Source organism: Streptomyces sp. NPDC052016, assembly GCF_044548445.1.
Taxonomy (GTDB): domain Bacteria; phylum Actinomycetota; class Actinomycetes; order Streptomycetales; family Streptomycetaceae; genus Streptomyces.
The window spans coordinates 237,007-294,223 of record NZ_JBIUBX010000003.1 but is presented as its reverse complement, the minus strand read 5'-3'; the positions used below and the strand labels follow the sequence as shown (position 1 = coordinate 294,223).

Genomic DNA, 57,217 nt, shown 5'->3' with positions numbered 1-57,217 from the left:
GCCGCATCCCGTACCAGCTCGTGCTGTGCGCGGCGATGCTGAGAGGGTCGTACGACCAGGCGGAGCTGTTGCAGGACCACAAGGTCGCCATCGGCCGCACGCTCACGCTGGTGCTGATCGGCGCGGCCGCCTGGCTGGTGATCCGGATCGCCGCCGCCGTGGTGGAGACCTCCTACAGCCGGTACGCGCGCGTCCACCGCGACGCGGCCCGGGTGCGGCGAGTGCGCACCCAGGTGTCGCTGATCATGCGGGTGGTCTCCGCGATCGTCGGTGTGGTGGCGGTGGCGGCGATGCTGCTGACGTTTCCCACGTTCCGTGCGGCGGGCGCCTCGCTGCTGGCCTCGGCCGGCATCCTCGGCATCGTCGCCGGTGTCGCCGCGCAGTCCACGCTCAGCAACATGTTCGCCGGGCTGCAGATCGCCTTCGGGGACATGGTGCGCATCGGGGACACCGTGGTGGTGGACGGCGAGTGGGGCACGGTCGAGGAGATCACACTGACCTTCCTGACCGTGCGGACCTGGGACGAGCGCCGGATCACGATGCCGGTCTCGTACTTCACCTCCAAGCCGTTCGAGAACTGGTCGCGCGGCACGCCCCAGATGACGGGCATCGTCTACTGGCACGTGGACCACTCGGCGCCGCTGGACGCGATGCGCGAGAAGCTCCGCGACATCCTGCGCGAGTGCCCGGCCTGGGACGGCCGTGCCTACGGCCTCGACGTCACGGACACCACCCCCAACACCATGCAGGTCAGGGCCCTGGTGACCGCCAAGGACGCCGACGACATCTGGACGGCCCGGGTCACGGTGCGCGAGCGGATGATCCGCTGGCTGTGCGAGGAGCACCCGTACGCGCTGCCCCGCGTCAACACCGCGGACGCGCTGCTGCCGCCGGGCCGGCCGAACGGCTTCCCGTCCCCCGACGGGAGGACCCCGCGCCAGCGCCGCGCCCACGAGTCGCCCCGCGTGGACCGCTGACCCTCAGCGCCCGCGCTCGGCGCCACCGTTGACCTGTACGACCTGCGAGGTGATGTGCCCGGCGTCCGGGGAGGCCAGCCAGTGGAGGGTGGCGGCGACATCCCCGGGCGTCCCGGCGCGCCCGTTCGCCGTTTCCCCCACGAGCCGCTCCCGCCGCGCCTCGTCGATCGCCCCGCCGAAGAACTCGGTGTCCTCGACGTACCCGGGCGCGACGACGTTGACGGTGATGCCGCGGGGCCCCAACTCCCGTGCCAGGTCGTGGGCGTAGGGATGCAGCGCGGCCTTGGCGCCGCCGTACGCCCCGCTGCCGGACCCCCGGTAGGCGGCGATCGAGCTGAGGAAGAGCACCCGCCCGCCGGGCGTGGCCAGCCGTTGCTTGAGCGCCTCCGTGAGCAGGGCCGCGGTGAGGGTGTTGATCCGGAAGTTCACGGTCCAGTGGTGGGCGACGAGGTCGAGGGGATCGTCGCTGTCGGGCTGCGGCTCCCGTTGCCCGTTGCCTCCGGCGCCGTGGACGAGGACGTCCACCGTCCCGAGGGTCTCCTCGACGAACAGGGCGACCTGTCGCACCTCGTCCGGCTCGCCGAGGTCCGCGGCGTAGGTGAGCGCTCCGTCCACCCTGGCCTTCTCCAGCACCTCCCGCCGCCGCCCCAGCAGCAGCACTTGATCGCCGTGGGCCGCGAAGACCCGCGCCGCGGCGAGTCCGATGCCCGTTCCTCCACCACTGATGACTACGTTGCGTGCCATGCCGTCGACCCTACGAGGGAGACACGGCAGAAGCCCCGCGTTTACCGACCCGGCACCAACGCCTCACACGGAAAGCCGCCAACGGCGTGACACCGGCCTCCGCCACCGTCACCGCAGACTGCGCACGTCCAGGTGCCGGAGCACCCGGTCCACGATCTCCGGATCCGCCCCCGGCTCACTGCGCGCCGCCACCATCTCGTGCCGCGCGGCGCTCAGCATCTCCCCCTGGATCCGCCGCACCCGCTTCAGCCTCCGCACCCGCTGCTCGTGCGCCTCCCGCCGCTCGTCCTCCCCGATGTCCGGACTGATCCGCAGACCGATGTCGAACGCCCGCCGCACCATCTGCTCGGACAACTCCTCCGGCAGCTCCTCCTCGGCCTCGATCTCCCGCAGCCGCCGCTTCGCCGCCGTCGCCGCCCGCACGGCCAGCTCCCGCTCGAACGCCTTCTCCCGGTCCGTGTCCGCCTGCACCCCGAGCCGCCTCACCAGCCAGGGCAGAGTCAGCCCCTGCAGCACCAGCGTGGCGATGATCACCCCGAACGCGATGAACACGATCTCGTCCCGGTCCGGGAAAGGCGCCCCCTCCTCGGTCTTCAGCGGGATGGCGAGCGCCAGCGCCACCGAGGCCACTCCCCGCATCCCCGACCACCACATCACGACGGTCTCCCGCCAGGTCATCGGGATGTCCTCGTCGTGGTCCCGCCTGGCGTGCATCCGCTTGGTGAGCCAGGTGGCCGGCAGCAGGTACAACAGCCGTACCAGCACGACGACTCCGACCACCGCCGCCGCCCACCCCAGCATCTCCCCCCACCGCCCGGACGCCGTCCGGATCGCGTTGTGCAGTTCCAGCCCGATCAGCCCGAACGCGACCCCGGTGACCAGCGTGTCGACGATGTCCCAGAAGGTGTGTCCGGCGAGCCGGGTCATCACGTCGTCGGGATCGGTGGCGTACTCGGCGAGGAACAGCGCGGTGGTGAGCACGGCCAGTACGCCGGACCCGTGGAACTCCTCCGCGAGCACGTAGGAGGCGTAGGGCACGAGCAGGGTCAGCCCGATCTGCAGGGTGGCGTCCCCGAGCAGGTCCATCAGCTTGTTGGCGCCCCACCCCAGGACGAGCCCGACCGCCACGGCCACCACGGCGGACTGCACCAGGTCCAGCCCCGCCCCCCACGGCGAGAAACTCCCGCTCACGGCCGCGGTGATGGCCACGTGGTACAGCACGATGGCGGTGACGTCGTTGAACAGCCCCTCGCCCTCCAGGATGGACACCAGCCGGCGGGGCAGTCCGAGCTGTCCGGCCACGGCGGTGGCGGCCACCGGGTCGGGCGGCGCGACGAGTGCCCCGAGCGCGAAGGCCGCCGCGATCGGCAGCCCCGGCACGATCGCGTGGGCGACGGCGGCCACGCACGCCATCGTGACGAAGACCAGCGCCACGGCGAGCAGGAAGATCGGCCGCTTGTTCGCCGTGAACTGCCGCCAGGAGGTCCGCCGGACCGCCGCGTACAGCAGGGGCGGCAGCAGCAGCGGAAGGATGAGGTCGGGCGGGATGTCCACGTCGGGCACGAAGTCGAGGACCGCGAGCACGATCCCGAGCAGGGTCATCAGGACCGGCGCGGGCACCCCCCACCGGTCTCCGAGCGGAACGCTCACCACGGCCCCGAGCAAGAGGACGAACAGCAGGGCCAGCTGATCCACGGTCAGTGCTCCGGGGGTACGACGTCACACGGCTGACTTCCAGCGTGCCACGCCACTCCCGTCACCAGCCCGTTCGCCGCCCCGGCTGGAGAGCCCGCCGCATCGCCCGGTGCGGAATCCCCGCGTCCGGGAACTCCGGTCCGTACGCCTCGTAGCCCAGCCGCGCGTAGAAGCCGAGCGCATGGGTCTGCGCGTGCAGGTCGACGGCCGTGAGCCCGCGCGCGCTGGCCGTCTCCTCGATGGCACGCACCAGCGCGGCCCCGACGCCGAGCCCGCGCGCCTCGCGCGTCACCGCGAGCCGCCCCAGCGAGCCGACCGACGGGGCGCCGCCGGTCTTCGCCGCGGCCGCCTCGCCGTGGAGCAGCCGTCCGGTCCCGAGGGGTACGCCGTCCTCGCGGACCGCCAGGACGTGCACGGCGCCGGCGTCGTAGGCGTCGTACTCGATGTCCTCGGGGACGCCCTGCTCGCCGACGAAGACCTCCTTGCGCACGGCGAAGCAGGCCTCGCGGTCGGCGGGGTCCTCGGCGACACGGACCACGTACGCGGGCGTGCTCATCCGTAGGTCTCCTCGCGGACCTGGTCCAGGGCCCTCTGCAGGTCCTCGGGGTAGTCGCAGGAGAACTCGACCCACCGGCCGTCCCCGGGGTGCTCGAAGCCGAGCCGCACCGCGTGCAGCCACTGCCGGGTCAGGCGCAGCCGCTTGGCGAGCGTCGGGTCGGCTCCGTAGGTCAGGTCGCCGACGCAGGGGTGGCGGTGGGCGGCCATGTGGACGCGGATCTGGTGCGTGCGGCCGGTCTCCAGCTTGACGTCCAGCAGGGAGGCCGCGCGGAACGCCTCGATCAGGTCGTAGTGGGTGACGGACGGCTTGCCCTCGGCGGTGACCGCCCACTTGTAGTCGTGCTGCGGGTGCCGGCCGATGGGGGCGTCGATGGTGCCGCTGGTGGGATCGGGGTGGCCCTGGACGAGCGTGTGGTAGCGCTTGTCGACCGTGCGCTCCTTGAACTGGCGCTTGAGCGACGTGTACGCGTACTCCGACTTGGCGACCACCATCAGGCCGGACGTGCCGACGTCGAGCCGGTGCACGATGCCCTGGCGTTCGGCCGCGCCGGAGGTGGAGATGCGGTAGCCGGCGGCGGCGAGACCGCCGATGACGGTCGGCCCGGTCCAGCCGGGCGACGGGTGGGCGGCCACCCCGACCGGCTTGACGATCACAACCACGTCGTCGTCGTCGTGCACGATCTCCATGCCCTCGACGGGCTCGGCGACCACCTGCACCGGGGCGGGCGCCTGCGGCATCTCCACCTCGAGCCAGGCCCCGCCGCTCACCCGCTCCGACTTGCCGACCACCGACCCGTCGACCGTGACCTTCCCCGCCGCGGCGAGCTCGGCCGCCTTGGTGCGGGAGAAGCCGAACATGCGGGAGATGGCGGCGTCGACGCGCTCGCCCTCCAGGCCGTCGGGCACGGGCAGGGTTCGGATCTCGGGAATCGTGCTCACCCGTCGAGTATGCCGGACGGCTCCGACAGCCCCGTACGGAGCCTGTGGACAACCCCTCGCCGGACTCAGTCCCTGTGGACGGTGCCGTCCGGGTCGAGGCCCCTGAAGGACAGCAGCACGATCAGGACGCCGCCGCACACGATGGCCGAGTCGGCGAGGTTGAACACCGCGAAGTGCTTCGGCGCGATGAAGTCCACGACTGCGCCCTCGAAGACCCCCGGCGAGCGGAAGATCCGGTCGGTGAGGTTGCCGAGCGCACCACCGAGCAGCAGGCCGAGCGCGATCGCCCAGGGCAGGCTGTAGAGCTTGCGGGCGAGCCGGGCGATCACCACGATCACCGCCGCCGCGATCATCGTGAAGATCACGGTGAAGGCCTCACCGAAGCCGAACGCCGCCCCCGCGTTGCGGATCGCCTCGAACCTCAGCCAGTCCCCGATGATCTCGATCGGCTCCTGGTGCTCCAGTTTCGCGACCACGATCATCTTGCTGATGAGGTCGAGGGCGTACGCGAACGCGGCGACCGAGAAGAGCACGGCGATCCGGCGCTTGCCGCGCGACGGCTCCGCCCCCTGCCCGGCCTCCGCCGCCGGCTCGTCCGCGGGGGACGACTCGCCCGACGCCGCCCTCCCGACCTGCTCCTCGGACGGCTCCGGCTCGGTTCCCGCCGCCTCCGGGGTGTCCGGCGTACCGATGATGCGCTCCGCCTCTGCCACGTGAGTCCCTCAACCTAGGTACCTGACTGAGGACGAGGGTACGGCACGCCCCCTCGCGGCAGGGTGATCAGTACCGGCGCTCCTGCTTCTGCTTGCACTCGACGCACAGCGTGGCCCGGGGGAAGGCCTGCATACGGGCCTTGCCGATGGGGTTGCCGCAGTTCTCGCACAGGCCGTACGTACCGGCGTCCAGCCGCTCCAGGGCGTGTTCCGTCTGGATCAGCATCTCGCGCGCGTTGGCGGCCAGCGCCAGTTCGTGCTCGCGCGTGATGTTCTTCGTCCCGGTGTCCGCCTGGTCGTCGCCGGCCCCGTCCCCCGAGTCCCGCATCAGTCCCGCCAGGGCCGCCTCGGACGAGGCGAGCTCGGCGCGCAGCCGCTCCATCTCGGACTGCAGTTCGGCGCGGGCCTCCTCGACCTCTTCCGGAGTCCACGGCTCCTCCCCGGGGCGCACCGCCAGCTCGCCCGGCTCCGCCGCGGCGAGCCGTGCCTTGGGAACGGCGGTGTTCGCCGCCATGGCCGTGCCAGGAGTCTTCTTCGCAACCACCGTCGTGGCTCCCGTCTGCTCCGCGGCCGAGGCCGCGCCCACCGTCTTGGCCGTGCTCTTCCTGGCGGTGCCCTTCTTCGCGGGGGCCTTCCCACCCGCCGCCTTCCCGGACGCACCGCCCTTGCCGCCGGCCCCCTCCGAACCGGCGACGACCGTTCCGTCCGCCCCTTTCCGCAGGGCGTCCGTCCTGTCTGCCGCCTCCACCGGCGGCACGGCCGTCTTCCCGGCCGCTCCCTGCGCGCCGGCGACCACCTGGTCGCCGGCGTCCTCCGCCACGACGGCCTTCTTCGACGCCGTGGCCTTCCGCACCGCCGTCTCCTTCGTGGCGGCCGTCTTCCCGGCGGCGGCCTTCTTCCCGACCACCTTCCCGGCCGGCCCGACCGCCTGCCGCGCCGATACGGCCGCCTCCCCGGCCGCCACCGCCTCCTCGACCACCACCGCCTCCTCGGCCACCGCCTTCTTGGCGGGTGCCTTCTTGGCGGACGCCTTCTTCCTGGCGGGCACCTTCTCGGCGGTCGCCGTCTTCGCGGAAGTCTTCCTCGCGGGCGCCTTCGTCCCGGTCGCCTCGCCCACCGCAGCCGTCTTCCGCACAGCCGTCTTGTCGGCCGTCGTCCTGGTCGCAGTCGTCTTCTTCGCCGTCGCCTTCTTCACAGCCGTCTTCGTCGCAGCCGTTTTCGTCGCTGTCGTCTTCTTCGCCGTCGCCTTCTTGGCAGCCGTCCTCGTCGCCGTGGTCTTCTTCGCCGTCGCCTTCTTGGCGGCCGACTTCTTGGCCGCCGCCTTCTTCGCCGTCGTCTTCCTCGCAGCCGCCTCCTCGGCGCCGGTCTCCTCGGCGACCGCCTTCCTCCCCGCCGCCTCCTCGGCAACCGTCGTCTTGGCGGCGACCGCGTCCCTGGCAGCCGCCTTCCTCCCCACCGTGCCCTCGGCGACGACCTTCTTCCCCGCCGAAGCCCCACCAACCCCCGATCGCCCTGCCGGCGTCCCCGTCGCCACAGCCGCCGCCCTTCCGCCGACCGCCTTCTTCGCCCCCTCGGCGGCAGCGGCGCCCACCGTCTTCACGGCCTTCACCGCGCGCGCGGCCCGTGCCCGCGTGCTCTTCTTCCCCCCGTTGTCCTTGGCCGCACCGCCGGAGGCACCCGTGGCTCTGCCGGACGCCGACTGCTGTACGGCGGTCTTCTTCGCCACCATGACCGCGGCCCCTTCACATATTGTGATCTTGCACGCAAAGCGTGCTGGGACGATAAATCGACTTGAGTCCCGCGGCAACGGGGCACACCGCCCGAATCGCCCGCCTCGCGCACGCCGCGCGGCAAGCCTGCATCCGTTGTGCCCAGCTCCCCGCCGGGTAATCCGCCGGGCCGGCCGTCCCCGGGATCCGAACACGCGTACCTCGCCATACGGGTCATCCCGGCCCCGCCCGCACCCCGCCCGCGTGGTCCCGGAAAACCGGTCGGCCGCTGTCGTCGGGGCGCCGTACACTGGGCGGAGCGAAAAGCGTGGATGGGGACGAGTAGCGGCGTACGCAGCCCAGAGCGACCCGGGGACGGTGGGAGCCCGGGGGCGAGCGCGATGTGAAGATCACCCCGGAGCCGCCGGAAGAAAGCCCCGCACGGGCGAGTAGAACCGGCATCGCGACCCCAATGAGGGGGCTCACCGGCGCGTACGGCGCACCGGGGGGCCAAGGAGGGTGGTACCGCGGGAGCGCGCCGCACACGGCGTAGACAGGCACGAAGGCTCTCGTCCCTCCGACGGAAGGCAGCACGTCCGCCGGAGGAAGATCGATGACGCAGTACCGCCAGGTGCCCGCCCAGGTCGACCTGCCCGCCCTCGAGCACGCGGTGCTCGACTTCTGGCGCGAGCAGAAGATCTTTGCCAAGAGCCTGGAGCAGTCCGAGGGCCGCCCCGAGTGGGTGTTCTACGAGGGCCCGCCCACCGCCAACGGCATGCCGGGCGCCCACCACATCGAGGCGCGCGTCTTCAAGGACGTCTTCCCCCGCTTCCGCACCATGCGGGGCTACCACGTGGCCCGCAAGGCCGGCTGGGACTGTCACGGCCTCCCGGTGGAGCTGGCGGTCGAGAAGGAGCTGGGCTTCTCCGGCAAGCAGGACATCGAGGCGTACGGCATCGCCGAGTTCAACGCCAAGTGCCGCGAGTCCGTGCTGCGCCACACCGACGCCTTCTCCGACCTGACGACCCGCATGGGCTACTGGGTCGACCTCGACGACGCCTACGTCACGATGGACCCCGAGTACATCGAGTCGGTCTGGTGGTCGCTCAAGGAGATCTTCGGCAAGGGCCTGCTGGTCCAGGACCACCGCGTCGCCCCCTGGTGCCCGCGCTGCGGCACCGGCCTGTCCGACCACGAGCTGGCGCAGGGCTACGAGACGGTCGTGGACCCGTCCGTGTACGTCCGTTTCCCGCTCACCTCCGGTCCGCTCGCCGGCCAGGCCGCGCTCCTGGTGTGGACGACGACCCCCTGGACCCTGGTCTCGAACACGGCCGTGGCCGCCCACCCGGAGGTCACCTACGTCGTCGCCACGAACGGCGAGGAGAAGCTCGTCGTCGCCGAAGCGCTCGTCGCCAAGGCGCTCGGGGAGGGCTGGGAGACGACCGGCCAGACCTTCACCGGCGCCGAGATGGAGCGCTGGACGTACCAACGCCCCTTCGAGCTGGTGGAGTTCCCGAGCGTCGAGGGAACCGACGGGCACGGCACGGCGGAGGCCCACTTCGTGGTCAACGCGGACTACGTGACCACCGAGGACGGCACGGGTCTGGTCCACCAGTCCCCCGCCTTCGGTGAGGACGACCTCAGGGTCTGCCGCTCCTACGGCCTGCCCGTGGTCAACCCGGTCCGCCCGGACGGCACCTTCGAGGAGTCCGTCCCGATGGTCGGCGGGATCTTCTTCAAGAAGGCGGACGAGAAGCTCACCGAGGACCTCCAGCAGCGCGGCCTCCTCTTCAAGCACATCCCGTACGAGCACAGCTACCCGCACTGCTGGCGCTGCCACACCGCGCTCCTCTACTACGCGCAGCCGTCCTGGTACATCCGCACCACGGCGGTCAAGGACCGCCTCCTCCAGGAGAACGAGAAGACCAACTGGTTCCCGGACACGGTCAAGCACGGCCGGTACGGCGACTGGCTAAACAACAACATCGACTGGGCGCTCTCCCGCAACCGCTACTGGGGCACGCCGCTGCCGATCTGGCGCTGCGAGGACGACCACCTCACCTGCGTCGGCTCCCGCGCGGAGCTGACCGAGCTGACCGGCACCGACCAGTCGGAGCTGGACCCGCACCGGCCGTACATCGACGCGGTCACCTTCGACTGCCCGCACGAGGGCTGCGGCAAGACGGCCACGCGCGTTCCGGAGGTCATCGACGCCTGGTACGACTCTGGATCGATGCCGTTCGCGCAGTGGGGCTACCCGTACAAGAACAAGGAGCTGTTCGAGTCCCGCTACCCGGCGCAGTTCATCTCCGAGGCCATCGACCAAACCCGCGGCTGGTTCTACACGCTGATGGCGATCGGCACGCTCGTCTTCGACAAGTCGTCCTACGAGAACGTGGTCTGCCTCGGCCACATCCTCGCCGAGGACGGCCGCAAGATGTCCAAGCACCTGGGCAACATCCTGCAGCCGATCCCGCTCATGGACCAGCACGGCGCGGACGCCGTCCGCTGGTTCATGGCGGCCGGCGGCTCCCCGTGGGCGGCCCGCCGCGTCGGCCACGGCACCATCCAGGAGGTCGTCCGCAAGACGCTCCTCACGTACTGGAACACGGTCGCCTTCCAGGCCCTGTACGCCCGCACGTCCGGTTGGGCACCGTCCGAGGCCGACCCGGCCCCGGCCGACCGCCCGCTCCTGGACCGCTGGCTGCTGTCCGAACTCCACGCGCTCACCGACCAGGTGACCCAGTCCATGGAGGCGTACGACACCCAGCGCGCCGGCAAGCTGCTCTCGGCGTTCGTCGACGACCTGTCCAACTGGTACGTGCGCCGCTCCCGTCGCCGCTTCTGGCAGGGCGACAAGGCCGCGCTGCGCACCCTGCACGAGGTCGTGGAGACGGTCACCAAGCTGATGGCCCCGCTGACCCCGTTCATCACCGAGCGGGTCTGGCAGGACCTGGTGGTGCCGGTCACGCCCGGAGCCCCGGAGTCCGTGCACCTTGCGTCCTGGCCGGAGGCGGACCTGGCCGCCATCGACCCGGAGCTGTCCAAGCAGATGGTCCTGGTCCGCCGCCTGGTCGAGCTGGGCCGCGCCACGCGCGCGGAGTCGGGCGTGAAGACCCGCCAGCCGCTGCGCCGCGCGCTCATCGCGGCCACGGGCTTCGACGCGCTCTCCGCCGAGCTGCACACGCAGATCACGGAGGAGCTGAACGTCGAGTCGCTCGCGTCCCTCTCCGAGGTCGGCGGGAGCCTGGTCGACACCACCGCGAAGGCCAACTTCCGCGCTCTGGGCAAGCGGTTCGGCAAGCGGGTCCAGGACGTGGCCAAGGCCGTCGCGAACGCCGACGCGGCCGCGCTCGCCCTCGCCCTGCGCGAGGGCACGGCGTCCGTGGAGGTCGACGGCGAGACCATCACCCTCGCCCCGGACGAGGTGATCATCACGGAGACCCCGCGCGAGGGCTGGTCGGTGGCGTCCGACTCCGGCGCGACGGTCGCCCTCGACCTGGAGATCACGGAGGAGCTGCGCCGCGCCGGCCTGGCCCGTGACGCGATCCGCCTGATCCAGGAGGCCCGCAAGAACAGCGGCCTCGACGTGGCCGACCGCATCGCGCTCCGCTGGACCGCGACCGACCCGGCGACCGTCGCGGCCCTGACCGCGCACTCCGGTCTGATCGCCGACGAGGTCCTCGCCACGGACTTCGCCCAGGGCGAGGCGGACGACACCTACGGCACCCCGTTCACGGACGAGGGCCTGACGCTGACGTTCCGCCTGCGCAAGGCGTAAGGCCGACGACGCTCAAGAGGGCCCGGTCTCCCCACGCGGGGAGACCGGGCCCTCCTCGTAGTGCCCTCCAACCGTTCAGCCGCGGGCCGTCGACAGCCGGTCGCGCAGTCCCCCGCGCCCCTCGCGAATCGCCCTCGCCCCGGCCGTGAGCGCTGGCACGCGCCGTCCACGCACGACGGCATCCCGCCCAGCCGCCTCCCGCCCGTCCCGACCGCGGACCGTCGTCGGCCGGTCGCGCAGTTCCCCGCGCCCCTGGCGGATTGCCCTCGCCCCGGCCCTGAGCGCTGGCACGCGCCGTCCACGCACGACGGCATCCCGCCCAGCCGCCTCCCGCCCGTCCCGACCGCGGACCGTCGTCGGCCGGTCGCAGTCCCCCGCGCCCCTGGCGAATCGCCCTCGCCCCGGCCGTGAGCGCAGGCACGCGCCATCCACGCACGACGGCATCCCACCCAGCCGCCTCCCGCCCCTCCCGACCGCGGGCCGTCGTCGGCCGGTCGCGCGGTTCCCCGCGCCTCTTCAGGCCGGCGCACGCGCCTCGGCCCTCGACGGGCGCCCCGGTGGTCGTCCGCAACACGCGTAAAAAGGGCGGGACCCCGGATCGGAATCCGGGGCCCGCCCTTTGAACGCTGCCGACGCCTAAGGCGTACTACTGGCCGTCAGTTGTCGTCCTCGTCGATGAGGAAGCCACGCATCGGCGAGGGAGCCTGTCCCATCGGGGACGGGCCCTGCGGCCGGACCGGCGCCATCGGCTGGGTCATCGCCGGGGACATCTGCTGCTGGCCGCCGTAGGACGGAGCAGCCGGGCTCGGCGCGCCCATGCCCTGGTTGCCGCCGTAGGACGGGGCGCTCGCGCCGGCCGGAGCCATGGAGGGCGCCGGGGACGGCGGGAGGGACGCCGTGGCCGGGGTGCGCGGCGGGGCGAGGGAGTCGTCGGCCTGGGTCTCCAGCTGACGCAGCTGCGACTCCAGGTACGACTTCAGGCGCGTACGGTACTCGCGCTCGAAGCCGCGCAGATCCTCGACCTTGCGCTCCAGCGTGGCGCGGGCGGACTCCAGGGAGCCCATCGCGACGCGGTGCTTCTCCTGCGCGTCCCGCTCCAGGGCGTCGGCCTTGGCACGGGCGTCACGCTCGAGACCCTCGGCGCGCGAACGGGCCTCGCCGACGATCTTGTTGGCTTCGGAGCGGGCCTCGGCGATCGCCTGGTCGGCGGTCTGCTGGGCCAGCGAGAGGACACGGGCGGCGCTGTCGCCACCGGGGCCCTGACCGGGGCCGCCCATCGGACCGCCCATGGGGCCGCCCATCGGACCGCCCATCTGCTGCTGCATGGGGGGCTGACCACCCATCGGACCCTGCCCCATGGGGCCCTGACCCATCGGACCGGGACCCTGGGGGCCCTGTCCGCCGGGACCTGCAGGCAGCTGCGGGGCACCGCTCGGCAGCTGGGGCGGACCACCCATGGGGCCACCCATCTGCTGCTGCGGCGGGCCCGATATCCCGGCGGGCACCGGTGCACCGGGGCCTCGCATACCCTGCTGGGGCATGCCCTGCTGCTGCGGCGGCATACCCTGCTGCTGGTCCTGGGGCTCCGGAGGCTTGCGCATGTTCTGCTGGTTCTGGGCAGCAGCGCGCGTGGCCGCGGCCAGCTTGGCGCGCAGGTCCTCGTTCTCGCGGAGCAGTCGGGTCAGTTCGGCTTCGACCTCGTCGAGGAAGGCATCGACCTCGTCCTCGTCATAGCCTTCTCGGAGGCGGACGGTCGTGAACTGCTTGTTCCGCACGTCCTCGGGGGTCAACGGCATCTCTTCACCTCAACGTAGTCGTCGGCATTCGGCAAGACGGTAGTTCACATCGCTCACAGCCGGCTCACGATCGAGATCAGGATGTAGACGATGATCATCAGTACGAAGAAGGACAGGTCGAGCGCCACGCCCCCGAGACGCAGCGGCGGGATGACCCGCCGCAGAAGCTTGAGCGGTGGATCGGTGACAGTGTAGGTGGCCTCCAGAACGACCACCATCGCCTTGCCGGGTTGCCATGAGCGGGCGAACTGGAAGACGTAGTCCATGACCAACCGGAAGATGAGCACGATGAGGAAGACCATCAGCGCGATGTAGACGACATCCAGGACCACGCTCATGTTCGGTGCTTCCCTCTCCCCTGCTTGATGCTCTCTGGTGCTGCTGTTTCCGGTGGTGCGTCTCAGCTCTGGTTGAAGAACCCGCCCTCTGCGATGCGGGCCTTGTCCTCCGCCGTGACATCGACGTTAGCAGGAGACAGCAGGAACACCTTCTGCGTCACCCGCTCGATGCTGCCGTGAAGACCAAACACCAAACCTGCCGCAAAGTCGACAAGTCGCTTCGCGTCTGTGTCGTCCATCTCAGTCAGATTCATGATCACCGGGGTGCCCTCACGGAAGTGTTCCCCGATGGTACGGGCCTCGTTGTAGGTCCGGGGGTGCAGCGTGGTGATCCGGTACGGCTCTCGTTCCGACACGACCTTGGGCATGATCACCGGTGCGTTCTTCTCCAGGGACTGACGTTCTTGTGTGATGGATGCCACGGGCGCGATACGCGCGGGGCGTCCGGATTCCGCGGCGAGCGAAGTGGATCGGGCGACCGGTTCGCGGGGCGCCGGCGGCTGCACGATACGCACTTCTTCGTCCCTTTGGGACTGATGTGCACCGTGCGACTGGTGCGACGGTTCGTGCCGTCGGTGGTCACGCTCGGGCTCCGGGTCGAGCTCGGGTTCGAAGTCGTCATCGGGGTCGAAGCCCCGGCCGTCGTACCCATCGTCCTCCACGAGGCCGAGGTAGACCGCCATCTTGCGCATCGCGCCGGCCATGCTCTGAGTCCTCCGCTCTGTGGTGGATCAGCTGACGACTGCCAAGTCCCGCGATCCACGTGGTCCTTACGCCCGCCTTTCGACGGCAATGACCATATTTTCTGCTGTGGTCCGACTTCCTGGCGACGTTACCCGAGCCTGGGGCGGACTCCGAGTACCGCGGTGCCGACGCGCACATGTGTCGCCCCTGCCGCAACGGCTTCCTCGAGGTCCGCACTCATCCCTGCCGAGACCATGTTCGCAGTCGGATGGCCTCGGCGCAGGTCAGTCGACAAATCCATCAGCCGCTCGAACGCCGCCCGTTGGCGTCCCGCGTACTCACCGGTCAGGGGTGCGACGGTCATCAGTCCGTCAAGCCGAAGCCCCGGCGACTCCGCGACGAGGTCCGCCAACTCCCCGATTCCGCCGGGCGCCACGCCACCCCGCTCGCCCCGCGCGCTCTCGCCCGCGTCGAGCGCGACCTGGATGAGGCAGCCGACCTCGCGCCCGGCCCGTACGGCCTCCCTCGACAGGGCCGTCACCAGCTTCGAACGGTCGACGGACTGCACGACATCCGCGTAACCGACCACGGAACGCACCTTGTTGGTCTGCAACTGACCCACGAAGTGCCATGAAAGGGGCAGATCCGAGCACGCCGCGGCCTTCGGCGCCGCGTCCTGGTCACGGTTCTCGGCGACGTGGCGCACGCCCAGTTCCGACAGGAGCCGCACATCGCCCGCCGGGTAGGTCTTGGTGACCACGATGAGGGTCACTTCCTCCCGCTTGCGTCCGGCGGCCACGCACGCGGCGGTGATGCGCTCCTCCACCTTCGCCAGGTTTGCGGCGAGTTCGCCCTTACGGTCCGTCATGTGCCCTCAGTCCAGCCAGACATAGCCCGCGAGTCGCCCCGTGGCGCGGTCGCGGCGGTACGAGAAGTGGTCCTGCGACTCCCGCGTGCACACCGGCGACTGCTCCCGGTCGTGCACCCCGAGCCGCTCGAGCTGCGCGTGCACCCCGGCGGTCACGTCGACCGCCGGTGTTCCCCAGCTCGTCTCGGCGTAGGCGGCCGGCTCGACGGCGGCCACCTCGGCGCGCATCGCCTCCGGCACCTCGTAGCACCGGCCGCAGACGGCGGGCCCGGTGCGGGCGACGATCCGCGACGGCTCGGCGCCGAGTTCCACCATGGCCCGTACGGCGGCGGGGACGACCCCCGCGACCATGCCGGGCCGGCCGGCGTGGGCCGCGGCGGCGACCCCGGCGACCGGGTCGGCGAGGAGGACGGGTGTGCAGTCGGCGGTCAGGACGGCGAGCGCGAGCCCGCGGCGGGCCGTGACGACCGCGTCGACGTCGGGCGCGGGCCGCTCGCCCCACGGCCCGTCCACCGCGGCCACGTCCTTGCCGTGCACCTGGTTCATCCAGACGACCAGTGCGGGGTCCAGGCCGAGCGACTTGGCGGCCAGTTCCCGGTTGGTCCGGACCGCCTCGGCGTCGTCGCCGACCGCTCCGCCGAGGTTGAGCTCCTCATACGGAGCGGCGCTCACCCCGCCCCACCGGTCGGTGAAGGCGAAGTGCGCGCCGCTCACGTGTCCGTGCTGTCCTATCACTTCAGGAAGTCCGGCACGTCCAGTTCCTCGGCCGCGCTGTCCGAGTAGGTCCGCGACGGCGGGACCGGCGGCGGGGCGACCGGGAGCTCGGCCACCGGCTCGGGCGCCGGCTCCGGCTCCTCCTTCGGCGTGACGCTGCCGAGCGAGCCGAAGGACGGGCGGCTCTCGGGCTGCCGCACCGGAGCGGGCTCCTCGCGGCGGGCCGAGGACGAGGTCGAGCCGAGGACGTTGTCCCGGCGGGCCGGCGGCTGGCCGCCGTCGAAGCCGGCGGCGATCACGGTGACGCGGACCTCGTCGCCGAGGGCGTCGTCGATGACCGCGCCGAAGATGATGTTGGCCTCGGGGTGGGCGGCCTCGGAGACCAGCTGGGCGGCCTCGTTGATCTCGAAGAGGCCGAGGTCGGAGCCGCCGGAGATGGAGAGCAGCACGCCCCGGGCGCCGTCGATGGACGCCTCCAGGAGCGGCGAGGAGATCGCCATCTCGGCGGCGGCCACCGCGCGGTCGTCGCCGCGGGCCGAGCCGATGCCCATGAGGGCCGAGCCGGCCTCGGACATGACCGACTTGACGTCGGCGAAGTCGAGGTTGATGAGGCCGGGGGTGGTGATGAGGTCCGTGATGCCCTGGACACCGGAGAGCAGGACCTGGTCCGCCGACTTGAAGGCGTCCAGGACGGAGACCTGGCGGTCCGAGATGGACAGCAGCCGGTCGTTGGGGATGACGATGAGGGTGTCGACCTCTTCGCGGAGTTCGGCGATGCCGTCCTCGGCCTGGTTCGCGCGGCGCCGCCCCTCGAAGGTGAACGGGCGCGTGACCACGCCGATGGTGAGGGCGCCCAGGGAGCGTGCGATGTTGGCCACGACGGGCGCGCCGCCGGTGCCGGTGCCGCCGCCTTCACCGGCCGTCACGAAGACCATGTCGGCCCCCTTGAGGACCTCCTCGATCTCCTCGCGGTGGTCCTCGGCGGCCTTGCGGCCGACGGCCGGGTTGGCTCCGGCGCCGAGTCCGCGGGTGAGTTCGCGGCCGACGTCGAGCTTGACGTCGGCGTCGCTCATCAACAGCGCCTGCGCGTCGGTGTTGATGGCGATGAACTCGACGCCCTTGAGACCGACCTCGATCATCCGGTTGATGGCATTGACACCACCGCCGCCGACACCGATGACTTTGATGACTGCGAGGTAGTTCTGCGGTGCTGCCACGTCGAAGGCCTCTCGCCTCGAGTTACGTGTCGCCGTTTCGCGGTGATCCGCGCTGCGGCGACTGATGCCGAATGGGACGGTCCGTTTCGCCGACCCGAACCCTAACCCTGAAGTTTAGGGTTACCAGTGTGTCTGTTCCTTGGAGTCTTCTGAACAGGACACTAAGTCGACAAGTGGCGCCCGTTCAACGAACACGCCGAACCTCCCGTTTTTCTTTTCACCCTATGTGATCAGCCGTGTCGCTGCCCAACCAGGGTGCTGGCCTGCGCGGATGTGCGTCAACTCCCCGATGACGCAGGGGCCGTGGGCACGCTGACGTCGAAGTGCCGTGCATCCGGGGAGGCTTTCATGAGGGCGGTGATGGTACGAGCCTTCTCGGCACCCCTCTCAGCGCTCCCCCACACGACCGCGCGGCCGCCGCTCAACTCCAGCGAGATGTCGTCATAAGAACGGACCTTGAGGGTCCGGGTGTCGCGTGCGACGGCGGCCGGGAGGTCGCCGGCGACCTTCACCGCCTCGCGCACGAGCCGGTCCTCGCCGAAGCGGCGCAGGCTCGCGGAGGCCGAACTCGAGGAGGACGTCGCCAATTCGAGGAGAGGCACGCCTTGAGGAGCTACGGAAACCGTGGCGAAACGGACGCCTTCGTCGTCCACTTCCACGAAGTTCCGCCCCTTTTGAACCAGCAGAACCGGAATGCGTTCGGTCACGTTCAGGTCGATTCCATGGGGCCAGGAACGGACCACGTCCACCGTGTCGACGCGCGGCAGTTCGGCGCGCAGACGCGCCTCGATCGCGGCGGTGTCGACCGAGACGATCGGCGCCCCGACGGGGACGTCGGCGGCCTCGCGCACCTGCTGCGGCGTCAGGACCCGCGTGCCGGAGACGGAGACCCGGTCCACGCGCAGCCACTGCGAGCCGTACAGCACCCAGACGACGCCCGCCCCGAGGAGGACGACGGCCAGCGTGAGGGTGATGATCATACGAAGCCGGCGCGGGCCCAGCCTCCGGACGAGGGGCGGGCCGGACGACTCCTGCTGGCGTGCACCGCGTTCGGCGGTGGTGGGTCCGGCCACGCGCGCTCCTTTCCGTGGCTCGGTTCACCTCCGGGGCGCCTCGGCCGGTGTCGAGAGCCCGACCGTGCTCAGCCCTTCGGGCCTCCGCGCGCTCTCCCTCTCGACGCCGACGCGCCCCTTCGGCTCACTCGCCGGTGCGTTCCTAGTGCTGGCGCGAGGCGATCGCCTCGTACACCATGCGGACGAGCAGGTCGTCCGCGTCCCGGCGGCCGAACTCGCCGGCGGCGCGGGACATCTCGTACAGCCGGTGCGGGTCGGCGAGCACGGGCAGGACGTTCTCCCGGACCCACTCCGGGGTCAGTTCCGCGTCGTCGACCAGGAGGCCGCCGCCGGCCTTCACCACCGGCTGGGCGTTCAGCCGCTGTTCGCCGTTGCCGATGGGCAGCGGGACGTAGGCGGCCGGGAGTCCGACGGCGGAGAGTTCGGCGACGGTCATCGCGCCCGCGCGGCAGAGCATCATGTCGGCCGCGGCGTACGCGAGGTCCATCCGGTCCACGTAACTTACCGGGATGTACGGGGGCATTCCCGGCATCTGCTGCACGTGCGGCAGTTCGTTCTTCGGGCCGACCGCGTGCAGGATCTGGATGCCGGCCTGCTGGAGCCAGGGAGCGACCTGCTGGACGACCTCGTTGAGGCGGCGGGCGCCCTGCGAGCCGCCGGAGACGAGCAGCGTCGGCAGGTTCGGGTCGAGGCCGAACAGGGCGCGGGCCTCGGGCCGCGCGGCGGCACGGTCCAGGGTGGCGATCGAGCGGCGCAGCGGGATGCCGATGTAGCGCGCGTTGCGCAGCTTGCTGTCCGGGGTGGAGACGGCGACCTGGGCGGCGTACCGGGAGCCGATCTTGTTGGCCAGTCCCGGGCGGGCGTTGGCCTCGTGGATGACGATCGGCACGCCCAGACGCTTGGCGGCGAGGTAGCCGGGCAGGGCCACGTAGCCGCCGAAGCCGACCACGGCGTCGGCCTTGGTGCGCTCCAGGATCTGCTCGGTCGCCTTGATCGTGCCGCGCAGCCGGCCCGGGACGGTGATCAGCTCGGGGGTGGGCTTGCGCGGCAGCGGAACCGCCGGGATCAGCGCCAGCTCGTAGCCCCGCTGGGGAACGAGCGTGGTCTCCAGGCCGCGCTCGGTGCCCAGGGCCGTGATCCCCACGGTGGGGTCCTGCCTGCGCAGGGCGTCCGCGAGGGCGAGCGCGGGCTCGATGTGGCCGGCGGTCCCCCCACCAGCGAGTACGACATGCACCGAAATTCACCGCTCTCCGGACGAGCGTGCCGCTGAGGCACGCCGTCGCATCGTGTTCCATCTCCGGGGCCCGGTGAGGCCCCCAGCCCCCCGCTTTCTACCAAAGCGGGGGTGCCGCATCGCAAGCGCCGCCCGCGCAGCGGGCTCGTCGCGTGCGAAGGCGATCAGCAGCCCGATGGCGAACATGGTCGGCAGCAGGGCGGATCCCCCGTAGGAGAACAGCGGGAGGGGGACGCCGGCGATCGGCAGCAGGCCGAGCACCGCACCGATGTTGATCACGGCCTGGGCCGTGATCCAGGTGGTCACGCCTCCCGCGGCATACCTCACGAAGGGGTCCTCCGTGCGTCCGGCCACGCGGATACCCGCATAGCCTAGAGCCGCGAACAGGGCGAGGACCGACAGCGTCCCCGACAGGCCCAGTTCCTCACCGGTGACGGCGAAGATGAAGTCGGTGTGCGCTTCGGGGAGTTGACCCCATTTCTCCACACTCGCCCCGAGTCCGGAGCCGAAGATCCCGCCGGAGGCGAGGGCGTAGATGCCGTGCACGGCCTGCCAGCAGGCGTCGCCCGGGCCGGGATCGGTGGCGCCGATGCACTGCAGCCGCGCCATGCGGTTGGGGCTGGTCCTGATGAGGACCATGCCGATCGCCGCCGCGACCGCGAGCACACCGACGAAGAGCCGGGTGGGCGCGCCCGCCAGCCACAGCAGGCCGAACAGGATCGCCGTCAGGATGATCGCCGTCCCCATGTCGCCGCCGAGCATGATCAGCCCGAGCAGCATGAAGGCGACCGGGACGAGCGGCACCAGCATGTGCTTCCACTGCGCGAGCAGCTTCTTGTCCTGCTTGCGGGCCAGCAGGTCGGCGCCCCACAGCACCAGCGCGAGCTTGCCGAACTCGCTGGGCTGGATCTGGAAGGAGCCGCCGAGTGAGATCCAGTTCTGGTTGCCGTTGACGGCCATCCCTATCCCCGGCACCTGCACCAGGGCCATCAGACAGACGGCGCCGGTGAGGATCGGGTAGGCCAGTGCCCGGTGCAGCTTCACCGGCATCCGGGAGGCGATCAGCAGCAGCACCCCGCCGATCACGGCCGCCAGGAACTGTTTGCGGAAGAAGAACGACCCCGGCAGCGACATCTGCAGCGCGGTGATCTGCGAGGCCGAGTAGACCATCACCAGACCCAGCACGGTGATCAGCAGACTGCCGCCGAGGATCAGGTAGTACGCGGTCAGCGGCCGGTCCCAGGCCTTGCGCGCCCGCGTGTACAGCCGCAGGACGGGGTTGTCGACGGCGGACCGCGCCGCGGGCCTGCGGACGGCCCGTCGAGCGGGCGGCCGGCCGGTACGGCTACTGGGCATCGGCACTCACCGCCCTGCCGTCCGGCACGGTGCCGAGCGGGCTGCGGTGAGCCGCCGACGGGAAACCGGCCACATCCGAGTCACGCGTCCCTCCAAGGGTCCCGGAGCAACCGTCGCGGCCGAGACCCGCCGTCAGGCGCCCGCGCCGAGTTCGCGAACGGCCTCCGCGAACGCGTCACCGCGCTGGTTGTAGTTGGCGAACATGTCCATGGAGGCGCAGGCCGGGGCGAGCAGTACCGTGTCGCCTTCGACGGCGAGGCGCCGGGCCTCCTGGACAGCCGCGAGCATCGCCCCAGTGTCGGTCCGGTCGAGGTCGACGACGGGTACTTCGGGGGCGTGTCGCGTCAACGCTTCACGGATCAGGGCTCGATCGGCGCCGATGAGCACGACCCCGCGAAGCCGCCGCGCCGACTTGGCGACCAGCTCGTCGAAGGTCGCGCCCTTGGCGAGTCCGCCGGCGATCCACACGATCGACTCGTACGCCGCCAACGAGGCTTCCGCCGCGTGGGTGTTGGTGGCCTTGGAGTCGTCGACGTACGCGACGCCGTCCAGGTCCGCGACGAGGGCGATGCGGTGCGCGTCCGGGGTGAAGGCCCGCAGGCCGTCCCGTACGGCCCTGGCGGGCACTCCGAAGGCGCGCGCGAGGGCCGCCGCCGCAAGGGCGTTGGCGATGTTGTGCGGGGCCGGCGGGTTGACGTCGGAGATCTCGGCGAGTTCCTGGGCGTTCTTCTGCCGGTTCTCGACGAAGGCGCGGTCGACCAGGATGCCCTCGACGACACCGAGTTGGGAGGGACCGGGCGTGCCGAGCGTGAACCCGACGGCCCGGCAGCCCTCCTCGACGTCCGCCTCGCGCACCAGGTCCTCGGTGGCTTTGTCGGCGACGTTGTAGACGCAGGCCACCCGATTTCCCTCGTAGACACGGCCTTTGTCCCTGGCGTACGCCTCCATGGAGCCGTGCCAGTCGAGGTGGTCGGGGGCGAGGTTGAGCACGGCGGCCGAGTGGGCGCGCAGGGAGGGCGCCCAGTGGAGCTGGTAGCTGGAGAGCTCCACGGCCAGGACGTCGTACCGCTCCTCGCCCAGGACCGCGTCCAGCAGCGAGACGCCGATGTTCCCGACGGCGGCCGTGCGCAGGCCCGCCGCCTTCAGGATGGAGGCGAGCATCTGGACGGTCGTGGTCTTGCCGTTGGTGCCGGTGACGGCGAGCCAGGGCGCCGCGTCGGGTCCCCTGAGCCGCCAGGCGAGTTCGACGTCGCCCCAGACCGGTACCCCGGCCTCGTGCGCCGCCGCGAACAGCGGCTTGTCCGGCTTCCAGCCGGGGGCGGTGACGATCAGCTCGGTGCCCTCGGGCAGGGTCGCCCCGTCACCGAGGCGCACGGTGATGCCGAGCGCCTCCAGCTCCTCGGCCTGGGCACGCGCGCGTGCGTCGTCGCCGTCGTTGACGACGGTGACCTTCGCGCCGAGCCCGTGCAGCACCTTGGCCGCCGGGACGCCGGAGACGCCGAGCCCGGCGACGGTGACGTTCTTGCCCTGCCAGTCGGTCACTTGTCTGCTGCCCATCCCGCGTAGAAGAGACCCAGTCCGACGATCACACAGATGCCCTGAATGATCCAGAAGCGGACCACGACGAGGACTTCGGACCAGCCCTTGAGTTCGAAGTGGTGCTGGAGTGGCGCCATCCGGAAGACGCGCTTGCCGGTCAGGCGGAACGAACCGACCTGGATGACCACCGACATGGTGATGAGGACGAACAGACCGCCCAGGATGGCCAGCAGCAGCTCGGTGCGGGAGCAGATCGCGAGACCCGCGAGCACACCGCCGAGCGCCAGCGAACCGGTGTCGCCCATGAAGATCTTGGCCGGCGAGGTGTTCCACCACAGGAAGCCGAGGCAGGCGCCCATCAGCGCGGCGGAGACGACCGCGAGGTCGAGCGGGTCGCGCACCTCGTAGCAGGCGGCCGGGTTGGTCAGCGTCTCGCCGTTGGCGCAGGACTCCTGGTACTGCCACACGCCGATGAAGGTGTACGCGCCGAAGACCAGGACGGACGCGCCGGTGGCGAGGCCGTCGAGACCGTCGGTGAGGTTCACGCCGTTGGACATCGCGAGGATCATGAACAGCGCCCAGACCACGAACAGCACCGGGCCGATGGTCCAGCCGAAGTCCGTGATGAACGACAGCTTCGTGGAGGCCGGCGTGTTGCCGCGGGCGTCCGCGAACTGCAGCGAGAGCACGGCGAAGGCGATGCCGCCGAGCAGCTGGCCGGCCATCTTCGCCTTGGCCCGCAGACCCAGCGAACGCCGCTTGACGATCTTGATGTAGTCGTCCAGGAAGCCGACCAGGCCCATGCCGACCATCAGGCCGAGCACCAGCAGGCCGGAGTAGGTCGGCGGCTTGCCCGTGATGAGCTTCGACAGGAAGTACGCCGCGACCGTCGCCAGGATGAAGGCGATGCCGCCCATCGTCGGCGTTCCGCGCTTGCTGGCGTGCTCGCGCGGACCGTCGTCACGGATGTACTGACCGTAGCCCTTGCGCGCGAGCAGCTTGATCAGCAGCGGGGTGCCGACCAGCGTCAGGAAGAGGCCAATGACACCCGCGAACAGGATCTGCTTCATCATCGGGCGGAAACCTCACCCTCGGCACCGGACGCGAGCAGCGCCTGGGCGACGCTCTCCAGTCCGACCGAACGGGACGCCTTCACGAGTACGACGTCTCCCGGGCGCAACTCGCTGCGCAACAGGTCGACCGCCGCCTGTGCGTCGGACACGTGCACCGACTCCTCACCCCACGAACCCTCGTTATATGCGCCCAGTTGCAGCCAGGCGGCTTCCCTGCCCCCGACCGCGACGAGCTTGCTGACGTTGAGCCGGACGGCGAGCCGTCCGACCGCGTCGTGCTCGGCGAGCGCCTCGTCCCCGAGCTCGGCCATCTTGCCGAGCACCGCCCAGGTCCGCCGCCCCTTGGCCATCGCCGCCAGCGCACGCAGAGCAGCTCGCATGGATTCGGGGTTCGCGTTGTAGGCGTCGTTGACGATCGTCACGCCGTCCGGGCGCTCGGTGACCTCCATCCGCCAGCGGGAGAGGGAGCCCGCCTCGGAGAGCGCGGTGGCGATCTCTTCCGCGGACATGCCCAGCTCATGGGCGACGGCGGCCGCGGCGAGCGCGTTCGACACGTGGTGCTCACCGTACAGGCGCATGGTCACATCGCTTGCACCGGAGGGTGTGTGAAGGCTGAAGGCGGGCTGTCCGCTGTCCGTGAGTCGCACGTTCTCGGCGCGTACGTCCGCTTCGCCGGACTCTCCGAAAAGGAGCACCTTCGCCGTCGTTCGGGCGGCCATGGCCCGGACCAAGGGGTCGTCCGCGTTGAGGATCGCGACGCCGCCGTCGTCGGCGGAGGGGAGGGACTCGACCAGCTCGCCCTTCGCCTGGGCGATCTGCGCACGGCCGCCGAACTCGCCGATGTGGGCGGTGCCGACGTTGAGGACGAGTCCGATCCTGGGAGGCGTGAGGCCGGTGAGGTAGCGGATGTGGCCGATGCCGCGGGCGCCCATCTCCAGGACGAGGAACTTCGTCTCCTCGGTGGCCGACAGGGCGGTCAGCGGCAGCCCGATCTCGTTGTTGAGCGAGCCGGGCGTGAACACCGTCGGCGCCTTGCGCCCCAGCACCTGGGCGATGAGGTCCTTGGTGCTGGTCTTGCCGGCCGAGCCGGTGAGGGCGACGAGGGTCGCCCCGAGCTTGCGCACGACGTGGCGCGCGAGGGCGCCCAGCGCCGCCTGGACGTCGTCCACCACGATCGCGGGCACGCCGACGGGGCGCGACGCCAGAACGGCCGCCGCGCCCGCTTCCACGACCGCCTGCGCGAAGTCGTGGCCGTCGACGCGCTCGCCGACGAAGGCGACGAAGAGGCTGCCGGGCTCCACCTCACGGGAGTCCCGGACCACCGGCCCGGTGACTTCCACGGTGGGATCCGGTATGTCGTGCGTCTGCCCGCCGACGACTGCTGCGATCTCGGCGAGGGAGAGGGCGATCACAAGTTCATCCCTGGGTCTTCTGGATAGCTTCGCGAAGCACCTGGCGGTCGTCGAACGGACGGACCACACCGGCGATGTCCTGGCCCTGCTCGTGGCCCTTGCCCGCGACCAGCACGGTGTCCCCGGGCTGCGCGCGGCCGACGGCGGCGGCGATCGCGGCGGCCCGGTCCTCGAAGAGCTGGACCTCGCCGCGCTCGTGGGCCGGCACGGACGCGGCGCCCTGGAGCATGGTCGCGAGGATCGCGAGGGGGTCCTCGGAGCGGGGGTTGTCGGAGGTCAGTACGGCGGTGTCGGCGAGCCGGGCCGCGGCGGCGCCCATCGGCGCGCGCTTGGTGACGTCGCGGTCGCCTCCGCACCCGAGCACGACGTGCAGCCGGCCCTTGGTGACCTTGCGCAGCGCCTTGAGCACCGACTCGACGGCGTCCGTCTTGTGCGCGTAGTCGACGACCGCGAGGTAGGGCTGCCCGGCGTCCACCCGCTCCAGCCGGCCCGGCACACCCGGCACGGCGGCGACACCGTCGGCGGCGGCCTGCGGGTCGAGACCGGCGACGGCGAGCGCGACGATCGCGGCGAGGGTGTTGGCCACGTTGAAGGGGCCGGCGATCGGCGACTTCGCGGCGATCCGCTCACCCTTCGGGCCGACCACGGTGAAGGTCGAGTCCATGGGTCCGACCCGCACGTCCACGGCACGCCAGTCGGCGTCGGGGTGGCCCTCGGCGGAGAAGGTGACGACCGGGACCTCGGCCTCCCGGACCAGTCGGCGGCCGTACTCGTCGTCGAGGTTGACCACGCCCAGTCTGCTGCGTTTGCGCGTGAACAGCTGTGCCTTGGCCCGGAAGTAGTCCTCCATGTCGGAGTGGAACTCCATGTGCTCCGGGCTGAGGTTGTTGAAGACGGCGATGTCGAAGACGCAGCCGTCGACCCGGCCGAGGACCAGGGCGTGGCTGGAGACCTCCATCGCGACCGCCTCGACGCCGCGCTCGCGCATGACGGCGAAGAGGGCCTGGAGGTCGGTGGCCTCGGGGGTGGTGCGCTCGGACTTGATGCGCTCGTCGCCGATGCGCATCTCGACGGTGCCGATGAGACCGGTGGCGCGGGCGGTCTTCAGCCCGCCCTCGACCAGATACGCGGTCGTGGTCTTGCCGGAAGTGCCGGTGATGCCGATCTGGAGCAGGTCACGGCCCGGATGGCCGTAGATGGTGGCGGCCAGCTCGCCCATCCGCCCGCGCGGGTCGTCGACGACCAGGGCCGGAAGACCGGTCGCGGCGGCGCGCTCGGCGCCGGTCGGGTCGGTCAGGACGGCGGCCGCGCCCAGGCCGGCGGCCTGGGTGACGAAGTCGGCGCCGTGCAGACGGGCGCCCGGCAGGGCGGCGTACAGGTCACCGGGGCGGACGGCGCGCGAGTCGTGGGTGATTCCCGTGACCTCGACGCCCCGCGCGGCGTCCGAAGTAGTGACACCCAGCTGATCGGCGAGCTCCGCGAGGGGTGTGGCGGAGACCTGAACCGGTCGCGGCGGTCCCGGATATGTCACGGAAGCGCCCTTCTGGGTGATGTGGGACTGATCAGCGTGTGGCACGGCGGTGAGCGTACCGGGCACACCCGCCTGCGGGCGAAGTGAGGCCGAGGGCGGGGCCCCGGGCGGGGTCTGGTTCCCGGGTTCGGGGGTGATCATGGTCACGGACTGGTTTCCTGGCTGGTTCGGCGCTGCACACGGGCGGGCTGCGGGGCGGGGGGTTCCGTAGGCGGGTTTCCGTAGGCGGGTGTTTCGGAGGGCGGGTTCCGGAAGGGGGGTCCGCGGGTCAGGGGGCGAAGGAGACCGGGAGGTTGGCGGCCTTCGCCCCGGTCGGCGGCACCTGCAGGCTCTTCAGGGCGAACTCCATGACCTGCTTGAAGACGGGGCCGCAGATCTGGCCGCCGAAGTAGCTGCCCTTGGTGGCGTTCTGGATCGCGCAGTAGACGGTGACGCGCGGTTTGTCGGCCGGCGCGAAACCGGCGAACGACGACGTGTACCCGTTGTACCTGCCGGTGGCCGGATCCACGCGGTTGGCCGTGCCGGTCTTGCCCGCCACCCGGTAGCCGGGGATGCGGGCCTTGGTGCCGGTGCCCTCCTCGTCGTCCACGACCGACTCCAGCATCTGGGCGAGGGTCTTGGCCGTCTTCTCGCTGACCACCCGCGTCTTCTGCGGGTCCTGGGCCGGCGTGAAGCGTCCGTCGGGCCCCTTGGTGCCGCGCACCAGCGTCGGCTCGACGCGGACGCCGCCGTTGGCGATCGTCGAGTAGACGGAGGCCGCCTGGACCGCGTTGATGGACACGCCCTGGCCGAAAGGAATCGTGTACTGCTGCGAGGTGGACCACTGGTCCGGCGGGGCGAGGATGCCCTTGGTCTCGCCCGGGAAGCCGAGCCCGGTGTAACCGCCGATGCCGAACTTGCGCAGGTAGGAGTAGAGGACCTTGTTCGCCTGCGGCTGGGTCTTGCCCAGTTGGCCGGTGGCGAGGATGGTGCCGATGTTGCTGGACTTGGCGAGCACGCCGTTGAGCGTGAGGTACCAGGTCGGATGGTCGATGTCGTCCTGGAAGAGCCGGTCGCCGCGGTGCAGCCGGTTGGGCACGGTGACGCGCGTCAGCGGGGTGGCGACGTTCTCCTCCAGCACGGCCGCCATCGACATGACCTTGGCGGTGGAGCCGGGCTCGTAGGCGTCCTGGAGGGCCGCGTTGCCGAGCGCCTCGGGCTCCGCGTCGGACAGGTCGTTGGGATCGAAGCCCGGCGAGTTGGCCATGGCGAGGATCTCGCCGGTGCGGGTGTCCTGGACGATGACGTAGCCGCGGTCCGCCCTGGACTTCTCCACCTGCTCGGTGATGGCGTTCTGCGCGGCCCACTGGATGTCGCGGTCGATCGTCAGCTCGACGTCGGAGCCGGGCACGGCCGGGGTCTCGGTGGAACCCGCGGTGGGCACCTGGCGGCCGCCGGACTGGGCGTAGCGGATCTTGCCGTCCTTGCCCGCCAGGGTCGCGTTCAGCTGCTGCTCGATGCCGCCGCCCCCCTTGCCGTCGGCGTTGACCCAGCCCAGTATCCCGGCGGCGATGTCGCCGTTGGGGTACACGCGCTTGCTGCTCGGCACGGAGAAGACGCCGGCGAGGACGTTGACCGTGGAGCTGTCCGTCTCGGACTTGCTGGCGAGCGCGGACTTCAGGTCCTTGATCTGCTTCCACACCTGCGGGGTCTGCCGGCTCGCCAGCTTGGCGTAGCGCACCGTCCTGTCCTTCGGCCGCAGCTTCGCGACCAGGTCGGACTGCTCCTGGCCGAGGATCGGCGCGAGGAGCGCGGCCGCCCGCTCGGGTCCGTCGCCGATCTTCAGCTGCTCGCGCGCGAACATCGTCGGGTCGGCCGTGATGTCGTACGCGTCCTCGCTGGTCGCCAGGGCCACACCGGCACGGTCGGTGATCTCGCCGCGCTCGGCGGCCAGCACCTGCCCGACGTACCGGTTCTGCCCCGCCTTGGCGGCGTACGTGCTCGCGTCGACGGCCTGCACCTGGAGCAGCCGGACGACGAAGGCGACCAGCACCAGGGTCAGCGCGAGGCCGACCATGCGCAGGCGGGGGCGGGGGCTCCCGAGCCGGATGACGCGGGGAGCGGGGGGACGCGGCGCGGCCGGCCGGCGGGCGGGCCGGGCACCGGGTCCGGGGCGCCGCTGACCGGACACCTGCCGGGAAGGCCGGGCAGGGCCGGGAACACGCCGGCGCGGCGGTTGCCTGTCGGACACTTCCGTCACCTACCGGGGGTCGTGAGGGTGGCTGCGGTCGGGGAGTCGATCGGCACGGCCGCCGCCGGGTACGGGGCCTCCGCGGAGGCGCCCGGGAGGCGCCCCGCCAGGGCCGCGCAGCCGGCGCCGGCACGCTTCCGGCCGGACAGGGGCCGGACGGGCCGCGCCTCGCCGGGGAGCCTCCAGGGCGGCGGCTGCTTGTCGGGCACGTCCGTCACCTGCCCGGGGTCGTCGGGGCGGCCGCGGCCGGCGTGAGGGCCGGCGCGGGTGCCGGCGGGTACGGGTCCCTCCGTGCGGCGCTCGGGACGGGAGCCGCCGCCGGCGAGTCCTTCGGGGACCCGCTCCGGACAGGCACCGCCGGAAACGGGTCCGCGGGGCGGGTGCGTCGCCGGGCCGCCGCCGGTCGGGACGGCCGGGCGGGGCCGGGCACGCGCCGGCGCGGCGGCTGCCTGTCGGGCACGTCCGTCACCTGCCCGGGGTCGTCGGGGCCGTGGTCGGGACGGGCGCCGCCGGGTAGGCGCCGCCCGCGGAGGCGTCCGGGGCGGGCGTCTGCGCAGGCGGCGCATCGGTCGCGAGGGCCTCGGGCGGGCGTACGGCCATGGGGCTCTCCGCCGGGGACAGCGGTGCGGCCTCCGAGGGCACGCCCTTCACGGTGCCGTCGGGGGCGAGGAAGGCGGGGTCGCCGCCGGGGACCATGCCGAGTTCGCGGGCGCGGCGCTGGAGTGCGTCCGGGGCGGAGTAGGAGTCGATGTCCCGCTGGAGCGCCTGTTCCTCGTCGGTGAGGCTCTTGGTGTCCTTCTGCAGGTCGTCCATTTGGAACGACCCTTCGCTGAGCGCTGAGTTCAGCACGAGCAGACCGATCAGGCCACCGCCGAGAAGCAGGACGACCAGGAGGACGAACGGGGTGCGGGCGGCCTGGCGCGGGCCCGCCGGGAAGAGGCGCGCGAGACGGGCGGCCCTTCCTTTCAACCGGGGCTTCCTGTTCACTCGCCCTCCCCTGCGTCGGAGTCACGAACCCACTCGGGCGGGAGTGTCTCCCGGCACGCCCGCCTCACGCCCCTCACTCCACGTCCTCCCTGATGCGCTCGGCCCCGCGCAGCCGTGCCGGGGCGGCCCTCCGGTTCTCGGCGACCTCCTCCTCGGTGGGAAGTTCGGCACCGCGCGTGAGCAGCTTGAGCCGCGGCTGGTAGCGCTCGGGCACGACCGGCAGCCCGGGCGGCGCGGTGGAGGCCGCTCCGGCCGCGAACACCTGCTTGACCAGCCGGTCTTCCAGCGAGTGGTACGACAGCACGGCGATCCGCCCCCCGACGTCGAGGGCCTTGACCGCGGCCGGGATCGCCCGTTCCAGGACGGCGAGTTCACCGTTGACCTCGATGCGCAGCGCCTGGAAGGTGCGCTTGGCCGGGTTGCCGCCGGTCCGCTTGGCGGCCTGCGGCAACGCGTCGCGGATCAGCTCGACGAGCCGCGCGCTGTTGGTGAACGGCTCCTTCTCCCGCTCGCGCACGATCGCGGAGACGATCCGCTTGGCCTGCTTCTCCTCGCCGTACGCCCGCAGGATGCGCACCAGTTCGCCGGCGGGGTAGGTGTTGAGGACCTCGGCGGCGCTGATGCCGGTCGTCTGGTCCATGCGCATGTCGAGCGGGGCGTCCTGGGCGTAGGCGAAGCCGCGCTCCGCCTCGTCGAGTTGCATGGAGGAGACCCCGAGGTCGAACAGGACGCCCTGCACGCGCGGGATGCCGAGGCGCCGGAGCACCTCGGGCAGTTCGTCGTACACGGCGTGGACGAGCGTGGCGCGCTCCCCGTACGGCGCCAGGCGCTCGCCGGACAGGCGCAGGGCCTCGGTGTCGCGGTCGAGGGCGACGAGCCGGGCCTCGGGGAATCGGGTGAGCAGCGCCTCGCTGTGCCCGCCCAGACCGAGGGTGCAGTCGACGACGACCGCTCCGGGCCGCTGGAGGGCGGGGGCCAACAGGTCCAGGCACCGCTGGAGCATCACCGGGACGTGCCGACTCTGTCCCTCTCGGCGCCCACCGCCCTCATTCACATGCGCTTCGCGCGCCATCCGACTCCGGGCCCTCTCAGATCCGGCGGGCCCGTACGCACCGCCGGGTCCCCGCCCGCTCGGGAAAGGGAGGCCGCCGGCGCCGGAAGCGTCAGCCGACCGGGAGCGGGAGGAGGCCGAACCGTACGTACGCGCCGCGCACGCGGGGAGATCTCCGGCTGCCGCGCCGGGGTCTCACGGGAATTCACCAGCAGGAAGATCGTCGCCTCCCGCTTCGCGTCACTTTAGTCCACCCTGTCTCGCGGTCAATCAACCGGCCTGCGCGTCGCGGCCCGGCGGGGGCCCGAAGCGGCGGGGCGACGGACTTCACCCGCCCGGACCCCCGCACTCCCCCCTGTGGCTTACCTCACAAGTGCGACGTGATGGCGCTCTTTTTCCCATCTCACAACAGGACCCGGAGGGCGGTGACCATTAACGTCGTCCTTATGACGACTTCCGCATCCGCACCCATCGAGTCCGAAGGCGCCATACGAGGCACCGTGACCGACCGCCTGGTCGAGGCGAACGAGCGGTACGCCGCCCAGTTCACCGATCCGGGCATGGACGCCCGTCCCGTCCTGCGCGTCGCGGTGGTGGCCTGCATGGACGCCCGCCTCGACCTGCACGCCGCGCTCGGCCTCGCACTCGGCGACTGTCACACGATCCGCAACGCGGGTGGTGTCGTCACCGACGACGTCATCCGCTCCCTCACCATCAGCCAGCGCAAGCTGGGCACCCGCAGCGTCGTTCTGATCCACCACACCGGGTGCGGCCTTGAGTCGATCACCGAGGATTTCCGTACCGATCTGGAGATGGAGGTCGGCCAGCGTCCCGCCTGGGCGGTGGAGGCGTTCCGGGACGTCGACCAGGACGTACGGCAGTCGATGCAGCGGGTGCGCACCTCACCGTTCCTGCTGCACACCGACGACGTGCGCGGCTTCGTCTTCGACGTGAAGACGGGTCTGCTGCGCGAGATCGACCCGGGGCAACCGTCTTAAGACCTGACATATCGCTGTCAGTTGTCCACAGGCGAGTGACACGAATCGGTAACGGCGGCAAGAATGCGGGAGTGGCGTCACGCGGAACTTTCCCCGTGTGGTGTCCGTGTTTCGGGGTGGGCCGGTCCGCACAGCAGAGCGTCGGCCCGGAAGAACGGGCCGAGGAGGGCCGGGTGACGACCTATGACGATCGAGCGAGCCTCACTGATCTGACCGCCACTGTGGAGCGTGTCCGCAGTTCGGTGGAAGGAGTGATCGAGGGCAAGCCCGAGGTCGTACGGCTTTCGCTGACCGTGCTGCTCGCCGAGGGACATCTTCTGATCGAGGATGTCCCCGGCGTCGGCAAGACCATGCTGGCGAAGGCGCTGGCGCGGTCCATCGACTGTTCGGTGCGGCGCATCCAGTTCACGCCCGACCTGCTGCCGTCGGACATCACCGGTGTGTCCATCTGGGACCAGCAGCGCCGTGACTTCGAGTTCAAGCCGGGCGCGATCTTCGCGCAGATCGTGATCGGCGACGAGATCAACCGCGCCTCGCCCAAGACGCAGTCCGCCCTGCTGGAGTCGATGGAGGAGCGCCAGGTCACCATCGACGGGCAGTCCTACGAGCTGCCCAGCCCCTTCATGGTGGTGGCCACGCAGAACCCGGTCGAGATGGAGGGCACCTACCCGCTGCCCGAGGCCCAGCGCGACCGGTTCATGGCCCGTGTCTCCATCGGCTACCCGAGCCCCGAGGCCGAGCTGCAGATGCTCGACGTGCACGGCGGGGTGAACCCGCTGGACGACCTCCAGCCGGTGGCGCACGCCCACGAGATCGTGAAGCTGATAGACGCCGTCCGCGGTGTCCACGTGGCCGAGTCGGTCCGGCGGTACGCGGTCGACCTGGTCGCCGCCACGCGCACCCACCCCGACCTCAGACTCGGCGCCTCCCCGCGCGCGACGCTGCACCTGCTGCGCGCGGCGAAGGCGTCCGCCGCCCTGAGCGGCCGGGACTACGCGCTGCCGGACGACGTGCAGAACCTCGCCGTGGCCGTCCTGGCGCACCGCCTGCTGCCCACCGCCCAGGCCCAGCTCAACCGCCGTACGTCGGAGCAGGTCGTCGAGGAGATCCTGCAGCGCACGCCGGTGCCCGCGGCGCCCCAGCAGCGCGCCTTCGGCCTCGGCGCCGGCACGCAAGGCTACGGCCAGCAGCCGCCGCGGAGGCTGTGATGGCCTCCGGAGGGACCGGGCAGGCGGAGACCGGCCGCGCCGAGAAGGGCGCCGTACGCACCGCCCTGGCCGGCCTCACCACCCGTGGCCGCTCCTTCCTGGCCGCCGGCATCGCGGCCGCGATCTGCGCGTACGTCCTCGGCCAGCCCGATCTGCTGCGGGTCGGGCTGCTGCTGGCCGCGCTGCCCCTGGTATGCGCGGCCGTCGTCTACCGCACCCGCTACCGGGTCGCCGGCAGCCGCCGGCTCTCCCCCGCACGCGTGCCGGCCGGCAGCGAGGCGCGGGTCCACCTGCGGATGGACAACGTCTCCCGGCTGCCCACCGGCCTGCTGATGCTCCAGGACCGGGTGCCGTACGTGCTCGGCCCGCGCCCCCGCTTCGTCCTGGACCGGGTGGAGGCGGGCGGCCGCCGCGAGGTCTCCTACCGGGTCCGGTCCGACCTGCGCGGCCGCTACCCGCTGGGCCCGCTCCAGCTGCGGCTCAACGATCCGTTCGGCATGTGCGAGCTGACCCGCTCCTTCTCGACGTACGACACGCTGACGGTGATCCCGCGCGTGGAGCCGCTGCCGCCGGTCCGGCTGACCGGAGAGGCCAAGGGGTACGGCGACGGGCGGCAGCGCTCGCTGGCGCTGGCCGGCGAGGACGACGTGATCCCGCGCGGCTACCGCTACGGCGACGACCTGCGCCGCGTGCACTGGCGCTCCACCGCCCGCTACGGCGAGCTGATGGTGCGCCGCGAGGAGCAGCCCCAGCGTTCGCGCTGCACGGTGCTCCTGGACACCCGTGGCCTGGCCTACGAGGGGGCGGGCCCCGACTCGGCCTTCGAGTGGGCGGTCTCGGCCACCGCGTCGGTGCTGGTGCACATGCTGGAGCGGGGTTTCTCGGTCCGGCTGCTGACCGACACGGGCACCTCGGTGCCCGGCGAGGGCGCCGACGGGTTCGCCGGGGCGAGCCAGGAGTCCGCCGACGCGGCCGGGCTGATGATGGACACCCTCGCGGTCGTCGACCACTCCGACGGAACCGGCCTGTCCCGGGCCTACGACGTGCTGCGCGGGGGGAACGAGGGGCTGCTGGTGGCCTTCCTCGGCGACCTCGACGAGGAGCAGGCCGCGGTGGCCGCGAAGATGCGCCAGCGCAGTGGAGGCGCGGTCGCCTTCCTGCTCGACGCCGACAGCTGGGGGCGTGAACCGTACGGCGTGCCCGATCCGGTGAACAGGACGGAGGAGCGGCTGCGGATGCTGCGCGAGGCGGGCTGGACGGCCGTGAGCGTGCCGCGGGGCGCTCCGCTGGACGAGCTGTGGCGCCAGGCGGACCGGGAGCGCTCCGGCGTGGTGACCGCGGGCGGGACGAGCGGAAGGGAGGCGGGATCATGAGCGGGCGGGCGCGCCTCACCCTGTGCTCGGCGGCGGCCACGCTGATGGCCTCCTGCGCCCTGCTGCCGCTGGTCGACCCGGCGACGTGGATCCTCCAGGCGGCGTTCCTGCTGGCGATCCAGTCCGGGGTGGGTGCGGCGGCCCGTCGCGTCCCGCTGGCCCGGCCCCTGACCGTGCTGGCCCAGGCCCTGGTCACGCTGGTGCTGCTGACCCTGGTGTTCGCCCGGGAGCACGCCCTCGCCGGGCTGGTCCCCGGCCCGGAGGCCTTCCAGCACTTCGCCGAGCTGCTCAGGTCGGGCGGGGACGACGTCGGGCGGTACGCGATCCCGGCCCCGCTGTCCGACGGCATCCGGCTGATGATGGTCGGCGGGGTGCTGGTGATCGGCCTGGCGGTGGACACCCTCGCGGTCACCTTCCGCAACGCGGCGCCGGCCGGCCTGCCGCTGCTCGCGCTGTACTCGATCGCCGCGGGGCTGTCCGACGGCGCCGCCGACTGGCTGTGGTTCCTGGTCGCCGCGGCCGGATACCTGATGCTGCTCCTGGCCGAGGGCCGGGAGCGGCTCTCGCAGTGGGGCCGCGTCTTCGGCGGGGCCGCACGCACGCCGGGCGAACCGTCGGGTCCGGTGGCCCCGGTGCGCACCGGGCGGCGCATCGGCGCGGTCGCGCTGGGCGTGGCCCTGGTGGTGCCGCTGCTGCCGCTGCCCGCGATCGACGGCGGCCTGCTGGACGGCGCCGGCACCGGGGTGGGCGCGGGCAACGGCGGCGGGGGCACGATCTCCGCGGTCAACCCCCTGGTCTCCCTGCGCGACAGCCTGAACGTGGACGAGGACCGCACGGTCCTGACCCTGCGCACCAGCACCGGTGACATCTCGGACCTGTATCTGCGGATCGTCTCCCTGGACGACTTCGACGGCACCACGTGGAAGCCGGCGAAGCGGAACATCGTCGCCGTGCCGGACGAGCTCCCCACACCCGCGGGCCTGGGCACGGACGTGCGGCGCACGGAGATCACGACCCGTGTCTCGGCCGCCGACTGGTACGCCCAGGACTGGCTGCCGATGCCGTACCCGCCGAGCAGTGTGAGGATCAGCGGCAACTGGCGGTACGAACCGGCCGGCATGACCCTCGTCGGCGACCACGGCCAGACCACGCGCGGCAAGACGTACGAGGTCAGCAGCCTGGAGGTGCGGCCGACGGCACAGCAGCTGGCCTCGGCCCCGGAGGCGCCCGGGTCGATCCGCGGCCAGTTCACCGAGGTCCCGGACTCGCTGCCGGAGGCGGTCGCCCGCACGGCCCGTGAGGTGACCGAGAGCGCACAGAACGACTACGAGCGCGCGGTCAAGCTCCAGGACTACTTCGCGGTCACCGGCGGCTTCGAGTACGACACCGAGGTCCAGGTCGGCAGCGGCACGGACGCGATCGCCCGCTTCCTGCGGGACAAGCAGGGCTTCTGCGTCCACTTCTCGTTCGCGATGGCGGCGATGGCCCGCACCCTGGGCATACCGGCCCGGGTCGCGGTGGGCTTCGCGCCGGGCTCGCCGCAGGCGGACGGATCCGTGGCGGTGAACCTGAAGGACGCGCACGCCTGGCCGGAGCTGTACTTCGAGGGCGTGGGCTGGACCCGCTTCGAGCCGACTCCGACGCGGGGAACGACCCCCACGTACACCCTCCCGGACACCTCGGGCAACGTGGTGCCGGAGCTGCCGCAGGCCTCGCGTACGGCGGACGCCGCGCCGTCGGCCGAGCCGTCGGCGAGCACGAGCTGCTCGGCGGACGACAAGAAGCTCGAGGGCTGCACCAGCGCGCTGCCGCTGGACGAGGGCGAGCAGGGCGGCGGCGGCACACCCTGGTACAAGATCGCCGGCTGGACCCTGCTGGGGGCGGCGGCGCTGGTCCTGCCGCTCCTGCCGATGCTGTGGCGGCTGAGACGGCGCTCGGTGCGGCTGGCGTCGGCCCAGCACGCCGGCTCCGCGGCGGCCGGGGCCGGTCCCGGGTCCGGCACGGACGGCGGGCAGCCGGACGCCGACGCCGGTTCGGCGGTGGTACTGGAGGTGCCGTCGCAGGAGGCCGCACAGACGGCCGTCGGACATGTCCTGGCGGTCTGGCGCGAGCTCACCGACACGGCCTGGGACTACGGCATCACTCCCGACGAGGCACTGACGCCCCGGCGGGCGGCCGAGCGGATCGTCCGGCTCGGTGAGCTGGACGAAGCGGTGGCCGGTTCGGTGCACCGGGTGGCGGGTGCCGTGGAGCAGGTGCTGTACGCCCCGCGGCCGCGGGCCGAGGCCGGGCTGGCGGACGAGGTGCGCCAGGTACGCGCGGCCCTGCGGGCGCGGGTCAGCCGGGGCACGCGGCTGCGGGCGGTCGTCGCCCCGCGTTCGGCCGTCCGCGCGGTGTGGGACCTCGCCGACCGCTGGGCGGCTCTCAAGGCGGCCTGGGCGGCCCGGCTGGCGACGCTGGTGCGCCGCCCGTCGCCGTCCTCCGGGCACGAGGGCGGCTGAAAGGACGCGGAGGAGCGCAGGACAGGCGGCGAGCCGGTGCGGGACCGGTGGCAGGACCAGAGGAGCGCAGGACAGGCGGCGAGCCGGTGCGGGACCGGTGGCAGGACCAGGGTCAGCGCGGCGTTCGGCCCCCGTCCCGGAAGCGATCTTCCGGGACGGGGGCCGAAGGCTGTGGGTGGTGGGCCGCCGTGGTGGGCCGGGCCCTGGGCAGGCCCGACGGTTCGGGCGCATGCGTGAGGGGGTGGCCACCCGATCGGGTGGCCACCCCCTCACGGACGTCGATGTCCGACGCGGTCAGGAGCGGTGACGAGGGTCAGTGACCGTGTCCGCCCTGCTCGTCTCGACGGCGCTGCCAGCGCTGCTCGATACGGTCCATCATGGAGCGCTTCGGCCGTCCCTGACCGCGAGCGTGCGGGGCGCCCGCCGGCTGTTCACCCGGCTTGGGGGCCTTGCGCCAGCCGGTCACGGCGAGAACCGCGCACCCCAGCATGACGAGGAAACCCACCACGCTGAGCCAGACCTGCTTGGCGACCATACCGGCCATGAGGAGCGCGATACCCACGAGGAAGCCCGCGACTGCCTGGTAGACCCGCCGCCGGGTGTACGTACGCAGCCCGCTTCCCTCAAGCGCCGACGCGAACTTGGGATCTTCGGCGTACAGCGCTCGCTCCATCTGCTCGAGCATGCGCTGCTCGTGCTCCGAGAGCGGCACGGAGTCCTCCTCATCGTGCAGTCGCCGGGGCGACCCGGGGGGTCCCTTCAGGATAGGCAGGGAATCGCCCCCGTGAAACCCGCCCCTCTGCGCCAATTGGCCAACCGGAGCCCGCCATGGACGACCCGGTCCGCTGAAGTGTCCATTCCCCAGCGGCCGACCCGTCATGCCGGGCGGTCTCCCTCGATCATACGGCGCACAACGCCCGAACGGGGGGCCTGTGGCGTACTCCATGTGCAGCCAAGTCGCTGATCAGCGCCGCACCCCGGGAGGCCGCTCAGGTCCCGTCGGCCACCCTCGTCTCACCGAGCACGTGAAGCTGCGTGGCCACGGAGTGGAAGGCGGGCAGTTCGGCCGCCGCCTCCTCGAGCTTCAGCAGTGCTTCCAGGGCGCCGGGCTCCGTGTCCACGAGCACACCGGGGACGAGGTCGGCGAAGACCCGTACGCCGTGTACGGCACCGACCGCGAGGCCCGCGCCCTCGACCAGCGCGGTGAGCTGCTCGGCGGTGAAGCGGTGCGGCACGGGGTCGCCCTCGCCCCAGCGGCCGTCGGGGTCGGTGAGGGCCTGGCGGGCCTCCTTGAAGTGGCCGGCGAGGGCCCGGGCGAGCACGGCTCCGCCGAGGCCGGCCGCGAGCACGCTGAGGACGCCCTCGGAGCGCAGCGCCGCCACCGCGTTGCGGACGCCTTCGGCGGGGTCGTCGACGTACTCCAGGACGCCGTGGCACAGGACGGCGTCGTAGCCGCCGCGCTCCACGACGTCGAAGAGGCCGTGGGCGTCCCCCTGGACGCCCTGCACGCGGTCGGCGACGCCGGCCTCGGCGGCGCGGCGCTCCAGGGCGAACAGCGCGTTCGGGCTGGGGTCGACGACGGTCACCCGGTGCCCGAGGCGGGCGACGGGCACCGCGAAGTTGCCGCTGCCGCCTCCGGTGTCGAGGACGTCCAGCGACTCACGGCCCGTGGCCTTCACCCGGCGGTCGAGGGCGTCCTGGAGGACCTCCCAGACCACGGCGGTACGAAGAGAGGCGCGGGGGCGCATCGGGTCCGACACGGCAGTTGACTCCTCGGCGCGGCACCGCCTGATGACGGCGGAGCGAACGGGGCGCCTCCCCTGGCCCGGCTGTGGGAGAGGGGAAGGCTTCAGGCGCCTCCACCCTATTGCCTCCGCCACCGCACCTGGTCACCGCGGTGTGCACGGATCGCGGGACGCGCCCGGCCTCGGTGGGACCCGCCCCGGCGCCCGGTTCACCGGCGCCCTGCGGCGGGCCCGACGCACGTTACGCCCCCTCCCTGGCGGACGTGACCGGACCGCCCTGCGCGGACGAACGGGGGAGGCGCAGGCATCGCGGCGGGCGCGGACATCACGGCGAGCGCGATCAGCACGGCGGTCGCGGATCGCGCTCATGGCGGATGGCCGGAGCCCGGGCCGGCGAGCGGCCCCTCCTCACCCCGCATCCGGCATCTCCCGGGCCACGCCCGGTGCCTTCGCGTCCTCGCTCTCCTGGCGTGGCTGGGGCAGGACGGGCTGGAGGACGAGCATGCGCTCCACGAGGCGGATGAACATCGCCACGTCGCGTATCAGGTCGTCGGCGTCCCGGCGGCCGGCCGCGCCCTGGATGCCGGCCTCGGCCCGGGCGCGGCGGCCGGCCCCGGAGGCGAACAGCGCGCTCCACTCGGTGAGCTCGGGCGCGATCTCGGGGAGCACTTCCCATGCGCTCCTGATGCGGGCCCGGCGCCTGGGTGTGGTCTCCGGCCGGCCGCGCGCGGCGAGCACGGCGGCGGCGGTGCGCAGGGCGGCGAGGTGGGCCGTGGCGTACCGCTCGTTGGGCGTCTCGAGGACGGTCGCCTCGTCCAGTCCGGCGCGGGCCTGGGCGAGCAGGTCGAGGGCGGCGGGCGGGGCCGTGGTCCGGCGCAGCACGGGGTGCACGTCGCTCGCCGGGCCGGTCAGTGAGGGGGCAGGGCCGGTGCCGCGGCGCCGACGGGCGGCTGCTGCGTGGTTGGTGGCCATGACGAACCTCCTGTCGTCTGTATGACGGCACGCCCTGTCAGGTAGTGCCGTATGTGCCCATCGTGAGGTATGGCACTGACAATCCGTTCTGACCTGGGCTTTTGCTTCGCTCGAAGGTTCGGGATAGTTTTTGCACTGACCAGTCAGTTCAAATAAGCCGAACGCAGGGGGAACGGTGGACGGTGTCGGCGTCAGGGTCGAGGGCTTCGGGCTCCGGGGTCCTCGCGGATGGGCGTTCCGGGGCGTCGACGTCGACGCGGAACCCGGCTCGCTGATCGTGATCCAGGGCCCGTCGGGGTCGGGCCGGACGAGCCTCCTGCTCGCGCTCACCGGGCGGATGAAGGCCACGGAGGGCACGGCGACCGTGGGCACGGCACGGCTGCCGAAGCAGGCGGCGGCGGTCCGCCGGATCAGCGCCCTGGCCCACGTCGCCGGCGTCACCGACCTCGACCCGGCCCTGACCGTCGGCGAGCACCTGCGCGAACGGGCGCTGCTGGAGCGGCGGTTCGCCGGCTCCGTACGGGAGCTGCTGCGGCCGCGTGCGGAGAAGGCCGGGGAGACGAGGCGGCGCGCGGAGGCCGCTCTGGCCGCCGCGGGGCTCGCCCCGGAGACCCTGCCCAAGGGCTCGCGGACCGCCGTTCGCGACCTGGAGCGGCTCGAGGCGCTGCGGCTGTCCGTGGCGCTGGCCCTCGTCGGCCGGCCGCGGCTGCTCGGCGTCGACGACGCGGACCTGAAGCTGTCCGAGGCCGAACGCGCCGACGTGCACGCCCTGTTCAGCTCCCTCACCGAGGCCGGGACGACGGTCGTCACGGTGTGCGGCGAGGCCCCCGAGGGCGCGATCACGGTCAGCACCCATGCCACGGACCACGAGACGACGGGCGGGAACGCCGGCGGCGCCGACGACACCGTCGGCCCGACGGACGAGAACGCCGACAAGGAGGACACGGCGGATGCGCTCGCCGAAACTCGCCGCGCTTGAGCTGCGCCGCTTCGGCCGGGGGAAGCTCCCCCGGGCCGCCCTGGTGGCGCTCCTGCTGCTGCCCCTGCTGTACGGCGCGCTGTACCTGTGGTCCTTCTGGGACCCGTACGGCCGTCTCGACCGCATCCCCGTCGCGCTGGTGAACGACGACCGGGGCGCGACCGCCGGCGGGAAGAGGATCGCCGCCGGGGACGACATCACCGAAGGGCTGCGCGAGAGCGAGGTCTTCGACTGGCACGAGGTGAGTGCGGCACAGGCACGCGAGGGCGTGGAGGACGGGACGTACTACCTGTCGCTGACCATGCCCGCCGACTTCAGCGCCCGGATCGCCTCCAGCGCGGGCGACTCCCCCGAGACCAGCGCCCTCCAGGTGCGCACGAACGACGCCAACAACTACATCGTCGGGCAGATCTCACGGACGGTGTTCAGCGAGGTGCGCACGGCCGCGTCGACGAAGGCGTCGCGTTCCTTCCTCGACAAGATCTTCATCTCGTTCTCCGACATCCACGGCAGGACGGTGGAGGCCGCCGACGGCGCCGACAAGCTCAAGGGGGGCATCGGGAAGGCCGAGAAGGGCTCCCAGGACCTCGCGGACGGGCTGAAGGACGCCAAGACGGGCAGCGGCAAGCTCTCCAAGGGCCTGAAGAAGCTCAAGAAGGGCGCCGGCGACCTGGAGGACGGCTCGCAGAAGGTCGCGGACGGCACCCAGGCGCTCGCCGACAAGGTCAACGGGGTCGCCGGCAAGGTGGGCCCCTTCCTGAAGGACAACGAGAAGACCATCGGCGAGACCGCCCAGTTCGTCGCCGACTCGGCCGGGGACATCCGTGACGGTCTCGACACCCTGGTGAAGCAGGCCCCGGTCGTGGCCGGGCAGGCCCGCTCGGACTCCGACACGCTGCGGGACGTCCACCGCGGCCGCTGCGAGACCCCGGCGCTGCCCGACGCCGCCTGCTCCGACCTGAAGAAGGCCAAGGACGCGGCGGCCGACGTGGCGACCCTCGCCGAGGATCTCGACACGCTGATCTCCGACCACGACGAGGACCTGAAGAAGCTCGACACCCACCTCGGCACGCTTCAGAAGCAGGCCCAGGCGCTCGCCGACCGCGCCCCGCACCTCTCCGAGGACCTCGACGACGCCGTGGCCAGGATCAACGCGCTGAACAAGGGCGCCGCCAAGGTCGCCGCGGGCGCCGAGAAGCTGCACACCGGCCTCGGCACCGCGAGGACCGGGGCCGAGGACCTCGACAAGGGCGTCGGCAAGCTCAAGACCGGCGCCGAGGACCTCAACGGCGGCATCTACAAACTGGTCGACGGCTCCGTGAAGCTCGCCGGCGGGCTGCACGACGGCGCCGAGCAGATCCCCGACTACGACCGGCAGGACCGCGACGCGCGCACCGCCGTCATGGCCGACCCGGTGCGGCTGGCCACCCAGGACCTGCACAAGGCGCCCAACTACGGCACCGGATTCGCCCCCTACTTCATCCCGCTGTCGCTGTGGGTGGGAGCCATGGTGGCGTACATGCTGATCCCGCCCATGAACCGGCGCGCGCTGGCCGCGGGCGCGTCGGCGTGGCGGATCGCGTTGGCCGGCTGGCTCCCGGTGGTGACGATCGGGGTGCTGCAGACCACGGCCCTGATGGCGGTGCTGCACTGGGCGGTCGGCCTGGAGATGGCGCGGGCGGCCGGGACGGTGGGCTTCCTGTTCCTGGTCACGGCCTGTTTCGCGGCCCTGGTCCAGTGGCTCAACGCCCGCTTCGGCGCGGCGGGCCGGATCCTGGTCCTCGCCCTGCTGATGCTCCAGCTGACGTCCGCGGGCGGCACCTACCCGGTGCAGACGAGCCCGGGCTTCTTCAACGCCGTGCACCCCTTCCTGCCGATGAGCCACGTCGTCGACGCGCTCCGCCGGCTCATCACGGGCGGCGGACTGGAACCGGTGTGGCTCGCGTGCGTGGTGCTCATCGCCTTCACCGCGGGCGCTCTCGCGCTGACCGCGCTGTCCGCGCGCCGCCGCCAGGTGTGGACGCTGGACCGGCTGCACCCGGAGCTGACCCTGTGACCACCCGATCCCGTCCTCCAGGGTGCCGGGTTCCTGTGACAATCAAGGGCATGGAAAGCACCACCACGTCGGGCGGCCGCACCCGCCGCGAGGCCACCCGGCAGAAGCTCTACGAGGCGGCCGTCACCCTCATCGCCGAGCAGGGCTTCTCCGCCACCACGGTGGACGAGATCGCCGAGCGGGCCGGCGTCGCCAAGGGCACGGTCTACTACAACTTCGCGAGCAAGTCGGTCCTCTTCGAGGAGCTGCTGCGGCACGGTGTGGGCCTGCTCACCGCCTCTCTGCGGGAGGCGGCCGAGCGCACGGCACGGGAGGGCGGCAGCCGGGTCGACGCCCTGGACGCGATGATCCGCGCGGGCCTGGTCTTCATCGACCGCTACCCGGCGTTCACACAGCTGTACGTGGCCGAGCTGTGGCGCACCAACCGGGCCTGGCAGTCCACCCTCATGGTGGTGCGGCAGGAGGCGGTCGCCGTCGTGGAGGACGTGCTGCGCGAAGGCATCGAGGGCGGCGAGTTCAGCGACGAGATCGACGTGCCCCTGACGGCGGCCGCGCTGGTCGGCATGGTGCTGGTGGCCGCCCTGGACTGGCAGGCCTTCCAGCCTGAACGCTCCCTGGACGACGTCCACGCGGCGCTGTCGCGGCTGCTGCAGGGCCGGGTCAGCGGTCACCGCCAGGGACACGAACGCTGAGGACGGGCGGGACCGCCAGGACAGGACGGGCGGGCCGCGGACGACACGCAGGACAAGCAGGTCACGGGACACGGGGGACACGGAAACGCCGGTCCGCCGTGGCCGCGTCCCCCGCGGGCCACCACGAACCGGCGCTTCCCCTGCTCCCCCGTTCCCCTTCCTCCGCTCCCCCGTCGGTCCCCCGACCGGTCGTTCCCCCGGATCCCCCCGTGCCTCGCTTCCGCCGACCGGGCCGGCGGAAGGAGCGGTCGAGGGCCGGCGCCGTTCCGCCGCCCCGTGTCGGCGGTGCCGGCGCCGTGCCCCTTTCCGTGCCTCCACTCTCCCGTTCGGGCACGTCGGCCCCCATCCGCGCGCGTACTCATCTCCGTGGCTGAGTACACGTACCTAGCCCTGTGTGCCCGTCCCCACGGAGCGGCGCGACCGCCTGGTGACGATCGCGTCCGTGCCCGTACTCCCCGTGCGGGCGGCCGCCCGCCCGGGCTGGCGGCGTCACTGTCGGTGGCGGCCGATAAAGTCGCAGGCATGGCACGGATTGCGGTGATCGGCGCCGGGATGGGCGCCCTGGCGGCCGCCGCCCGGCTGGCCGTCGCGGGCCACCGGGTGGCGGTGTACGAACGGACGGAGACGTACGGCGGTGCGGTGCGCCGCTTCGAACGCGACGGCTTCTCCTTCGACACCGGGCCCGGTCTGCTGCCCCTGCCCGCCGTCTGGCGGGACCTGTTCCTCAAGACGGGCAAGGAGCCGCTGGAGGCGTGCGTCGAGCTGGTCCAGGTCGACCCCTCGGCACGGCACGTGTTCGCGGACGGCAGCGAGGTGTCCCTGCCGAACGCCTCGCGCGCGGGAGTCGTCTCCGCCCTGGAGGAGACCCTGGGCGCGGGCGCCGGACAGCGCTGGGGCGACTTCCTGGTCCGCGCCCGCCAGGCGTGGGACCGCACCCGCCGGCCGCTCCTGGAGGAGCCCCTGTGGCCGAACTGGTCGGTGCTGGCCGACCGCGAGCCCTACCCGTCGGTCCCGCACAAGCGTCTGCTGCGCACCCGCCGGGCCGGCACCCTCGCCGAGATCGGCGCGTGGGAGCTGCGCGACCCCCGGCTCGCCGCCCTGCTGGAAGGCCACGCGCTCGCGTACGGCCTCGATCCCCGGGCCACTCCGGCGAGCGCGGCCGTGCTGCCGTACATGGAGCACGCCTTCGGCATGTGGTACGTCCGCGGGGGGATGCGGGAGCTGGCCCGCGCGGTGTACGAACGGTGCCTGGCCCGCCGCGTCGAGTTCCGCTTCGGCGCCGAGGTCACCCGGGTCCTGGAGAAGGACGGCCGGGCGGCGGGCGTGGAGCTGGCCGACGGGACGGTGGCGGAGGCGGACTTCGTCGTCGCACCCGGCACCCTGAGCGGCGCCGCGGCGGGCGTTCCCCCGCGCGGTGACGGCGAGGTGGCGCCCCGGCGGGGCCTGCCCAGCCGTCTGACCGTGCTGCTCGCGCTGCGCGGGGAGCGTCCGGAAGGGGCCGCGCACCGGACGGTGGTGCACACCGAGGACCGGGACGGCGAGCTGGAGAGCCTCTTCGGCACGGCGCCGGCCGGGCCGGCGCGCCCGACGGTGACCGTCCTGCGGCCCGACGACCCGGCGCTGGTGCCGGACACCGGTCACGAGGCGGTCGTCGTCGGCTCCGTGGTCCCCGCGGGGACGGACCTACCCGCCGGCCGGGTGGAGGCGCTGATCACCGCCGCCGAGCGGGCCGTCCCCGGGCTTCGTGACCGCGTCCTGTGGCACGAGGTGCGCACCCCGGCCGACATCGCGGCGGAGACCGGCGCGGAGGGCGGGTCCGTCCCGGCACCGGCGCTGGCCGCGGGCGAGGGCCGGCTGCTGCACCCGGCTAACACCACCGGGCTGCGTGGTCTGTTCACCGTCGGCGGCTGGGCGCACCCCGGCGGCGGTCTGCCGCACGCGGGCATGTCGGGGGCGCTGGTGTCCGGACTGATCGTGGAGGGGCCGGGGTTCCGCGGCTCGCAGTGAGCCGCGCCGCGCCGGCCCGGGCGCCGAGAGGTCCTCAGAACCGGTATTGCTCGTCGTACCCGTTCCCCTGCCCCTGCTGCTGTCCGTCGCCCTGGTAGGGGTACGGCTGCTCGGGCGGGAGTTCGCCGCCGAAGGGGTCGTCGGTGGTGCGCTGCTGCGGGACCCAGACGCCGCCGGAGGGGGTCTCGCCGTAGCCGCCGGTGCCGTACTGGTCCTGCCCGTAGGCCTGCTGCCCGTAGTGCTGCTGGCCGTAGCCGGCGTCGTACGAGCCGCCGCCGTAGGTCTGGGTGCCGATGTACGGGTCCGAGTAGGCGGCGTACTGCTGCTCGCCGGAGGCGTCGTAGCCGTACTGCTGCTGGCCGTAGGTGGAGTAGCCGTCGTAGCCGTAGCTCTGGTCGGCGCCCTGGGCGGCCGTCGCGTACTGGTCCTGGGGCTGGCCGGCGGCCGCGTACGCGGAGTCGCTGTATATGCCGTAGGAGCCGGTGTCGTCGGGCAGGGGCTGCGGCTCGTAGACGGCGGTGGTCTCGGACTCCGTGGGGTCGGCGGTGCCGCGCGCCGCGGGCGTGAAGACGTCGTCGCGGTCGTCGTCGTAGGCGTCCCTGTCCTGGCCGTAGGACGCGCTGTCATCGCCGAACGGCGTCGCGCCGTCCCGGGTGTAGGGCTCGTCGGCCGACTCCAGGTCGGAGACCTCGAGCGTCGGGTCCTGGCGATCGCCCTTGCCGCGGCGGCGCTTGACGCCGTCGGCGCCGGGCCGGCTGACGGCCCAGCCCGCCGCGAAGCCGCGGCGGAACGACAGCGTGACGTAGGTCTGGCCGACCGCGAAGGCGATCGCGCCCAGCCCGATGACGATGACGGACGGGATCAGCACGCCCAGCACGACGCCGAGGAAGCCGGCGAACGCCAGCAGCCGCCAGCGCAGCCGTGCCTTGTACTGCAGAAGCACCTCGCCGAGCAGCCACAACGCGACGATGCCGAACGCGATGTAGAGGACCGTCCAGCCCATGTACGCCCCTCTCCCAGTGGCCGCTACGCAGTGTGTCGTATGCCCGTGCGACCGGTCTAGGCCTGCGGCGGGTGGTGCAGGCCCAGGTTCTCGTAGATTTCCAGTGTCGCCGTGGAGTTGTTGAGCGTGATGAAGTGCAGTCCGGGCACTCCCTCGGCGAGCAGCCGAGCGCAGAACTCCGTGGCGAAGTCGATGCCAATGGAGCGTACAGCGGCCGGATCGTCTTTTGCTGTGAGGATCCGCTCTTTCAAGGCTTCAGGGAAAAGGGCGTTGCTGAGCTTGGGCAGCCGCTCCAGCATCTTCACGCTCGTGACCGGCAGGACCTCGGGGATGACCGGGGTCTCGCAGCCCGCCGCCGCGACCCGGTCGCGCAGGCGCAGGTACGACTCGGGCTGGAAGAACATTTGTGTGATGGCGTAGTCGGCGCCGGCCCGGCACTTGTCGACGAAGTGGCGGACGTCCGTGTCCCAGTCCGCGGAGCGAGGGTGCATCTCCGGGAAGGCGGCGACACCGACACAGAAGTCGCCCGACTCCTTGATGAGCCGGACGAGCTCCGCGGCGTAGGTCAGGCCCCGCGGGTGCGGCACCCAGTCGCCCATGGGGTCGCCGGGCGGGTCGCCGCGCACGGCGAGCATGTTGCGGATCCCGGCGTCGGCGTACTGGCCGATGATGTTGCGCAGCTCGGCGACGGAGTGGTCGACGGCCGTGAGGTGCGCGACCGGGGTGAGGGTCGTGTCGACGACGATCTGCTGCGTCTCCTTGACCGTGGTCGCCCGGGTGGAACCGCCGGCGCCGTACGTCACCGAGACGAAGTCCGGGGCCACCGCCTCGACCCTGCGGAGGGCGTTCCACAGGCTCCGCTCACCCTTGGGGGTCTTCGGCGCGTAGAACTCGAACGAGTACGTCGTCTTGCCGGTGGCCAGGATGTCGCGCACGGTGCGGGCGCGATCCGTCCTGGTGGATGCGGTTCCGAGGGCCATACCCGCAGGTTAGCCAGGGTGCGGGCGGCCACCCAACCAGATCTCGGATATTTGCCCGAATTGCCGGGTTGTTGTCCACCCCTTGGGACGACCACGGCAAAACGGTCCCCGGCGGGACCCGATGTCCGGCCCACGCCCGGCTCGGGGCCGGCTCAGGGCCCGCCGGGGCCGCGCTCAGGGTCCGCCCGGGCGCGCGCTCAGGCCTGGCTCAGCCGCTTCACGAACTCCGCCGCCGCGGCCCCCGGATCGTCCGCCTCCGTGATCGCCCGGACGACCACCACGCGGCGGGCGCCCGCCTCCAGCACCTGGTCGAGGTTGGCGAGGTCGATGCCGCCGATGGCGAACCAGGGGCGGTCGGTGCCGAGGGAGGCGGTGTGGCGCACCAGGCCGAGGCCGGGGGCGGGACGGCCGGGCTTGGTGGGGGTGGGCCAGCACGGGCCGGTGCAGAAGTAGTCCACGCCCTCCTGGACGGCCGCGGCGGACGCCTCCGCCTCCGCGTGCGTGGAGCGGCCCACGAGGACGTCGTCGCCGAGGATCGCGCGGGCCGCCGGGACCGGCAGGTCGCCCTGGCCGAGGTGGAGGACGTCGGAGCGGGCGGCATGGGCCACGTCCGCGCGGTCGTTGACCGCCAGCAGCTTGCCGTGCCGGGCGCAGGCGTCGGCGAACACCTTCAGGTGCTCCAGTTCCTCGGCCGCCTCCATGCCCTTGTCGCGCAGTTGCACGATGTCGACGCCCCCCGCGAGGACCGCGTCCAGGAACTCCGGGAGGTCCCCCTGGCGCTTACGGGCGTCCGTGCAGAGGTAGAGGCGGGCGTCGGCGAGGCGGGCGCGGGCGATGTCGGGCATGCGTGGGTCCCCCCGGGGCGGTGGTGTACGACCGCGGCGGGGCGAGCCGCGGCCGCGGCCGTACACCAGGTGGTTGTTCGAATCTGCAGGTCAGACGGCGAGCGCCTGGGCGCGGCGCTTCACCTCCGTGCCGCGATTCTCGCTCAGGGCCTGGGCCGGGGTGCCGGGCAGGCTCGGGTCGGGAGTGAAGAGCCACTCGATCATCTCTTCGACCGTGAAGCCGTCGTCCCGCAGCAGTGTCAGGGTGCCGGCCAGGCCCTTGACGACCTTGTCCCCGTCGATGAAGGCGGCGGGAACGTGCAGCGCGCGGTTCTCACCACGGCGTACGGCGATGAGCTGGCCCTCCTTGACCAGCTGCCGGACGCGCGTCACCTCGACGCCGAGCATGTCGGCGATGTCGGGCAGCGTGAGCCAGGCGGGGACGAGAGCATCGATCTTTGCGTCAATCTCGGTCACGGGAACAAGCCTGCCATCTGCCACTGACAGTCGGAAGCCGGGCCGCTCCGGCGGGGCCGATCGGCAAGGCGTTCGTATCGGTGCCGCGCCCGCACGTCTCCCCCGAGGGGCGATGAGCCGCCCCTCGGCTCAGGCCGTCGCCGCCTTCAGCGGCCTCGCCGGGTCCTGGAGCAGCCGCGGGTTCATCGGCGTGCCCGCCTCGATCAGCCGGCGTCCCTGGGCGAGGTCGCGGGGCCGGCCGACCGCCAGGAGGGCGACCAGACGGTCCTCGCGCAGCCAGCAGACCGTCCAGGCCGGGCCGGACGGGTCGCCGCGCCACAGGGTGGTGTCGGCACCGGTGTGGTGACCGGCGTACTGGACGAAGCGGCCGAACTGCTCGGACCAGAAGTACGGCACCGGGTCGTAGACGGCCGGGGGCTCCCCGGTGCCCTCGGCGAGAACGTTCGCGGCGACCGTGCGCGGGCCCTGGAGGGCGTTGTCCCAGTGGTGGACGAGGAGCCGCTCGCCGTACCGCGCCGAGGGGAAGGAGGCGCAGTCGCCGACCGCGTACACGTCCGGCACGGAGGTCCGCAGGTGCGCGTCGGCCACGACCTCGCCGTGCGGGCCGAGCTCGATGCCGGAGCCGGAGAGCCAGGCCGTGGCGGGGCGGGCCCCGATGCCGACCACGACGGCGCCGGCGGGCAGCCGGGTGCCGTCGTCGAGGAGGACCGCGCCGGGCTCGACGCGCGCCACGCGCGCGTGGGTGCGCAGTTCGGTGCCGCTGTCGGCGTACCAGGCGGTCATCGGGGAGGCGACCTCGGCGGGCAGGGCGCCGGCCAGCGGCCGGTCTGCGGCCTCGACGACGGTGACCGCGCAGCCGGCCTCCCGGGCGGCGGTGGCGAACTCCGCGCCGATCCAGCCGGCGCCGACGACCACGATGTCGTGCTGCCGGGCGAGCACCGGCCGCAGCCGTTCGGCGTCGTCCAGGGTGCGCAGCAGGTGGACGCCGGGCACCCCTTCGGCGCCCGGCAGCCGGATCGGTTCGGCGCCGGTGGCCAGGACGAGGACGTCGTACGGGACGGGCCCCGTCTCGGTGTCCAGGACGTGGTCGGCGGGGCGCACGGCGAGCGCCTCGCTGCCCAGCCGCAGCTCGACGTCCAGGCTCTCGAAGTCGACGTCGAAGGCGGAGTCCTCCGCCTTGCCGAGCAGGACGGCCTTGGACAGCGGCGGCCGGTCGTAGGGCTGGTGGGGTTCGGCGCCGATGAGCGTCACCGTCCCGTCGAAGCCCTGTTCGCGCAGGGCGACCGCGGTCTGCACCCCGGCCATGCCCGCGCCGACGACGACCACCCGCCGCCGCGCCGGCCGGCCCTTCTCCCGCGTCTGCTCGCTCACCTGATCACCATAGACAACTGACGATCTGTCAGTCAGTGGTCGTGCTCCGTGACCTGTTCCACAATGCTGGTCCCGCTGCCCTGCTGCGACTCCCACTCCCACGTCTCGTCGAGCCGCACCCGGCCGTCGTCCAGTTCCACGACCGTCGACACGCAGTGTCCGGAGGACGTCGTCCCGTCGTGCTTGAGCTGGACGTACCGGAAGTCGAGCCGGTCGCCTTCCCGCGTACCCACCAGGTGCCCGCGTACGACGTCGCCGCCCGCGTAGTCGGCCCAGATCACACCGCCCCGCTCGTGGTAGGCGAAGCGGGTGCGGGTGCCGACCTGGCCGGGGGCCTGGTCGGCGACGGGGGCGAGGACGAGGCCGTCCAGCGAGCGGGGCATGAGGTGAGGCTCCCTTACAGAGGCTCGGATCCACGGGCTAGGGTGGCCAACGTAGAGCACTCGCGGGAGCCCGGACGCACCGGGCTGAGAGGGAGGCTGGCGGCCTCCGACCGTACGAACCTGATCCGGGTCATGCCGGCGAAGGGAGGGGCTGGACGCCCATGTCCTCACGTACGTCAGACGTCCTCGTGGTCGGGGGCGGCATCATCGGGCTGGTGACGGCGTGGCGGGCCGCGCAACGCGGAATCGCCACGGCGGTGGTGGACCCCGAACCGGGCGGCGGGGCCGCGCAGGTGGCCGCCGGGATGCTGGCCGCCGTCACCGAACTGCACTACGGCGAGCAGACCCTGCTCGGCCTGAACCTGGCCTCGGCCCGCCGCTACCCGGACTTCGCGGCGGAACTCACCGAGGCCACCGGCCAGGACCTCGGCTACCGACGCTCCGGCACACTCGCGGTCGCGCTGGACGCCGACGACCGCGCGCACCTGCGCGAACTGCACGTCCTGCAGCAGCGGTCGGGACTGGAGTCGCAGTGGCTGTCCGGGCGGGAGTGCCGGCGGCTGGAGCCGATGCTCGCGCCCGGGGTGCGCGGGGGGCTGCGGGTGGACGGCGACCACCAGATCGATCCGCGGCGGCTGGCGGGGGCGCTGGTGACCGCCTGCGAACGGGCGGGCGTGGTCTTCCACCGGACGTGGGCCGAGCGGCTGTCCGTGGTGGCCGGCCGGGCGGCGGGGGTCCTCACGCGCGCGGGTACGCCGCTGGCGGCGGGGCAGGTGGTGCTCGCGGCCGGCAGCCTCAGCGGGCGGCTCGCGGGCGTGCCGGACGAGGTGCTGCCGCCGGTACGGCCGGTGAAGGGCCAGGTGCTGCGGCTGACCGTGCCGCGGCGGTACGCCCCGTTCCTGACCCGGACGGTCCGGGCCGTGGTGCGCGGCAGCCACGTGTACCTGGTGCCGCGGGAGAACGGCGAGCTGGTCGTCGGCGCGACCAGCGAGGAACTGGGCTGGGACACGACGGTGACGGCGGGGGGCGTCTACGAGCTGCTGCGCGACGCGCACGAACTGGTCCCCGGCATCACCGAGCTGCCCCTGACGGAGACCCGCGCGGGCCTGCGTCCGGGGTCCCCGGACAACGCGCCGCTGCTCGGCCCGACCGAGCTGGACGGGCTGCTGCTGGCGACCGGGCACTACCGCAACGGCGTGCTGCTCACCCCCGTGACCGGCGACGTGATGGCACACGCCCTGGCCACCGGTGAACTCCCCGACGAGGCCCGTCCCTTCACGCCCCGGCGCTTCGCCGCCGCCGCACTCTCGGAGCAGCCCGCATGAACATCTCCGTCAACGGTGAGCGGCGGGAGGTCGCGGCCGGCACCACCCTCGACGCCGTCGTACGGTCCCTGACCGCGGCGCCCTCCGGGGTGGCCGCGGCGCTCAACGAAACCGTCGTCCCGCGCGCGCAGTGGTCCGCCACGGCCCTCTCCGAGGGTGACCGCGTGGAAGTCCTCACGGCCGTCCAGGGAGGCTGAGCCATGGCCGACGACCCCTTCGTCCTCGGCGGTACGACCTTCTCGTCCCGCCTCATCATGGGTACCGGCGGTGCCCCCAGCCTGGAGGTGCTGGAGCGGGCGCTGGTCGCCTCCGGGACCGAACTGACGACGGTCGCGATGCGACGCGTGGACCCCTCGGTGCACGGCTCGGTCCTGTCGGTGCTGGAGAAGCTCGGCATCCGCGTCCTGCCGAACACGGCGGGATGCTTCACGGCGGGTGAGGCGGTGCTGACGGCACGGCTGGCCCGGGAGGCCCTGGGCACCGACCTGATCAAGCTGGAGGTCATCGCGGACGAGCGGACACTGCTCCCGGACCCGGTCGAACTGCTCGACGCGGCCGAGACGCTGGTCGACGACGGGTTCACCGTGCTGCCGTACACCAACGACGATCCCGTGCTCGCCCGGAAGCTGGAGGACGTGGGCTGCGCGGCGGTGATGCCGCTGGGCTCGCCCATCGGCTCCGGCCTGGGCATCCGCAACCCCCACAACTTCCAGCTCATCGTCGAGCACGCGCGCGTGCCGGTGATTCTGGACGCGGGGGCCGGTACGGCGTCGGACGCGGCGCTGGCGATGGAGCTGGGGTGCGCGGGGGTGATGCTGGCGTCGGCGGTGACGCGGGCGCAGGATCCCGAGCGGATGGCTTCCGCGATGAGGCACGCCGTGGAAGGGGGCCGGCTGGCCCGGCTGGCGGGCCGGATCCCCCGCCGCCACTTCGCCGAGGCGTCGTCTCCTGCGGAGGGCCGAGCCACGCTGGACCCGGAGCGCCCCGCGTTCTGACCCGGCACCCAGCCCCCAGGTCACGGCGCAGGAGCGCAGCCGGCACGCTCCCGCAGCCGCCCGCGGCGGGGAGCGGGTCGTGGCGGTGCGGCGCAGCCCGTCGCGTGGCGCTGCCGGCCAAGGTCCACAGCTACCGGCAGGCAGCAGTACGCCCGACCGGCGACGGGCTCGCCGCACCGCCACGACCCCGACCCACCCACCGGCGAGAAGCGAGGCACCCCCGACGGCGCCACGCGCACGCCCGTCCACCCACCAGCACGCCCCACCCCACGTCACAGCTCCGCTGCAGTCCCGCTCCGATCAGGACGACGAGACCGGGCTGTCCGTGCGGGCTCGTACACTCGCGTACGTGGACACGACCCTTCAGGACCCTCTGGTCGGGCAGGTGCTCGACGGGCGTTATCGCGTGGACGCGCGGATCGCAATCGGCGGGATGGCCACGGTCTACCGGGCCGTGGACACCCGCCTCGACCGGGTCCTCGCGCTCAAGGTGATGCACCCCACCCTCGCGACCGACGCCTCCTTCGTCGACCGCTTCATCCGCGAGGCCAAGTCCGTCGCACGCCTGGCCCACCCGAACGTCGTCCAGGTCTTCGACCAGGGAGCCGACGGGTCGTACGTCTACCTGGCCATGGAGTACGTCGCCGGCTGCACCCTGCGGGACGTCCTGCGCGAGCGCGGGGCGCTGCAGCCGCGGGCCGCGCTGGACATCCTGGAGCCGGTGCTCGCCGCGCTCGGAGCCGCGCACCGGGCCGGTTTCGTCCACCGCGACATGAAGCCCGAGAACGTCCTGATAGGGGACGACGGACGGGTCAAGGTCGCCGACTTCGGCCTCGTACGCTCGGTGGACACCGTCACCAGCACCACCGGCGCCGTCCTCGGCACCGTCTCCTACCTCGCGCCCGAGCAGATCGAGCAGGGCACGGCCGACGCGCGCGTGGACGTGTACGCGTGCGGCGTCGTGCTCTACGAGATGCTGACCGGTGAGAAGCCGCACGACGGGGACTCCCCCGCCATCGTGCTCTACAAGCACCTCCACGAGGACGTCCCCCCGCCCTCCGCCACCGTGCCCGGCATGCCGTACGAGCTGGACGAGCTGGTCGCCTCGGCCACCGCCCGCACCCCGGACGTCCGTCCGCACGACGCCGTCGCGCTGCTCGCGCAGGTGCGGGAGGCGCGCCGCGCGCTCGACGACGAGCAGCTGGACGCGCTGCCCCCGCAGGCCCGCTCCGCGGAGCACGACAACGCCGAGGACCGGACGAGTGTGATCCCGCGCTCGCTGACCGTGCCCCGTCCGCTGCCGGTCAACGAGGACGGGGACACCCCGGAGGCGGACACCTTCCACCGGACCTCCCGGTTCTCGGCGGAGCCTGTTCCGCCGCCCCGGCGCCGCTCGGGACCGCCCCGCCGCGGGCTGCTGGCGATCGTCACCGCCGTCCTGCTGGTGTTCGGCGTGGGCGCGGGCGTCTGGTACATCAACTCCGGCCAGTTCACCAAGGTCCCGGCGGTGCTGACGCAGACCCAGGCGCGGGCGGAGGAGCGCCTGGAGGCGGCAGGGCTCGAGGTCGGCGCGGTCAAGCACGAGTACAGCGACACCGTGAAGCGCGGGACGGTCATCAGCACCGACCCGGAGCCGGGCGCCCGCATCCGCAAGAACGACTCCGTGTCCCTCGTCGTCTCCGACGGTCCCGAGACGGTGAAGGTGCCGTACCTGAAGGGGACGCGGCTGGCCAAGGCCAAGGCGCAGCTCAAGGAGGACGGTCTGGAGCCGGGCCTGGTCACCGAGGCGTTCAGCGAGGACGTCGCCAAGGGCGCCGTGATCAGCAGCAAGCCGGAGGCGGGCACGGAGCGGCGCGCGGGCTCGGCGGTCTCCCTCGTCGTCAGCAAGGGCAGCCCGGTCGACGTGCCGGACGTCGTCGGCGACGACCTGGACGATGCCAGGGCGGAGCTGGAGGAGGCCGGCCTGAAGGTGAAGGTCTCCGCCGAGAGGGTCAACTCCGAGTACGACAAGGGCCAGGTCGCCGTGCAGTCCCCGGGGGCCGACAAGCAGGCCGCCGAGGGCGACACCGTGACGCTGACCCTGTCCAAGGGCCCGGAGATGGTGGAGGTCCCCGACGTGGTGGGCGAGAGCGTCGACGACGCGAAGAGGCTGCTCCAGGAGTCGGGCTTCGAGGTCGAGGAGGACCGAGGGCTGCTGGGGCTGTTCGGGGACACCGTGAAGGACCAGTCCGTGGAGGGTGGCGAGACGGCGCCCAAGGGGTCGACGATCACGATCACCATCCGGTGACCGATCACCATCCGGTGACCGATCACGATCACCATCCGGTGACGGGGCGGCCCTCGACGCATGACACCCTGAACGGGTGAGTTCTCAGCAGTCCGGCGCCCCCGCCCCCATCACCACCCCTGCCTCCCCCTTCGTCTCCCCGTTCCCCTCCCGCAACCCGGTCGGCGGCCACGTCCCGGTGGCCGGCGGTCTGCACTCGGTGGGCCTGTCGTACGCCCGTGACCTCGAGGCCGAGACGGTCCAGGTCTTCGTCGCCAACCCGCGCGGCTGGGCCACGCCCGCCGGCAACCCGCGGCAGGACGAGGCGTTCCGGGAGGCGTGCGCGGCGGAGTCGATCCCGGCGTACGTGCACGCGCCGTACCTGATCAACTTCGGTTCGCACACCGAGGCCACGGTCGAGAGGTCGGTGGAGTCGCTGCGGCACTCGCTGCGCCGTGGGCGGGAGATCGGCGCGCTGGGCGTGGTCGTGCACACCGGGAGCGCGACGGGCGGGCGGGAGCGGTCGGTGGCGCTGAAGCAGGTACGGGATCACCTGCTGCCGCTGCTGGACGAGCTGACCCATGACGACGACCCGTATCTGCTGCTGGAGTCCACCGCCGGGCAGGGCGCCTCGCTCTGCTCCCGGACCTGGGACTTCGGGCCGTACTTCGAGGCCCTGGACGCCCATCCGAAGCTCGGCGTCTGCCTGGACACGTGCCACATCTTCGCGGCGGGCCACGACCTGACCGGGCCGTCCGGCATGCACCGGACCCTCGACCTGCTGGTGGAGACGGTCGGCGAGGGCAGGCTGAAGCTGATCCACGCCAACGACTCCAAGGACGTGGTCGGCGCCCACAAGGACCGTCACGAGAACATCGGCGCCGGCCACATAGGCGAGGATCCCTTCCGCGCCCTGATGACCCACCCGGCGACGGACGGCGTCCCCCTGATCATCGAGACTCCCGGCGGCAAGGAGGGCCACGCGGCGGACGTGGAACGCCTGAAGAAACTCCGGGACGGCTGAGATCGGCCCCCGAGCCGGCTCACCGCTCCGACCCGCCCCCTGCCGAAGCCGCGGCCCGTGACCCGCTCACAGCTCGGGCCCGTCCCCCGGCTCCTCCTGGTACGAGTAGCGCTGTTCCTTCCACGGGTCGCCGATGTTGTGGTAGCCGCGCTCCTCCCAGAAGCCCCGGCGGTCCGTGGTCATGTACTCGACGCCACGGACCCATTTCGGGCCCTTCCAGGCGTAGAGGTGGGGGACGACCAGGCGGAGGGGGAAGCCGTGTTCGGCCGTGAGCAGTTCGCCGTCCTTGTGGGTGGCGAAGATGGTGCGGTCGGCGGCGAAGTCCGACAGGCGCAGATTCGAGCTGAAGCCGTATTCGGCCCACACCATCACATGGGTGACGTCGTCGGCGGGCGGTGCGATGTCCAGGATCGTGCGGGCAGGGATGCCGCCCCATTCGGCGCCGAGCATGCTGAACTTCGTCACGCAGTGCAGATCGGCCACGACGGTGGTGTACGGAAGAGCTGTGAACTCCTCGTGGGTCCAGCAGCGCTTGTCACCGTCGGCGGTGGCGCCGAAGACCCTGAACTCCCAGCGTTCGGCCCGGAACTTGGGCACGGGACCGTAGTGTGTGACGGGCCAGCCCCGCTGCAGTCGCTGCCCCGGCGGAAGCTCGGACGCTGCGGCCTCTCCTGATTCTCGCTCCACCGGATGACCCATGACTCCATCCTGACAGACCCGGGGCGGTGCGGATGACCAGGGATGCCCAGAATCGGGCAACTCCTACTAAGCATGGTCTAACTTACTAAGTACGCACTTACTGGACGATCTTCGACCACGGTGAAATCATGCGGCGGCAACCTCCCTGAATTCCCGACGCGGAAGGAGCCTCTGCGATGCAGGGCGATCCCGAGGTCATCGAGTTCCTCAACGAGCAGCTCACCGGCGAGCTCACCGCGATCAACCAGTACTTCCTGCACGCCAAGATGCAGGAGAACTTCGGCTGGACGAGGCTCGCGAAGTACACGCGGCACGAGTCGTTCGACGAGATGAAGCACGCGGAGGTCCTCACCGACCGGATCCTGTTCCTGGAGGGCCTGCCGAACTACCAGCGGCTGTTCCACGTGCGCGTGGGCCAGACCGTCAAGGAGATGTTCGAAGCCGACCGGCAGGTCGAGGTCGAGGCCATCGACCGCCTCAGGCGCGGGATCAAGGTGATGCGCGAGAAGGGCGACATCACGTCGGCGAACATTTTCGAGTCCATCCTCGCGGACGAGGAGCACCACATCGACTACCTCGACACCCAGCTGGACCTGCTGGAGAAGCTCGGCGAGGCGCTGTACCTGGCGCAGCTGATCGAGCAGCCGGAGAGCTGAGGCCCGAGCGGGCTCAGGCGGCTTCGTCCAGTTCCGCCGTTGCGGACAGGTCGGCGAGCACCGGCTTGCCCTCGTCAGCCAGCTCGCGCCGCGGGCACGCGCCCCGGCCGAGCAGTGCCTGGATGCGGCGGACGCAGGAGCCGCAGTCCGTGCCGGCCTTGCACGCCGAGGCTATCTGGCGGGGGGTGCAGGCGCCGTTCGCCGCGTGCTCCTTGACCTGCGCCTCGGTCACGCCGAAACAGCTGCAGATGTACACGCGGATCCACCTCCCACCGGGATCGATAAAGGATGCCGTCCCGATGATCGGTGAGGCTAACCTAACCTTACCCGCCCCCGCGGGGGGCGCAAAAGTGGGGGGGGGGGGGGGGGGGGGGGGGGGGGGGGGGGGCCCGCCCCCCCCCCGCCCCCGGTCTGAGGGGCTCCGGCCGGGGCGGCGGCCGGGTCAGCTCTCGCGGCGGGGCAGG

50 protein-coding genes and 1 riboswitch (1 of these 51 cut by a window edge) are annotated in these 57,217 nt (G+C 72.2%); of the genes, 16 read left to right on the top strand and 34 right to left on the bottom strand.

Features of this window, described 5'->3' with window-relative positions; genetic code table 11:
* Positions 1-977 carry the 3' portion of a mechanosensitive ion channel family protein gene (locus tag ACIHAR_RS06285; protein ID WP_400017308.1) on the top strand. Its footprint begins 142 nt before the window's first position, so 977 of the gene's 1,119 nt are visible here — the last part of the coding sequence; its start codon lies beyond the left edge, outside the window; its stop codon occupies positions 975-977.
* Between the two features lie 3 nt (positions 978-980).
* Here the strand turns inward: ACIHAR_RS06285 and ACIHAR_RS06280 are convergent, their stop codons facing one another.
* From ACIHAR_RS06280 to ACIHAR_RS06255, 6 genes are all read right to left on the bottom strand, one after another.
* On the bottom strand, positions 981-1,721 hold the full coding sequence (locus ACIHAR_RS06280; protein ID WP_365470863.1) for an SDR family oxidoreductase: 741 nt from the start codon (positions 1,719-1,721) through the stop codon (positions 981-983).
* Positions 1,722-1,829: 108 nt separating this feature from the next.
* Positions 1,830-3,416 carry a Na+/H+ antiporter gene (locus ACIHAR_RS06275; RefSeq protein ID WP_365470866.1) on the bottom strand — a complete coding sequence of 529 codons (1,587 nt, stop codon included), beginning with the start codon at positions 3,414-3,416 and terminating at the stop codon, positions 1,830-1,832.
* Positions 3,417-3,477: 61 nt separating this feature from the next.
* On the bottom strand, positions 3,478-3,972 hold the full coding sequence (locus tag ACIHAR_RS06270; RefSeq protein ID WP_400017305.1) for a GNAT family N-acetyltransferase: 495 nt from the start codon (positions 3,970-3,972) through the stop codon (positions 3,478-3,480).
* Entirely contained in the window at positions 3,969-4,913 is a 945-nt protein-coding gene (locus tag ACIHAR_RS06265) for an RluA family pseudouridine synthase (protein WP_400017303.1), read from the bottom strand. The genes ACIHAR_RS06270 and ACIHAR_RS06265 overlap by 4 nt, the downstream gene beginning before the upstream one ends.
* Before the next feature lie 65 nt (positions 4,914-4,978).
* Positions 4,979-5,626, bottom strand: a complete 648-nt coding sequence (lspA, locus tag ACIHAR_RS06260) for a signal peptidase II (protein WP_365470875.1) — start codon at positions 5,624-5,626, stop codon at positions 4,979-4,981.
* Between the two features lie 67 nt (positions 5,627-5,693).
* Complete coding sequence (locus tag ACIHAR_RS06255; RefSeq protein ID WP_400017300.1) at positions 5,694-7,355, bottom strand: TraR/DksA family transcriptional regulator; 1,662 nt, start codon at positions 7,353-7,355, stop codon at positions 5,694-5,696.
* A 593-nt stretch (positions 7,356-7,948) separates the two neighbouring features.
* On the opposite strand from ACIHAR_RS06255, the gene ileS reads away from it, so the two are divergent.
* Positions 7,949-11,116: an isoleucine--tRNA ligase gene (ileS, locus tag ACIHAR_RS06250; RefSeq protein ID WP_400017297.1), complete on the top strand. Its 3,168-nt coding sequence runs from the start codon at positions 7,949-7,951 to the stop codon at positions 11,114-11,116.
* A 656-nt stretch (positions 11,117-11,772) separates the two neighbouring features.
* On the opposite strand, the gene ACIHAR_RS06245 is transcribed toward ileS, so the two are convergent.
* The 17 genes from ACIHAR_RS06245 to rsmH all read right to left on the bottom strand — a co-directional run bounded on the left by ACIHAR_RS06245 (position 11,773) and on the right by rsmH (position 30,240).
* The gene (locus tag ACIHAR_RS06245) at positions 11,773-12,912 is read right to left on the bottom strand and encodes a DivIVA domain-containing protein (protein WP_365470883.1); all 1,140 of its coding nucleotides are present in this window, start codon (positions 12,910-12,912) and stop codon (positions 11,773-11,775) included.
* A 53-nt stretch (positions 12,913-12,965) separates the two neighbouring features.
* Complete coding sequence (locus ACIHAR_RS06240) at positions 12,966-13,250, bottom strand: YggT family protein (protein WP_020129925.1); 285 nt, start codon at positions 13,248-13,250, stop codon at positions 12,966-12,968.
* Between the two features lie 62 nt (positions 13,251-13,312).
* On the bottom strand, positions 13,313-13,954 hold the full coding sequence (locus tag ACIHAR_RS06235) for a cell division protein SepF (RefSeq protein WP_030642042.1): 642 nt from the start codon (positions 13,952-13,954) through the stop codon (positions 13,313-13,315).
* A 128-nt stretch (positions 13,955-14,082) separates the two neighbouring features.
* Positions 14,083-14,802: a YggS family pyridoxal phosphate-dependent enzyme gene (locus ACIHAR_RS06230; protein WP_400017294.1), complete on the bottom strand. Its 720-nt coding sequence runs from the start codon at positions 14,800-14,802 to the stop codon at positions 14,083-14,085.
* 6 nt (positions 14,803-14,808) lie between these two features.
* On the bottom strand, positions 14,809-15,537 hold the full coding sequence (pgeF, locus tag ACIHAR_RS06225; protein WP_365470889.1) for a peptidoglycan editing factor PgeF: 729 nt from the start codon (positions 15,535-15,537) through the stop codon (positions 14,809-14,811).
* The gene (ftsZ, locus tag ACIHAR_RS06220) at positions 15,534-16,733 is read right to left on the bottom strand and encodes a cell division protein FtsZ (protein WP_365470891.1); all 1,200 of its coding nucleotides are present in this window, start codon (positions 16,731-16,733) and stop codon (positions 15,534-15,536) included. Before ftsZ ends, pgeF begins: the two co-directional genes overlap by 4 nt.
* A 278-nt stretch (positions 16,734-17,011) precedes the next feature.
* Positions 17,012-17,806 (bottom strand): cell division protein FtsQ/DivIB, encoded by a 795-nt coding sequence (locus tag ACIHAR_RS06215; RefSeq protein WP_400017292.1) that lies wholly within the window; start codon positions 17,804-17,806, stop codon positions 17,012-17,014.
* A 142-nt stretch (positions 17,807-17,948) separates the two neighbouring features.
* The gene (gene murG, locus ACIHAR_RS06210; RefSeq protein WP_388758601.1) at positions 17,949-19,040 is read right to left on the bottom strand and encodes an undecaprenyldiphospho-muramoylpentapeptide beta-N-acetylglucosaminyltransferase; all 1,092 of its coding nucleotides are present in this window, start codon (positions 19,038-19,040) and stop codon (positions 17,949-17,951) included.
* Between the two features lie 6 nt (positions 19,041-19,046).
* Positions 19,047-20,396: a putative lipid II flippase FtsW gene (gene ftsW / locus ACIHAR_RS06205; protein WP_365470899.1), complete on the bottom strand. Its 1,350-nt coding sequence runs from the start codon at positions 20,394-20,396 to the stop codon at positions 19,047-19,049.
* A gap of 132 nt (positions 20,397-20,528) precedes the next feature.
* Positions 20,529-21,953, bottom strand: a complete 1,425-nt coding sequence (gene murD / locus ACIHAR_RS06200; protein ID WP_365470902.1) for a UDP-N-acetylmuramoyl-L-alanine--D-glutamate ligase — start codon at positions 21,951-21,953, stop codon at positions 20,529-20,531.
* Positions 21,935-23,008, bottom strand: a complete 1,074-nt coding sequence (gene mraY, locus ACIHAR_RS06195; protein WP_365470905.1) for a phospho-N-acetylmuramoyl-pentapeptide-transferase — start codon at positions 23,006-23,008, stop codon at positions 21,935-21,937. The genes murD and mraY overlap by 19 nt, the downstream gene beginning before the upstream one ends.
* Positions 23,005-24,420: a UDP-N-acetylmuramoyl-tripeptide--D-alanyl-D-alanine ligase gene (murF, locus tag ACIHAR_RS06190; RefSeq protein ID WP_400017282.1), complete on the bottom strand. Its 1,416-nt coding sequence runs from the start codon at positions 24,418-24,420 to the stop codon at positions 23,005-23,007. The genes mraY and murF overlap by 4 nt, the downstream gene beginning before the upstream one ends.
* A 4-nt stretch (positions 24,421-24,424) precedes the next feature.
* Entirely contained in the window at positions 24,425-25,951 is a 1,527-nt protein-coding gene (locus ACIHAR_RS06185) for a UDP-N-acetylmuramoyl-L-alanyl-D-glutamate--2,6-diaminopimelate ligase (protein WP_365470920.1), read from the bottom strand.
* 268 nt (positions 25,952-26,219) lie between these two features.
* Positions 26,220-28,181 carry a penicillin-binding protein 2 gene (locus ACIHAR_RS06180; RefSeq protein ID WP_365470911.1) on the bottom strand — a complete coding sequence of 654 codons (1,962 nt, stop codon included), beginning with the start codon at positions 28,179-28,181 and terminating at the stop codon, positions 26,220-26,222.
* Positions 28,182-28,186: 5 nt separating this feature from the next.
* On the bottom strand, positions 28,187-28,390 hold the full coding sequence (locus ACIHAR_RS06175; protein ID WP_400017279.1) for a hypothetical protein: 204 nt from the start codon (positions 28,388-28,390) through the stop codon (positions 28,187-28,189).
* Positions 28,391-28,646: 256 nt separating this feature from the next.
* The gene (locus ACIHAR_RS06170; protein WP_400017277.1) at positions 28,647-29,168 is read right to left on the bottom strand and encodes a septum formation initiator family protein; all 522 of its coding nucleotides are present in this window, start codon (positions 29,166-29,168) and stop codon (positions 28,647-28,649) included.
* A 73-nt stretch (positions 29,169-29,241) separates the two neighbouring features.
* Positions 29,242-30,240: a 16S rRNA (cytosine(1402)-N(4))-methyltransferase RsmH gene (gene rsmH, locus ACIHAR_RS06165; RefSeq protein WP_365461191.1), complete on the bottom strand. Its 999-nt coding sequence runs from the start codon at positions 30,238-30,240 to the stop codon at positions 29,242-29,244.
* Positions 30,241-30,602: 362 nt separating this feature from the next.
* On the opposite strand from rsmH, the gene ACIHAR_RS06160 reads away from it, so the two are divergent.
* From ACIHAR_RS06160 to ACIHAR_RS06145, 4 genes are all read left to right on the top strand, one after another.
* Positions 30,603-31,217, top strand: a complete 615-nt coding sequence (locus ACIHAR_RS06160) for a carbonic anhydrase (RefSeq protein WP_365461189.1) — start codon at positions 30,603-30,605, stop codon at positions 31,215-31,217.
* Positions 31,218-31,390: 173 nt separating this feature from the next.
* Entirely contained in the window at positions 31,391-32,425 is a 1,035-nt protein-coding gene (locus ACIHAR_RS06155; RefSeq protein WP_388758581.1) for an AAA family ATPase, read from the top strand.
* Entirely contained in the window at positions 32,425-33,798 is a 1,374-nt protein-coding gene (locus ACIHAR_RS06150; RefSeq protein ID WP_400017274.1) for a DUF58 domain-containing protein, read from the top strand. Before ACIHAR_RS06155 ends, ACIHAR_RS06150 begins: the two co-directional genes overlap by 1 nt.
* Positions 33,795-36,299, top strand: a complete 2,505-nt coding sequence (locus tag ACIHAR_RS06145; protein WP_400017271.1) for a DUF3488 and DUF4129 domain-containing transglutaminase family protein — start codon at positions 33,795-33,797, stop codon at positions 36,297-36,299. The genes ACIHAR_RS06150 and ACIHAR_RS06145 overlap by 4 nt, the downstream gene beginning before the upstream one ends.
* A gap of 313 nt (positions 36,300-36,612) precedes the next feature.
* Here ACIHAR_RS06145 and ACIHAR_RS06140 read toward each other — a convergent pair whose 3' ends face one another.
* The 3 genes from ACIHAR_RS06140 to ACIHAR_RS06130 all read right to left on the bottom strand — a co-directional run bounded on the left by ACIHAR_RS06140 (position 36,613) and on the right by ACIHAR_RS06130 (position 39,016).
* Positions 36,613-37,011 (bottom strand): DUF3040 domain-containing protein, encoded by a 399-nt coding sequence (locus ACIHAR_RS06140; RefSeq protein WP_365461182.1) that lies wholly within the window; start codon positions 37,009-37,011, stop codon positions 36,613-36,615.
* A gap of 277 nt (positions 37,012-37,288) precedes the next feature.
* Positions 37,289-38,059, bottom strand: a complete 771-nt coding sequence (locus ACIHAR_RS06135) for a methyltransferase (RefSeq protein ID WP_365461180.1) — start codon at positions 38,057-38,059, stop codon at positions 37,289-37,291.
* Between the two features lie 393 nt (positions 38,060-38,452).
* On the bottom strand, positions 38,453-39,016 hold the full coding sequence (locus ACIHAR_RS06130; RefSeq protein WP_365461178.1) for an SAV_6107 family HEPN domain-containing protein: 564 nt from the start codon (positions 39,014-39,016) through the stop codon (positions 38,453-38,455).
* Positions 39,017-39,191: 175 nt separating this feature from the next.
* Here ACIHAR_RS06130 and ACIHAR_RS06125 point away from each other — a divergent pair, with 175 nt between their 5' ends.
* The 4 genes from ACIHAR_RS06125 to ACIHAR_RS06110 all read left to right on the top strand — a co-directional run bounded on the left by ACIHAR_RS06125 (position 39,192) and on the right by ACIHAR_RS06110 (position 44,750).
* A complete protein-coding gene (locus tag ACIHAR_RS06125; RefSeq protein ID WP_365461176.1) occupies positions 39,192-39,995 on the top strand; it encodes an ATP-binding cassette domain-containing protein in 804 nt (267 codons plus the stop codon).
* The gene (locus ACIHAR_RS06120; protein WP_400017266.1) at positions 39,967-42,051 is read left to right on the top strand and encodes a YhgE/Pip family protein; all 2,085 of its coding nucleotides are present in this window, start codon (positions 39,967-39,969) and stop codon (positions 42,049-42,051) included. Before ACIHAR_RS06125 ends, ACIHAR_RS06120 begins: the two co-directional genes overlap by 29 nt.
* 50 nt (positions 42,052-42,101) lie before the next feature.
* Entirely contained in the window at positions 42,102-42,743 is a 642-nt protein-coding gene (locus ACIHAR_RS06115; RefSeq protein WP_365461173.1) for a TetR/AcrR family transcriptional regulator, read from the top strand.
* 522 nt (positions 42,744-43,265) lie between these two features.
* Positions 43,266-44,750: a phytoene desaturase family protein gene (locus ACIHAR_RS06110; protein ID WP_400017264.1), complete on the top strand. Its 1,485-nt coding sequence runs from the start codon at positions 43,266-43,268 to the stop codon at positions 44,748-44,750.
* A 34-nt stretch (positions 44,751-44,784) separates the two neighbouring features.
* Here ACIHAR_RS06110 and ACIHAR_RS06105 read toward each other — a convergent pair whose 3' ends face one another.
* From ACIHAR_RS06105 to ACIHAR_RS06080, 6 genes are all read right to left on the bottom strand, one after another.
* A complete protein-coding gene (locus ACIHAR_RS06105) occupies positions 44,785-45,753 on the bottom strand; it encodes a hypothetical protein (protein ID WP_365461169.1) in 969 nt (322 codons plus the stop codon).
* Between the two features lie 56 nt (positions 45,754-45,809).
* On the bottom strand, positions 45,810-46,733 hold the full coding sequence (gene metF / locus ACIHAR_RS06100) for a methylenetetrahydrofolate reductase [NAD(P)H] (protein WP_365461167.1): 924 nt from the start codon (positions 46,731-46,733) through the stop codon (positions 45,810-45,812).
* A 197-nt stretch (positions 46,734-46,930) separates the two neighbouring features.
* On the bottom strand, positions 46,931-47,578 hold the full coding sequence (gene thiE, locus ACIHAR_RS06095) for a thiamine phosphate synthase (RefSeq protein ID WP_365461165.1): 648 nt from the start codon (positions 47,576-47,578) through the stop codon (positions 46,931-46,933).
* Between the two features lie 90 nt (positions 47,579-47,668).
* Positions 47,669-48,034, bottom strand: coding sequence for an Rv2175c family DNA-binding protein (locus ACIHAR_RS06090; protein WP_365461163.1), 366 nt, complete (start codon positions 48,032-48,034; stop codon positions 47,669-47,671).
* A gap of 129 nt (positions 48,035-48,163) precedes the next feature.
* Positions 48,164-49,405, bottom strand: a complete 1,242-nt coding sequence (locus ACIHAR_RS06085; protein ID WP_365461161.1) for an FAD-dependent oxidoreductase — start codon at positions 49,403-49,405, stop codon at positions 48,164-48,166.
* 32 nt (positions 49,406-49,437) lie between these two features.
* Positions 49,438-49,788, bottom strand: coding sequence for a hypothetical protein (locus tag ACIHAR_RS06080; RefSeq protein WP_400017260.1), 351 nt, complete (start codon positions 49,786-49,788; stop codon positions 49,438-49,440).
* Between the two features lie 52 nt (positions 49,789-49,840).
* A riboswitch (TPP riboswitch) is annotated at positions 49,841-49,952 on the top strand.
* Between ACIHAR_RS06080 and thiO the strand changes: the two genes are divergently transcribed.
* From thiO to ACIHAR_RS06055, 5 genes are all read left to right on the top strand, one after another.
* Positions 49,950-51,113, top strand: coding sequence for a glycine oxidase ThiO (thiO, locus tag ACIHAR_RS06075; RefSeq protein WP_400017257.1), 1,164 nt, complete (start codon positions 49,950-49,952; stop codon positions 51,111-51,113). (Overlaps the previous riboswitch by 3 nt.)
* Positions 51,110-51,310 (top strand): sulfur carrier protein ThiS, encoded by a 201-nt coding sequence (gene thiS, locus ACIHAR_RS06070; RefSeq protein WP_365461155.1) that lies wholly within the window; start codon positions 51,110-51,112, stop codon positions 51,308-51,310. Before thiO ends, thiS begins: the two co-directional genes overlap by 4 nt.
* A 3-nt stretch (positions 51,311-51,313) precedes the next feature.
* Entirely contained in the window at positions 51,314-52,108 is a 795-nt protein-coding gene (locus ACIHAR_RS06065; RefSeq protein ID WP_365461153.1) for a thiazole synthase, read from the top strand.
* Between the two features lie 349 nt (positions 52,109-52,457).
* The gene (gene pknB, locus ACIHAR_RS06060) at positions 52,458-54,395 is read left to right on the top strand and encodes a Stk1 family PASTA domain-containing Ser/Thr kinase (RefSeq protein WP_400017253.1); all 1,938 of its coding nucleotides are present in this window, start codon (positions 52,458-52,460) and stop codon (positions 54,393-54,395) included.
* Between the two features lie 76 nt (positions 54,396-54,471).
* On the top strand, positions 54,472-55,398 hold the full coding sequence (locus ACIHAR_RS06055) for a deoxyribonuclease IV (RefSeq protein ID WP_400017250.1): 927 nt from the start codon (positions 54,472-54,474) through the stop codon (positions 55,396-55,398).
* A gap of 66 nt (positions 55,399-55,464) precedes the next feature.
* Here ACIHAR_RS06055 and ACIHAR_RS06050 read toward each other — a convergent pair whose 3' ends face one another.
* Positions 55,465-56,097: a sulfite oxidase-like oxidoreductase gene (locus ACIHAR_RS06050; protein ID WP_365461149.1), complete on the bottom strand. Its 633-nt coding sequence runs from the start codon at positions 56,095-56,097 to the stop codon at positions 55,465-55,467.
* A gap of 176 nt (positions 56,098-56,273) precedes the next feature.
* On the opposite strand from ACIHAR_RS06050, the gene bfr reads away from it, so the two are divergent.
* Entirely contained in the window at positions 56,274-56,753 is a 480-nt protein-coding gene (gene bfr, locus ACIHAR_RS06045; protein WP_365461147.1) for a bacterioferritin, read from the top strand.
* 13 nt (positions 56,754-56,766) lie between these two features.
* Here bfr and ACIHAR_RS06040 read toward each other — a convergent pair whose 3' ends face one another.
* On the bottom strand, positions 56,767-57,009 hold the full coding sequence (locus ACIHAR_RS06040; RefSeq protein WP_365461145.1) for a (2Fe-2S)-binding protein: 243 nt from the start codon (positions 57,007-57,009) through the stop codon (positions 56,767-56,769).
* Positions 57,010-57,217 lie beyond the last annotated feature (208 nt).

What these genes read in the sequence shown, in the direction of transcription:
- ACIHAR_RS06280 (WP_365470863.1), bottom strand. Translation starts at nt 1,721, where the DNA reads ATGGCACGCAACGTAGTCATCAGTGGTGGAGGAACGGGCATCGGACTC.
- ACIHAR_RS06270 (WP_400017305.1), bottom strand. Translation starts at nt 3,972, where the DNA reads ATGAGCACGCCCGCGTACGTGGTCCGTGTCGCCGAGGACCCCGCCGAC.
- ACIHAR_RS06255 (WP_400017300.1), bottom strand. Translation starts at nt 7,355, where the DNA reads ATGGTGGCGAAGAAGACCGCCGTACAGCAGTCGGCGTCCGGCAGAGCC.
- ileS (WP_400017297.1), top strand. Translation starts at nt 7,949, where the DNA reads ATGACGCAGTACCGCCAGGTGCCCGCCCAGGTCGACCTGCCCGCCCTC.
- ACIHAR_RS06245 (WP_365470883.1), bottom strand. Translation starts at nt 12,912, where the DNA reads ATGCCGTTGACCCCCGAGGACGTGCGGAACAAGCAGTTCACGACCGTC.
- ACIHAR_RS06240 (WP_020129925.1), bottom strand. Translation starts at nt 13,250, where the DNA reads ATGAGCGTGGTCCTGGATGTCGTCTACATCGCGCTGATGGTCTTCCTC.
- ACIHAR_RS06235 (WP_030642042.1), bottom strand. Translation starts at nt 13,954, where the DNA reads ATGGCCGGCGCGATGCGCAAGATGGCGGTCTACCTCGGCCTCGTGGAG.
- ACIHAR_RS06230 (WP_400017294.1), bottom strand. Translation starts at nt 14,802, where the DNA reads ATGACGGACCGTAAGGGCGAACTCGCCGCAAACCTGGCGAAGGTGGAG.
- ftsW (WP_365470899.1), bottom strand. Translation starts at nt 20,396, where the DNA reads ATGCCCAGTAGCCGTACCGGCCGGCCGCCCGCTCGACGGGCCGTCCGC.
- murD (WP_365470902.1), bottom strand. Translation starts at nt 21,953, where the DNA reads ATGGGCAGCAGACAAGTGACCGACTGGCAGGGCAAGAACGTCACCGTC.
- mraY (WP_365470905.1), bottom strand. Translation starts at nt 23,008, where the DNA reads ATGATGAAGCAGATCCTGTTCGCGGGTGTCATTGGCCTCTTCCTGACG.
- rsmH (WP_365461191.1), bottom strand. Translation starts at nt 30,240, where the DNA reads ATGGCGCGCGAAGCGCATGTGAATGAGGGCGGTGGGCGCCGAGAGGGA.
- ACIHAR_RS06160 (WP_365461189.1), top strand. Translation starts at nt 30,603, where the DNA reads ATGGCGCTCTTTTTCCCATCTCACAACAGGACCCGGAGGGCGGTGACC.
- ACIHAR_RS06150 (WP_400017274.1), top strand. Translation starts at nt 32,425, where the DNA reads ATGGCCTCCGGAGGGACCGGGCAGGCGGAGACCGGCCGCGCCGAGAAG.
- ACIHAR_RS06145 (WP_400017271.1), top strand. Translation starts at nt 33,795, where the DNA reads ATGAGCGGGCGGGCGCGCCTCACCCTGTGCTCGGCGGCGGCCACGCTG.
- ACIHAR_RS06130 (WP_365461178.1), bottom strand. Translation starts at nt 39,016, where the DNA reads ATGGCCACCAACCACGCAGCAGCCGCCCGTCGGCGCCGCGGCACCGGC.
- ACIHAR_RS06120 (WP_400017266.1), top strand. Translation starts at nt 39,967, where the DNA reads ATGCGCTCGCCGAAACTCGCCGCGCTTGAGCTGCGCCGCTTCGGCCGG.
- ACIHAR_RS06115 (WP_365461173.1), top strand. Translation starts at nt 42,102, where the DNA reads ATGGAAAGCACCACCACGTCGGGCGGCCGCACCCGCCGCGAGGCCACC.
- ACIHAR_RS06110 (WP_400017264.1), top strand. Translation starts at nt 43,266, where the DNA reads ATGGCACGGATTGCGGTGATCGGCGCCGGGATGGGCGCCCTGGCGGCC.
- ACIHAR_RS06105 (WP_365461169.1), bottom strand. Translation starts at nt 45,753, where the DNA reads ATGGGCTGGACGGTCCTCTACATCGCGTTCGGCATCGTCGCGTTGTGG.
- metF (WP_365461167.1), bottom strand. Translation starts at nt 46,733, where the DNA reads ATGGCCCTCGGAACCGCATCCACCAGGACGGATCGCGCCCGCACCGTG.
- thiE (WP_365461165.1), bottom strand. Translation starts at nt 47,578, where the DNA reads ATGCCCGACATCGCCCGCGCCCGCCTCGCCGACGCCCGCCTCTACCTC.
- ACIHAR_RS06080 (WP_400017260.1), bottom strand. Translation starts at nt 49,788, where the DNA reads ATGCCCCGCTCGCTGGACGGCCTCGTCCTCGCCCCCGTCGCCGACCAG.
- thiO (WP_400017257.1), top strand. Translation starts at nt 49,950, where the DNA reads ATGTCCTCACGTACGTCAGACGTCCTCGTGGTCGGGGGCGGCATCATC.
- thiS (WP_365461155.1), top strand. Translation starts at nt 51,110, where the DNA reads ATGAACATCTCCGTCAACGGTGAGCGGCGGGAGGTCGCGGCCGGCACC.
- ACIHAR_RS06065 (WP_365461153.1), top strand. Translation starts at nt 51,314, where the DNA reads ATGGCCGACGACCCCTTCGTCCTCGGCGGTACGACCTTCTCGTCCCGC.
- ACIHAR_RS06050 (WP_365461149.1), bottom strand. Translation starts at nt 56,097, where the DNA reads ATGGGTCATCCGGTGGAGCGAGAATCAGGAGAGGCCGCAGCGTCCGAG.
- bfr (WP_365461147.1), top strand. Translation starts at nt 56,274, where the DNA reads ATGCAGGGCGATCCCGAGGTCATCGAGTTCCTCAACGAGCAGCTCACC.